We start from the raw sequence: 56922 nt of genomic DNA, 5'->3' as shown, positions 1-56922 counted from the left end.
GGTAACTTGTGGTCTAACATCTGATTTTTGACGGACAACACCATCGATCTGCAAGAATCTACCTAAATGAACACTTCGGACATTTCGAATTAACATCTTTTGGGAATCTGGAAGGTTGGTAACACGAAAATGGAACCGCTTAATTTGTTCAGCTGGAAAATCAAAACTCTCCAGAGCCATCTCAAACGCCCCAAGTATTTCCTCAGGCTCCTCAAGAAGCTCATCTGCAATACCAGGATGGAATTTACTGAACTCTTGGAAATCGAGGACAAGATGATGTTCTCCCTTACGCAATGTTTCAAGGAGCTTGGCATAGTACTGTGTTTCCAAAAATTTCTTTGCCGTTGTAATTTGCTGGGTTGCATCCATCGAAATTCACTCAAATTTCACTCTTCTTTTACACCTTACAAGCGCTACCGCTACCATGCATTGAAAATTTATCGAGATCTTGATGAGGGATTATTTAACCTTCTTAAGGTTCTCAATGAGCATATCCAATGCTGCATGAACCTCTTCCTCTGATTTCGTCCCAGTACAGACGACTTTACCATTACTGAAGAGCAAGAAGGTTGCCTTTGCCTTAGGAAGTTTATAGACCAGGCCAGGAAATTGCTCTGGTTCATATTCAGTATTTTCAAGTTTCATGGCAAGGGTATTTAGGTTCAAATCCATGCCGACAGAGCCAGAGGCAACGATATTTTGAATAGTAACCTCAGGCTCAATCGTGATCTTTACATTGATCTTTTCCAAGCTCTTAATGATCTTTTTAATTGATTCATGAACCTTTTGCATGCTCCTTGCTCCAGTACAGACTACTTTACCTGAGCTAAAGATCAAAGCAGAGGTTTTAGGCTCTTTTATACGAATAACAAGGCCAGGAAACTGTTCTGGATTGTATTCTGTGTTAGAAAGAGTCGCAGCCATCTTTTCCAAGGGTATATCATGCTTTAATGATGTTGAAACAACAATGTTTACGACTTCAATGTCCTTTTTAGCCATGTAAATCCCTCCATATGACGTTTTAAACCATTACGGTAACTTCCCCCATTTATAAAGGTAAGGGGGAAACATTTATAAATTCTGCGGTTCTGAAATATATTTTTTAAAACATAATTCTTTGAGGAGTGATACCTCCTGAATTTCTTGTGGAGATTGCTCTCGTCGAGACTGCCGACGATAAAAAAGAGAAGCCAAACACCGGTCTAAAAAGGAACACCCCATGATTTCCTGTGGAGGTTTAGCTGTCTGTAATGGCCTTAGAGTGTTCTCCCCAACGGTTGCCCAGAGACCGGATGAGAATGCTGCTGGGTATAAGGAAATAAAACACGAGTACTTCCCGCTATCATTACCATTCCTGGTGCAGAAAGTGTTTCCCGAAATCCACAGACTTCATGAATAGGACCAGTAATAACAAAACTCGCTTCTCTGAAGGGGTAACCTAAATTATCACTTTTCCAAAGAGTGACATTAGGGAAAGATCTGGCTTTCAGTTCTTCAAGTTGTTCAGCATACACTTGGCAACGGTTTTTAGGGGGAGATGATGAATAATAATGTGCATTAAAAACAAGAGCCGCTTGAGTAACGGTTTGTCTGCTTATTAAAGAGATCGTATCTCTTGTACGGATATATGCCTCAAGATCACCAACCATGCTTTCAGTTCCACTCACTACCAGATCGACCGAAGTCTCACTTCTTAGAGGAAACCAACGTCGTCGTACATCTGTCGTATTCATCAGTACGGTAAATTCAGGTTCCTGTAGAGAAGTACTATCCCCTGATACCGGCGATTGTGGCTCTAAGAGTCTTTCTTTCAAATACTGACTCAAACCTTCGTACGCTAATGGATCTGTTGTTTTTAGTTGGTAAAATCGGACAATGGCCATGATGTAAGGAATGAAGAGATGCTATATAAAATTATTGCTATATATATTATTGTAATTTACTTTTTCCACGAAAAAGAGCAGCTTTCTGGTGTGCGTCTAAGCCTTCAACCTCGGCGAGTTGTGCAGCAATAGCTATCAGTTCCCGAGGAACTTTTTTCCCCATTTGTTGATAGGTGACAACCTTTATAAAATCATACACTGATAAACCGCCACGGTATCGTGCGGTGCCATTGGTAGGAAGAATATGGTTCGTCCCTGTACAATAATCTCCAAAAACCTCTGCACTATTTTCTCCAATAAACAATGAGCCATAATTCTGTAGCTTTCCAAGAATCCATTCTGGAATTTGTGCTTCACTCTTTACTTGTTTTTTCATTTGTTTTTCCCTTCTGTTTACCTGTAGTTCGAGGTGTTCTGGTGCTCGTTTATTAGCGATGGTTACTGCTGTCGCTAAACTATCGACAATAATAATACTGCCATTTTGCAACGCCAATTGAGCAACGTCTTTAGTTTTCAATTTCGCTATTTGGATCTTGATTTGCTCATTAACCTTAACCGCCAATTCCTTTGAGGTTGTTAGTACGTCAACTCGAGCATCAGGATCGTGCTCTGCTTGAGCAAGTAAATCAGCGGCTATAAACTCTGGATTTCCGGTCTCATCAGCAATGATAAGAACTTCACTAGGGCCAGCTATAAAGTCGATGCCAACAATGCCAAAAACCTCTTTCTTGGCTGCGGTTACATATTTATTCCCCGGACCTACAATCTTATCAACCTGAGGAACAGATTCTGTACCGTAAGCCATTGCCCCAATAGCCTGGATTCCTCCAATACAAAAGATTCTATCTGCTCCTGCAAGATTTGCTGCCACAATCGTTATGGGCGCTATTTTTGGAGAACAAACAATAATTTCTTTGACGCCAGCAACCTTTGCAGGAATAACACTCATCAGTGCTGAAGATGGCAAAGGATATCTCCCACCAGGAACATAGCAGCCAACCCTTGTTAAGGGAATTATCTGTTGTCCAAGAATGACCTCGTCCTTTGTTGTTTCAAAGTTTGTATATTGCGCAAACTGTTTCTCGGCAAAGTACCGTATATTTTCCCTTGCTTTTTTTAGCATGGACAATGTTTTTTTATCAACCTTCTCGTACGCTTTTTTTATCTGCTCCTGAGACAACTCTAAACTCTTCAGTTGTTGTCTATCAAATTTTTCAGTGTATTTCAAAACAGCCTCATCCCCATTGATTTTAACTTCGTTAAGTATCTGTTTGACTATTGCAAGTTCCTCTGTCTCAGCATAGGCATAAAATTTCTCATCCAAAGCAGTAGACGGTATGATTTTCATTTCCTTCTCCTCCATAACTCATTTTTGATATCAGTTAATGAAATATTCTTTTTAGCCATGAGAACCATCACAAAATAGGTTAAGTCTGCAATCTCCCAAATAAGATTTTCTCTGTCCGTATAATTAATAATCTCTTGCGTTTCCTCAAGAATTTTCTCCTTGAGTAGAGTTTCATCACGCGCTACCGTAACGGTATATGATTTAGGTGGAGCCTCCTGTGGATTATTGATCCTCTGTGCAATAAGCTCATAGAGCTCATCAATGCTAAATTCTCGGTTGCCGAAACAGGAGTAGGTTCCCTCATGGCATGCACTGTTTTTTTGACGTACCTTAAACAAAAGGGCATCTCGGTCACAGTCATAGTGTACGGTTACCAGATCTTGATAATTTCCTGAGGTTTCTCCCTTGACCCATATTTTTTTTCGTGATCTGCTGTAATAGGTTGCTTTCCCTGATTCCAAACTCATCCGCAACGATTCTGGTGTTGAAAACCCAAGCATGAGGACTTGCCCGTCACGTTGCCAATTACATTGTCCACTACTTTCCTGAACAATTGTTGGGATAAGCCCATTATTTTTATCAAAGTCCAAGAGAGCTATAAATGCCTCGCTAAGATTAATCTTGCCGGTATACAGTGCCATACCGATCTGTGCATTGGCCTTGATACTTTCAATATTCTTTATATCATCTATTGTCGTAATACCACCAGCGACGGTAAAGTTATTTCGAGTAGCACTGCGTAGTTCACAGATCCTGGTGAAATCAATACCTTGCATTAATCCTTCGTCATTAACATTGGTGAACAGAAACTCGGAACAATAACCCTCTAGTTCACGGAGCATTTGTTCTGGCGTCATTGTAGTTTTTTTTGTCCAACCTTCATTGACAACAACGTTATCTTTGGTGTCCAATGCAACAACCAAGCGATCTTTAGGTAATTTTTTTAAGAATTCCGGCGTTGCCATTGTACCAATCACTATTTTTTTTGCTCCTGTTTGGAGTAACTCGGTTGCCTTTTCATAGGTTCGTATACCCCCGCCAACTCTACATGACGCTCTCTTGCAAATCTCTTTGATTAATGCACTATTGTCACCTTTTCCGAATGCAGCATCTAGGTCAACAACAACGATCTCGCCATAGATAGAAAATTGTTTAGCTAACGCTAACACATCGTCTCGTTCCAATACCTTTTCCTTGCCTTGTCGTAGTTGAACTGCCTTTCCATGCATGATATCAATACTTGGAATAATCATAGTACTACCTCGATTCCATTTCCCTGAAGATATTCCTTAACCTCTCGAACAGTATACGCGTTATAGTGGAAGAGTGAAGCTACCAGTGCTGCATCTGCCTTTCCTTTGGTAAACCCCTCAAGAATATCTGGCAGAGATCCTACACCTCCTGATGCAATAACGGGGATAGTAACAGCCTCTGCGATTTGCCGTACTAATGCCAGATCATATCCTTTTTTTGTTCCATCCTGATCAATGGAAGTAAGAAGGATTTCCCCTGCTCCGAGGAGTTGCATTTTTTTAGCCCACGGCATTACCTCTAGTGCTGTTATGTCTTTACCACCATTGATGAAAACTTGCCATCTACCGGCTGTTTTTTTAGCATCAATAGCTACGACAATACATTGGCTTCCAAATATTGCTGATGCTTCTTTGATGAGGTCAGGATTTTTAACAGCAGCTGTGTTTATTGAAACTTTATCAGCACCGGCATTAAGCAAAGCCCGTATATCTTCTATTGTACGTATTCCTCCTCCTACAGTAAACGGAATGAAAATCTGCTTTGCAACTTTTTCGACAACATCTATCATGGTTTTTCGCTCTTTAGAGGAAGCAGTTATATCGAGAAGGACTATTTCATCAGCCCCTTCATCATAATATTTTCTCGCCAGCTTCACCGGATCACCAGCGTACCTCAGATTAACAAAACCAGTGCCTTTTACGGTTTGTCCATTGTTGACATCTAAACAAGGAATTATTCTTTTCGTTAGCATTGTAACCACCGTTTCAGTAATCGAAGTCCAGGGTTTCCACTTTTTTCAGGGTGGAATTGCAGTGCAGTGACGTTCACAGTGACGCTTTTAGCCTGAATCGCACTGACAAAGGTGCCATAGTAATCAGTGGTAGCTGCAATGAGTGAACGATCCTCTAGAACAACATAGTAAGAGTTGACAAAATACATAAAATCTTCTTTAAAGAGAGGTTGCATTGGCTGCATTGATCCTTGTGATATTGATCCCCGTGATTGTGGCTTTTTGGTTGGGACAATACGATTCCAACCGATCTGCGGCACTTTCCCTTTGCGAAACCTCACTACCTTTCCTTTAAAGATGCACAATCCTTTACTGCCAGGACTTTCTTCACTTTCTTCAAACAATGCCTGAAGCCCCAAACAAATCCCTAAAAATGGTTTACCACTCATGATGAATTTTTGAATAGGGTTAATAAGATCTTTTTTCTTCACAGTTTCCATCATATAGCCAAAAGAACCATCACCAGGGAGAATAAGACGGTCTGCATTCATGATTACCTTTGGATCATCAGTGATGATGCTCTCCTTTCTCAAGTAATCAAATGCATTGGTGAGACTTCTCAAGTTCCCTGCTCCATAATCAATGATGGCTATCATAGTATTCCCTTCGTGCTTGGAATCTTTTCTTTTGCTCGTAGCTCAATGGCACATGCCATCTTCATGGCCTTAGCAAAAGCTTTGAAGATAGCCTCTATCTTGTGGTGATCGCTCCTTCCGTATGGCATCTGTACAGCTATATTCGCTTGAAGTCCTACGGAAAATCCATAAAAAAAATCCTCCAAGGTGTCAGTATCAAACCCTCCACAAAATCTCCGAGTAAAGGTTGCATCAAAGCGAAGATAGGGCCTTCCACTGATGTCAAGCGCGACAACAGCAAGCGCATCATCCATAGGGTAAACAAAATATCCTGATCGGTTGATTCCTTTTTTTTCTCCGAGTGCTTGCTTAAAGGCTTGGCCTAACACAATGCCGCAATCTTCAATCGTGTGATGCTGATCTACGTCTCTATCGCCCTGAGCCTTCATGGTTATATCAAAAAGACCATGCTTGGTAAAGGATTCAAGCATGTGCGTAAAAAAGCCAATAGGAGTTTCTATGGTGTAGTTCCCTGTACCATCAATGTTCAGATTAAGAGAAATCTGTGTTTCCTTTGTTGCTCTTTCAATGACTGTTTGCCTCATGGTACCTTTTGTATCGTTCATGGTATTACTCATATTGCTAGCCTTATTGTTGCTTACGCTTTTGCTCGTCTCTTTCATACGATCACCTTTGTTATTGCATTGACATCTTCAAGAACTTGCTGTGCACCTTGCTGCAGGAATTTTTTCTGTAATCCTTGATTGCTTTGGTCGTTTCCTGACAGAATGCCTATTGCACGAATTCCTGCTCGCTGTGCAGCAATGATATCATCAATATTATCCCCCAAATACAGGGCTGTCTTTTGTATACTTTTCTTTCCCAGACGCTGGAGAGCAAGTCGCAGTGGATAAGGATTTGGTTTTGCCTTTTCAGAAGGATAATCCTCCATTACAATAACCGTATCAAAAAATGGGGCAACCGCAAACTTTTCTAAAATAAAGGTTGCCTCTTGTCGTGGCCTTCCGGTAACAATCCCTAAACGATAATTTTTGTACAATTGTTCAAGCGTGTCTTGGGAAAATAACCATTTCTCGTCTTCAATATATCCACGAGTAGTCTCATTTCCCCAGTAAATCTCTTGGAATGTTTCAATGATCAGTTGCTTTGGAATTGTTATTCCTCGTTTAAGAATGAGTGCCTCAGTAAGATCCCAGTCGTTATTGTAGCCCCCTTGTCTCTTGAGTTGTTCTATCTCGCTCGGATCAATACGCGCTTGCGTAAAGAACGCTGCGGTTTCTTGTATTGCTCTTCGATAGGATTGACGGACATCAACAAGAACTCCATCCATGTCAAAGAGGAGTATCTTTTGTGGAAGAATATTCTTAAGCGCACCTAAGAGTTGATCACCTTGTTTTTTTGTTCCAACGCCAATCCTTACGCAGTTCTGTAACAGCGGATAGCTTGTTCGATTCCTTACGAGAATATTCTGTTGTTTAAGTTTTTCACATAGTTCGTTACACCTGGATCCTGCATTAACCACGAGAAAATTTGCTTGTGAAGCAAAGACCTGTAAACCAAGTCCAGTAAGCTCTTTCATGAGCCTTTCGCGATTTACTTTTACTTCACTAACATAGCTATCAACAAAATCAAGGTCCTGTAAAGCTGCTCGTGCTGCAACAAGAGCAAGTGCATTGACACTGTAGGGAGAGGAGGCTTTTTTAAGGTTGTTGATAATTTCTGCTGACGCAATAATATATCCGAGACGTAGCCCTGCAAGACCAAATGCTTTTGAAAATGTTTGGATAATAATAAGATTAGGGTATTTTTCAATTAAACCCATAGAACTTTTACCGTAGTACTGGTAATAAGCTTCATCGATAAGTACCATACTTTTTCTTGCTTTGGTGAGTATCCGGAGAATATCCTCTTCTGAAATTACTGTTCCTGTGGGATTATTTGGGTTAACAAGAACAATAAGCTTTGTTTTATCATTTATTTTCTCAAGAACAGCATCGGTAGGAAAACTCAAATCGTTGTTGTACAGCACAGAAATAATTTTTGCCTCGCTGAGAGTTGCATACAGTTGAAAGAGAGCAAAGGTTGGTTGCGGAATAATGACTTCATCATCTTTTGTCAGATAGGTATCCATGATCAGTTTAATAGCCTCATCAGTAGCATTTGTTATCCGAAGATTTGATGGAGGAATGATGAGAAATGACGCCAGCTCTTTGGTAAATTCCTTATATTCAGGATATTGGGAAACAGTAAACATGTTTATTTTTTTAAGTGCCTTTATCACTTGAGGTGAACATCCTCTGGTGTTCTCATTAAAGTCCAGACAGAGTTTCCCTTGCCGTTGTTCCAACGGAGGGTCATACACTTTTAACGTCTGTACAACTGATCGTGGAGTTGGTGTATTTTGTTCTGTATTATCAGCACCAATAATCACAAAATCACTTTGAAAAATGGTGTCATACACCTTGAGGCCAAATTTCTTGAGCGAATTACCGGTATAAACAATGTCAATAATAACATCAGCAATACCCTCTTGACAGGTTGTCTCGACACATCCATTGATGTAAATCTTTTGAAATGCAAAACCCTTTCTCTCTAAGAAATTAAGATATCGCTTAGCCAATCGTTTATACTTTGCTGCAACGCAAACCTTTGCAACTTTTGGTAAAGACAAAAGATCTTTAGTATCTGGCCCTATAAAACAAAGTGTTGGCTTTCTAAAACAGGCAGCAGGATCGTCCCAGGTGATCTTCTTAATAACACGCAACGATGTATTCTTATCTTTGAGAAGATACTCTTTAAAAAGGTCCTCGCCTGTTAAACCGAAAGTTGGTTTCCCCTGTTCTTGGAATTGCTTAACTAAGAAGGGAATATCCTCTCCACGAGCTTCGATAATAGTACTCTTCTCTTTATTGCTAAAAGACGACAGAGCAATTGTTCGATAGGTTTCAAGTCCTGTATTTTTTGGAACAATGATGAAGACAACCACCACTGTCAATCATGGTTTGCATCAAATCACCCCACTCATTTGTAAAGAAAGGACAGGTAACAAAAGGGCGGTAGAGGGGAATCGAACCCCTGTCACAGGATTTCTGCAACCGTAAACGTTTACCACAGTCCTGTATTCTACCATTGAACTACTACCGCCATTACTACCAGAAAACTGAGAAGAAAGGAAGGCTGCCTTGACCATACTGAACAAAGGAAAAGAGGTAGAGGAAGTGATAGAGGAAATAATAGTATCAAGAAGACGTGAAACACGCAAGAAAATAGTCGACAAAAACAAAAATTTAGATCTACCGATAATGAAGACAATCAGCACATAATCGTACATTAGCCTCAATTAATGAGCGTGTTTTTGTCATATCTTGAGGGGAAACGCAGACAAGTATATAAATCTTTCTGTTACTACCCTTAAGTTACTTCACTAACAAGATTACATAATATAACCCCGTATTTAAAATTATTTGCGAAGGTCGAGAATTTTTGGAAAAATCCGGAGGAGCCGAGGTCAGTGAGCTATTTTACCAAACAAGAAAACTCCACCAAGGTTTTTGTGTTTTTTCAATATTTCCAGATTTCGCGTTAAGGCTTGTTTTTATGTTCATCTGTGTTGGTATGAAAAATAGTAAATTACCTTTCTTAACCCCAGTCATTTCGTATGAAATTATTTCTCCGTCTTCCTTTAATTCAATGTCAACAACTTCTTCTACGACACTACTATCCTTTACTATTTTTATTGCAGATTCAGTAGATACTGCAATGCCTTTTCCACCAAATCCTTGACCATGACATTCAATAGGAATCGTCTGTTCGTCACAAGTGCAATCTTTAGGACAAATAGTATACCTTGGTTTGCCTCCAGCTTCTTCTAATCCAATTGGTAACCAACCTTCGACATTTGCCTCCACTTCAAAATCTATCCTTTCAGAATTATATCCTGGAGTACTTGCAGAAGCTGTATAAGTTCCAATAGGCAAATCAGTAAATAAAACTTCACCATTTTCTGTTCCGGAACTTCTTATAACTTCGCCATCTTTCAAAATCTCTAGTTGTCCATTTCTGATGTATACCTTAGTCTGTGGGGCATATTTTTCTAGTAGTGCGATTTTTATACTACCTGTTGCTCCTTCTGGTGCTTTTATAAGAGCAACAGACACGTAGCCGGTAACTCCAGCCTTTTTTGTAAATTCTTTTTGGGCAGAAATATAGTTAGGAGCTTTCGCCGTGATTGTATAAACTCCCGGTTGAACATTTGAAAACACTGCTTGCCCTGTTTCATCAACAGAAACATCTTGCCATTCTGCTGGTATGTCTCGTTCACCGCCAATTGAACCATAAGCTAAGGTAACCTTAGCATCTGTTAAAATTCTGGTAGCATCACCGACTTGTTCAATAACTGCTATGTATAAAGTGTTGTCATCAATTATTTCAGGGTGTGAAGGCGCGTAGACAACATTAATTAAAACTAAAAAACTGATAAGAATTGATAATACAGTTACTAAGTATTTTCCATGCTCCATATTTAATTATTAATTCAGCTGGTATCTAAATAACCATCGATAACTTCAAAAAAGGTTAAAATGTATGTTGCATTCATAATTCCCTCTCACTGAAGTCCTGAGGTTTCTGGATCAAGACTAACGAAAGATTAATAATATGTAATAGCGCACATCAGTTAATAAACAAAGAAAAAGTGATTTTGATGGCTTATAAATTCATGTGGGGACAAAAACAATCAGCCATGATTGCGGAAGCAATGATCCTCAATTTTGCTGTTGATAATAACCAGTTTACGATCACCGAAAAGATCAATGATGTCATAAGAGAGCACAGCAAAGGGTTTTCTTACATCTATTTTTCGGAAGAGTCCATTAAAGATGGTTATTACAATGGCCAAAAATACCTTAATACCTTGGAAAGAAAAAAAATCTTTCATAGAATAGACACTACTATCAGAGGATTTCATAAGTTTACCAGAAAAACTCGTTCTAAAGACCTATCTACGTTAGATAACAAAGAGATATTTGGTTTTATGAAGGAATATCGTCATTATTTGATTTTTCTTCAGAAGTTATTTCGTGCAACAGATCCCAGTGGTACAAGGAGTATGGAAGATGAAATTAAAGGAATTTTGGGGAAGAATTATGGTACTGAAGAAACTGCCAAGCTGTTAGTTACGCTAACTACTCCACATGAATTTGACAAGACACAGGAAGAGATAAGGGATTGGTATAAACTTATTAAATTAAAGAAGAGATCAGACATTATTTTCAAAAAGCACATTTTCAAATACCCGGGTAATTTTAGCAACACCCTCTCTTATGGAGAAATGATCTCTTATTTGAATCGAAGATTAAAAAAAAGCAAGCCAGAGGAGATCAAAACGGAAATAGAAAAAATCCGAAATGCAAAAGAAGATACTAGAAAGAAACAATCCGAAATTTACAAACAATTTGCAGATACTGATCTCCAAGTCTTCTCGGAGACACTGCAGCATATAGCACTCGTAAGGTTTGAGTTGAAGCACGCGTGGAGCGGCTCAGAGACTTTGTGTTTGGACCTTATTAAAGAGACGGCTAAAAGAATAAATATTGACTTTAAGGAATTCTTCTGGGCTTATAATTTCACTGATATAGTCGATTATTTTGAACTTGGTCACACGCTAAGCAACCAAGAAATTAAGGAAAGAATGGAGTATTCTGTTGTTTATTACAAGAATGGAAAATTATTATATAAATATGGTAAAAACGCAAAAGAATATTTTCAAAGTGTGTATCGTACAGGGGAAAAAACATCTCTTAAAGGTCAAATGGCTAGCAAAGGCTATGCTACTGGCAAAGTAAAAATTATCCGCGTAGATGATCTAGCACAGTTTGAAAAAGATTTGAAGACATTCTGCAAGGGAGAGATTATCATTACAACAATGACTTCACCGATCATGGTTCCTTTAGCTGAGAAAGCAGCTGCTATCGTGACAAATGAGGGAGGAATATGTTCGCATGCCGCTATCATTGCAAGAGAGTTAAATATTCCCTGTGTGGTTGGAACGCATGACGCAACAAAAATATTCAAAAATGGCGATTTGATAGAAGTTGATGCCAACAAAGGAGTTGTACAAATTCTTAAGAGAAAAGTAATTATTTAGTCCTGTTCAATCGGTAAATTATTTCGATTAGCCTTCTGATCAAGAGATCAATCGATTCTAAAATAGATTTGTAGTTTTGAAGATATCTATAATATTTTACCGTACCTGGTATAATATCTTCGGCCTGTCTTTTTGCTATTGGAATAAAAGGATTAGGAACATCTAAGTCTACAAGCATGCTTCCCTCTGTACCATTAACAAATCCTTTTAAGGTAAACACTTTATAATTCTCTGAAGGGTACAATCTCTTAATGATATCTCTTACTTCTTTGTCGAGCGCTAAAACAAGATCTGCTCTTTGAATGTCAGAGTGAGTAATCTTTCTTGACCTATGATTCTCAAGTATAGTTGAAAGCCTATCTCCAATAACTTTTTTTATTTCTGGAACTGCTTCGAGACGTTGAGAGTCAATTATCCCTCTTGAAGAACAGGTAATACCACTCCAAAAACCACTAACTCTCTTCTTAAAATAATATTCGGCAGAAGGACTTCTGCACGTATTCCCTTTACAGACAAAAATAACTCTTTTTATCTTCGGGTTTTTGTTATGAAGATCCAGGTGAATATACCAATCTAAACTCATAGCACGATTTGTGCTTAGCAGATTTATAAACGTATGCCTTTAGAAACCGTATGTGCCCTCCATAGAAGTCGATAGTTGATAAACAGAAAAAAGAGAAAGAATAGCAATAAAAAATAAAGAATGAGACGTTGAGATAACGATTTATGCTCTCGTTACTTTTACTGCTTTTAATCCTCTATCTCCTTGCTCGACTTCAAAGGTAACGTTATCATTTTCAGTTATCGAAGTACCTTCTTTTAGTCCAGTCTGGTGGACAAAATAGTCCTTACTGTCCTCTCCGATAATAAACCCAAATCCCTTTGTTGTGTTAAAAAACTTTACTTTTCCTTTCATGTTCTCATCTCCATTGAGATATCCTCTCCTTTTCTGTTGCTGGTTGACAATCATCACAGTAATATTTTTTTACCTCTCCTTTATTAACCACAAACCTTTTTTTACACAGTTTGCAATACTTTATGATTTTATAATCCGCCATGTTTTTTTAGCAATATTCTACGCAAAAGTATTGACTTCAGCAGAAACCACGTTTTCACAAATTCTGGTAAACATAATTACCTATGTTAGAACCTTTGTGGTCTATGGTTAGCATAACAAGTTCTGCAAAAGACCGGCCTACCTTCGGTTGGCTTAAAAGGAACTTCACATTCGTTTCCACATTCAGAGCATGTAGCCTTGTGCATTTCCCGTTCTTCTGAACTAAACCCTCTTGGACGGTAATTGCTCCGAAAGCTATCAAAATTGCTGAAACCACGATCTTTTCGATCTTTTCCTTGTCGTTTATTGTTTCGTCCCATGATTATTATCTCACATCCGTATCAGAAAAACCATTCTTGAAGAGTAGAAATCGGCACTACAAAGCAAGAGTAGAATGTCCTGATTGAAAGCAGAAAGTAAGACCTCTTTATAAATGCTTCCCTTTTTTGCTATCGGTAATGTTCTCTCCTTGGTGGTCTATGTCTGCTTTTTCTATGCTCAAACCTCGGCCCTTGTCTTCTCTCTTTCCTCAAAAAAGGCACACGTTGAAAGTTTGGCATAGGTACCTTATGAACGAGTAAAGAGCGATCTTGGAGTACCCTTCCGAAATTTTCATGGTCTTGAGGAGCAAGCAGGGAGATAACCCTTCCTTTGCTTCCTGCCCGTGCTGTTCTTCCGATTCGATGAACATACTCTTTTGATGTTTTAGGAATGTCATAATTAACAATAAGGTCAACGTTCTTTATATCAAGGCCGCGTGCAGCAACATCACTTGCAATAAGGACATCGAGTTTACCTGCATGGAACCGTTCCATAACTTGTTTTCGTTGATTTTGTGATAGTCCACCATGCAATGTCTGCGCATTAAACCCTTGTTTCACAAGATTGCTGCTTAAACTGTCAACCATTCTCCGGGTTGCGCAAAAGACGATACTTAATCCACGTGCTTCGTGCTTTAATAAGTGAACCAGCAAGGAAAATTTATCATGGGAAGGAATATCATAATAATGCTGTATCAGCTGACTCTTGTCGACATACGTTTGCATTTTTACTTTTAGCGGATTGCGCATGTAATGGTGCACGATATCAAGAACATCCTGATCGATGGTTGCAGAAAAAAGCAATGTTTGTCGTTCTTTTGGTGTCTGCTGGATAATGTTCTTAACATCCTCGACAAAACCCATTTCAAACATTTTATCTGCCTCATCAAGAACGAGGATAGTAACTCGTGAAATATTGATTGTTCCTCGTTTCAAATGATCGAGCAAACGTCCGGGAGTACTCACGACGACATCTGCATACCGAAGCTGGTCGATCTGTGGGTTTATTGAAACGCCGCCATAAACCTCGACAATTCTGAGGGGCTTATATTTTGAGAATTTATGCATCTCTTTTGCTACCTGATTACAAAGTTCACGGGTGGGAACAAGGATGAGCAGTTGTATTCCTTTGCCTCGTACCACCTTTTCTAAGGCAGGGAAACCAAACGCAGCAGTTTTTCCTGAGCCAGTATAGGATTGACCAATAACATCATGGCCTTGCTGAATTAAAGGGATTGCTTTTTCCTGGATTTCGGTGAATTCCGAAAAACCAAGATCAAGGACAGCTTTCTCAAGTTCTGGTGATAATTTGATGGAAGTCGTGTTCATAGGGATACAAATACAAGGATCTTTTTAAATGTTCGTCTTTCATAAACCTTTATAAGACTTCCTTGATTACCCAGAGCATGAAAACAACGCTCTACCAACTGCTGATAGATGCAGATGCGCTTAATCAGAGATTAGCAAGAAGGATGCTTCATGATAAAATGTATGCACGACACGTTGGAGCATTGCCTCGTGACTCAGAGTTATCACTCTTTAAAATCCAAATTGATCCTCGTGAAGTGCAGAAAGGGTTGATGCGTGGTTATGAAACTAATCCTGTTTTTCGGGATGCTATCGAAGGTAGAAAGTCGATAGAAACTTCTTTAGATGAATTAGCTCAGCCAAACACAGGAATCAAGAAGTTTTTACCGAGAAGAAGAAATCGAACCTATAATGCAAGAATTGAGCAATTAGGAGAGTTAATTACTGAACCAAGTCACTTGCGTTCGTATGGTATATGGATGCCTGATAATGCTGTTACCACCACTTTAGGGACCATGGTATTAGCCCTGGGAATCGGCTATATGCTTACCCCTAATACTTTACCGGGAATCGACGCCGATTTTAGTTTACCAGCAATGGTTGCTTATCTGAAAACAAATAAGGCAATGATCACCGGAGGAGCAGTTGTTACATCGCTTGTTGGAGTCGTAGTAACTATGAAACGGTTTAATTCATTGCCCTCTGCTGAAGCAAAATATATAGACGCAAAAATTCAAGAGGTTTATGGAAAGTAACAATTACGAGAAGTAAAACAACAAAAGAAAAAGTTGATATCCAATTATGCTGATACTGGAGCTACGGATTTTGGTTTTGCCTTCTTTTTGGTTTTTGGAGTTTTTCCTTCATCACTTGGTTTTGTTGCTGGTTTTGCTTTGGAAGGCTCCCCAAGCGCATTTTCAAGGTTGCTTGCTTTCGCCTCAACAGCTACAGTCTCTTGTTTTTTGGTTGTCTTCTTTGGAGCCTTTTTCTTTGGTTCCTGAACAACCTTCTTTTTCTTTACTTTTTTCTGTCGTTCTTGAGCCTGCTTTGGTTTTGTATCAACAACGGTTATACCCAGTGTAGCAAATGCTTCTTTAACTTCCTCGTGAGAAGCCCCTTGAGCAAGCGGAATGGTTTGGTTAAGCGGATCAAGATGAAGAACATTGACTTTTCTTCTCCGTACTTGACCATCAACAAGCACATAATGGCTATCAAGAACATCAACAATAACGCCTTTACTTCCAGCGTCTCTCCCTGCAATTTTTACCACAAGTCTTCCGATGTCAAACATTTTTATTACCTCCATCTCTGGTCAGCACTCGCCTGCCTGTCACCAAGCAAGGGTCACGGCAAGAACTGAGATGATTTTTTCGATAACATAATAAAAAGACTACGCAGCTGAAACAGCACGCGCTTTTTCTTTGATATGATTTCGCATACACCTAGTACAGAGAACCCCACCAAAAGGCCTTTCTGGTCGTTTTTTTGTTTTGGGCATTTTTGCTGCTCTGAAGGGTAATTCTCTTGGAATTCCTTGAAGCGCTGCACCACAAACACCACAGTGAGCTATTTTTGGCCTTGGTTTTCGGTAACGAAGAACGGTTCTTCCACCTGGTGTTCGTACCTTTTTCCGTACCAAACTTCTTGATCGTAAATGACGTGCTGGCATAGATAATCACTTCTTGTGGGAATGAGAAATTACCATTGATTTATAAAGGTTTCGTGCAGAAAATAGAAAATTATTTAAACAAGTGTTCATAATACTGAACATATGTTCAATAAAATAAACATACTAAAGCTCTTTTTTGAAGAGCCTACTCGTGAATTTAATGTGCGAGAAGTTGCGAGGATAGTAAAGATTTCTCCAGCAACTGCAAGCAAAGAGCTCAAAGGGCTCGTCAAAAAAAGAATGCTTCATGAAAGAAAAGAGAGAATGCTTAACTTGTACAAAGCTGATTTAGAAAGTGATGCATGCAGAGACCTGAAGATTTATTATAACATTTGTAAAATGAAAAGCAGCAATTTAATAGAATCCTTAAACAACTTTTATTTAAAGCCAGTAATCATTTTATTTGGCTCTTGTGCTTCTGGCACAGACACGGAAACAAGTGATTTCGATTTATTAGTTATATCGGAAAAAACGAAAGAATTTCCAGATATCAAAAGCTATGAAAAAAAATTAAACCGAAAACTACAACTCTTTGTTGTCAGGGACGTTAAAGATTTAAAGAACGAACACTTAATAAATAACGTTTTAAATGGCATGTCCGTCCAAGGTAAGATAAAATGGATATAGACCAGTGCTTCAAAAAAGGCCTCATCAAGAAAACCAAAATAGATGGAGAATTGGTAAAATCCCTTGTTGAGATGGCTAACATAAAGAAAATAGCCGTAGAAACTGCAATTTTGAATGAAACAACTATCTCTGCATACGTCTCGCTTGCATATGATTCGCTGCGAGAAGTGTTAGAAGCTCTTTGCATCCTCAAGGGGTATAAAGTTTTGTCTCATATTTGTATCGGAGAACTATTAAAAAATATTCTTGAAGATTTTGACTATGATGAGTTTGACAGATTGCGATGGATTAGAAATAGTATAAACTATTATGGTCAGAAAATTGAATTTGAACAAGGAAAAGAAATCATTACCAAGATATTTAAGATAAAAAGAAAAATTGTCGAAAAATATTTGAAAGAAGGAGAAAACCTGGGATATTAACGTTTCAATTCCTCCCATGCCTTCATAACATTAAAAATAATATCTTCTCTAAATGCAGGCGCAATGATCTGAAGACCAACAGGGATTCCGTCGAGCCTTCCACAGGGAATAACCCCTGCACAAAGTCCGGCAAGATTGACAGGAATGGTAAATGCATCATAGCTGTACATTTCTTCTGGTTTCATAGGTGTTCCGATGGGAGGGGGCAATCGTGGGGTTGTTGGGGCTAAGATCACATCAACGGAAGCAAAAGCTTGGGCAAATGCCTGAGCAATAAGCTGCTTTACTGTTAATGCCTTTCGATAATATTTTCCCTGATATTCTGCCCGCGAAATCTCTCGACCACCAAGAATTCTTCGAAGGACTTCCTCGCCGCAGCTGTCTTCAATCTTTCTTCCATACTTTCGACCATCAAATTTTCTTGTGCCTGAAAAAAATTCAACATAGACCAATGGATAGTAGGTTTGTATCGCAAGATTAACATGAGGAAGGGCTACCGGGATAACCGTCGTTCCTGCACGCTGTGCAAGGGCTGTAGCTGCTTCTTCAACCATGGTATAAATCTCCTGCTCAATGCAGAGCGCCTTCAATTCTGGACTCAAACCGATACGTAAACCAGCAATTGGCTGAAAGACACTGTACCTCGGAACAGGACGATCAACACTTTTACTATCATACGAAGATTTTCCTGCAAGAACCTCCATCAAGACTGCTGAACCATAGACTTCTCTGCTTAAAGGCCCAATCTGATCAAGACTCATGGATAAATCAATCAATCCATAACGAGAAACTCTACCATAAGTCGGTTTTACGCCAATAATCCCACAATGGGATGCAGGATTTCGCAGAGAACCACCGGTATCAGAACCAATGGCAAGATCAGACATCTCAGCGGCAACTGCAGCAGCACTTCCAGAACTAGAACCCCCAGGAATTCTGCCTAAGGCAGCTGGATTGTTGGTATACCCAAAATACGAGTTTTCACCACTACTGCCACAGCCAAACTCATCACTGTTCGTTATCCCGAGAATGATGCCTCCTGCATCTTTGATTCGTTGAATAACCTCAGCATCATAAGACCCTTTATAGTTTGTTAAGGTATACGAGCTACAGGAAATGGTATACCCAATAACATTGATATTTGCCTTAACCGCGATACATAACCCAAGCAAGGGTTTGTCCTTTACCTCAGGCAAACGTTCATCCATATCCTCTGCTTCCTGCAGCACTCGGCCTTCATTGAGGTCGATAAACGCATTTATTTTTTTATTCTGCTTCCGAATTTGTTTAAGAAAATACTTGACATTATCAATGATCTTCACCTTTCCCGTCTTGATGTCCTCTACTTTCTTTTGAATGCTTGTCATTTTACCACGTCTTTTTTTCCGTTATAATATAATCCAGGTCATGCTTCGGAGCATTTTCAAGCATGCGTTCACGAAAATTTGGTTCAACAATTTGACCAGAAGAAAGTTCTGGTTTACGCAGGGCAGTTTTTTTATCATTCATGATCATGGTTTCTGGTACATCCAGTTGCTCAAGAGCTTTCAGAAACGTATCCATGAGCTCTTTTGCTTCTTGCTGAATGTGCTCTTTCTTTATTCGCTCAGTCATCATAACCACTCTCATAAACTATATCTTCCCTGAAGGTACTGTCGCAAGCATTTCTTTTATTTTTTGTTGAATTTCAGGGATATACAAAGCTGCAACATTACCTACAGCTAATTCCTCATTTCCACCACCCTTCCCTCCATACGAAAAGATGATCTGCTGCAAGCTTGTTGCACTTATTCCAGCATAACGAGAAACAATGACAACCATACATTGATCGCCATTACAATTAAAAAAACAAACAATACTTTTTTCCTCTCCTGTTTGCTTGGCATGGTCTATCAAAAGCTTTTTTTCAACACCATTATAGGTTGCAGTATACCATTGAATGTCTCCAATATGAACAACAGGAACCTGTTGTAATTGCTCTTTGGAAAGCTCACGATATTGTTCTTTTAATGTTTCATGGTTTGCTTTTACATTGCGGAGCGTGTCGAGAATATTCTCCTGCTGACATCCTAATATCGTTCCTGCCTGGCGGGCAATTTTTGAAAGCTCATACAGCGGGGACATAACCTCAACCGTAAACCGTATTTCATAACGATTTTTACCTAAGGAATTGTATCGAGTAATCAAGATATAACCAACACTTCCCGTAGTATCGCAATGCGTACCACTACAAGCACTCTTATCAAATCCTTCTACCTCAATGATACGGACAGGATCAGCTTGAATTCTTTCTGCATTTATTCGAATAGCTGGATCTGTTTCTGCAGTCTTTCTGGGCAGAGAGTACGTAAGGATCTTTCTGTTTTCCCCGACAATAGTATTCGCAGTTGCCTCTGCTCGAAAAAGTTCCTCCCAGGTTAATCCAGCAGTAGTGTCAACAAAAAGCTTCGTTTCCTGTTCACCCAGCTGGATCTTTGCAAGCCCTAGATCTTTTTTCAAGAGCTGGAGACTTCTGAAAAATATATGCTCTGCAGTGTGCATCCGGGCAAGGAGTATTGTGGTCATGGGTAGAGGGAATGTATTGTTATTAAAAATATTTTTGAAGATTGTTGCTCATGGTTGTTCATCCACCAGTTTCTGGAGAAGCATTTTGACCTCTTGTGGAGAGGCTTTTCCTTTGGTCTGCTTCATCACGTGGCCTATCATGAAATTGAGTGCATTTTCTTTTCCTGCTTTATAATCGACAACAGCTTGTGGATTGGCTGTAATTGCATCACGTGCAAACTGTGTAAGTTCATCCTGCCCAGAAAGTTGTCCTAGCCCCTCAGTTTCGATAACCGTACGGACATCAACATCTTCATGGACAAGACGTTCGAGAAGTTTCTTTCCTACAGACTCAGTAATTTTCTGCTGTGCAACAAGCGTGATAAGGTCTGCAAAATGCTCAAGATTCAGGTGGAGTTCATCAAGTTCAAGATTATTGTAATTGGCAACCCGTAATACCTCTCGCCGTAACCACTGCGCAGTTTTTTTAGGATCGCAGTGGTATTTCACAACAAGCTGCTCAAACCAGTCTGCCAAAATAAAGTCAGAACATAATACCTGTGCGTCATCCTGAGAGAGTTTATACGTACTGGTGAAAACAGCCTGCCGTTCGTCAGGATTTCGAGGACACCTTGCGCGATAATCATCAATTTGTTTATTGCTCAATGAAATAACCGGGAGATCAGGATCGGGAATGAACATATAGTCTTCTGCTTTTTCCTTTGTTCGCATAAACAGGGTCTTCTGTCGTGCCTCAGACCACATCCGTGTATGATGCGTTATTTCTTTCCCTTCTGCCACTTCTTTTTGCTGTCGCGCAATCTCATAGCGAAGGGCTGCAAGTATATGGGCAAAGGAATGGATGTTTTTTATTTCAACGCGCTGATAATCGGGAGCTACAGAGACATTGACATCACTTTTTATTCCCGACGATCGCTCAATAATATTGAGATAGCTCAAGGTACTCATGAGCTTTTTGATCCATGCATCAACGTGAAGAGGATCAGTAAATTCAGGTTCAGTCACCATTTCAACTAACGGAAATCCAGAACGGTTGTAATCGACTCTTCCTGTCTTTGGGTCCCACCGTGCAGGGTCTTCTTCGAGATGAACTTCGGTAATGCCAATTGAAGAAAACATGCCCTTTACACCAACGGGATTGGAATATGACCCTGAGATCGTGCGTTGATATCCTGAGGGAAGATCTGGCCAGGAATAGTGTTTTCGCTGAAAAAGAAGCTTGGTGTTTATCGTACAGCCAAGCATGAGTGCAATAGACATGATTTTATCAATTGCTTCCTGATTCGGAAGCATAGGCTTTGCTCCTGGTTGACTGGTACAAATCGGACAGATATGAGTATTTGGCTTGGCAAGCGGATCGATCCGACAGTTACAGAATAATTTTGTCTTATTTTCTAATTTCAGGTAACCGTGCAATTCTAACCCGATCTTTATTGTTGCATGCTCCATAAGCATCAGAAGTTGTCATGTGGATTTAAAGTTTTTGGCGATTAAGCTGTTGCTCGGATTTTTCAAGAGAAATCCGACACTACCAGCCAAACACGTGAAAATGCGGGCATTTTCATGAACAAACTTTCATAATCTTACAGAACTTTAATAATGACTTCATAGTTTTTTCACGATTCTTCATATCGCAATAAAATATTAATTTTATTCGGTTACTTAGAAATATAATCAGCAGCTCAATTTCTTTATTAACATATCTAGCGATCTTTCCATCGCCAAAGTCCTCAACCGTTAATTTTTTCATTTGAAAATCATCTTTTGGATCTTCAAAGAATAAAGTATAGTACGTTTTCATATCATAAGATTTTCCATTAAATTCATATTCTCCTTTATTGACTTTAGCTAATCCTATATCTACTATGAAGTCCTGCAAATTTTCTAAAAAAATTTCAGATTTTTCAATATCTAATTCATTATAATTATCTTCATTATTCACCTTTTTAATATAAATTTTATTTTTCGCTTCCATAATAATGTTTTTACCTTTTTTGTAGTTCTTTCAGCAATGATGAGATGATTTCCTCAGAGCAGACATTCCAAAATTCTAGAATTTCTTTCGCTTGTGCTACGGTAACTTTGAATCCACGATAATTGGTGTCATTTCGAATAGTTTTAAAACGGCTAAGATGGTTAAGTCGGACTTTTTCTTTAATATCCATTTCTTTTAGAATTTCCATACTCACTTCAGGATTTCTTGGTTCGTATCCTAGAATCCACCATCGTGCATCTCCTAATTGTCGTATAGATTCGTAGGATTCTCGAAAAATAAGAATGGCACTTTGTTCTGTAAAGAGTTTTGAATAAATAGTTCAAGGTACTTTTTTGTAACTTTCGGTTTCATTATGTAACATATGTTACAAATAGGAACTATTTAAGGCTTTCGCTGATGATCGGAGAAAGACAAAAGCGATGGAAAGGCATTGCTGAATATGGAAAACCGTGAGTAGAGATTCAAGCGTTTTTCAAAATTTTGTCGAGCTCAAAAGTAAGCAATGAAACCTGCTTCTCGGTTTCATAAATTACCTCTCCTTGCTCAAAAAAATTGATAAGACGAATCACGCCTCCCGTATCTAATAACGTTGATTATCATAACTGTCAACCCACTCGAAAATCTCCTGCTCAAGATCGGTCACGGCAAACATTTCTGTGCCATGGCCTGCATTGGTATATTCTTGGAATTTCTTTTCTCCGGTTGCAAGTTCGTAGAGTTCTTTTGTTGAGTCATAGGCATACTCGTCTTCAACACTGGCTGCCAAAAACACCTGTCCATGATACTGTTGCATGGATTCTTCCGTAGTGATCCCTCGGTAAGATAACCCCGGAGAAAGAAGTACAAGATTACTGATAGTTGTCTCGTGTGTTGCAGCATATTGAAGGGCGAGATTAGCACCAATGCTTGCTCCCATAAGCATACGAGGAACATGCTGTAGTTCATCACGCTGTTCTGCAAAAGCCATTGCAGCTTCTACATCATGAAGGGCAGCAGCAAACTCAGCATCAGAAAAAGTACGCCATGCTATGGTTTTGCCGTTCTGAAGAATACTTTCACCATGTCCTCTTAAATCAATGGCAAGAACGCCATATCCATCTTGTTGGAACTGTTGCGCAAAGGTATGCCAATCTTCTTTATCCCTTCCAAGCATATGCAGTAAGAGGATAAAGGCTTTTGGTTTTTCGACAACATAATACGTTCCATGAATACTAACACCATCAGTAGTCATAACATTCACCTGCTCAAGGGAACGATCTTCATGCTCATCAAATTTTTTTGCATCTTCACCATTCCCTTGCAGGCTGTCGTTATTATTGACACAGGTATCACAAGTTTGGAGATCTGAGGGTTGCTGTTTACAACCCTGCACTACCAAAAGCATGACGAGCATCAGCCCTAGAATTGTTGACTCCAGAAATGATGTCATAGTTTCCTTCACTCTGCATCGTTAAGGGTTTGCGTTATAAAAATCTTCCGAAAATTATCCAGAAGATAAAGAGGATCGCAGAGACAACGAGAACAATGGTCAGTAAGGTCTTATCATTACCAAACCCAAACGGAATGGGACCGATAAATCCGCCCACAGCTATCTTGCTATTTCCTTCCTGACTTCCTGTTTTGAGTTGGGCAAATGATCCCACAAATACAAAAATCATGCCGAGGAAGATAAGAATGATGCCAAGAGTAACAAGTCGTTCCATAATGCCCATGACGGGGATACACTATTTAAATATTTTGGAGGTGGATAACACAGGAGATGGAAAACACCAACCAAACATATATAAATGAGTTATCATTTCTGATAACTTGGTAATATGGATCCATGTATTCTTATTCCGGAGCGAGAAACATCTCAACTTAAAGGAACGGTTGCACGCAGGTTATACACGAAAGGATTAAGTCAGCATGAGATTGCACATCTGCTCTCCACAAGCCAACCTATGGTGAGTAAATACCTTTCTGAGAAAAACAATAAAGAAAAATCTCTACAAGTACAACATATTGCTGAACGTATTCTGGAGCAAAACCGGGTTTGTTTTACGACGCTTATTACGACACAGCAACCGTCTCTTGAAAAAGAGTATTTTTTAGTCACGAAAGAACAGATGTTAACTGACGAGAAACAGCAGATTATTGATACTATCCTTTCTGCCATTGTTTTACTTCAGCAAAAAAATTGCATGAAAATTGTTCCTGAAGTCAAGATGAATATTGCTATGGCCTTACCGTACGCAAATTCTCGAGAAAATGTTGCTTCACTACCCAGTGGGTTGATCTTTGTCAATCAAGAACTACGAACCTACTTACAACCTGAGTTTGGGACCAGTAAACATCTCGCAACCGTACTGCTTGCGCTGAAAAAAAAGTCATCGGATATGCTCAGTATCATGAACGTGAAATATTCACCATGGCTTTTCCGTAAGATCAAAGAAAAAAGATTACGATACATCATACTTGACAAAAAATATGAGATTCATCACTCGCTGGAAAGCAGCATAAAACCACTAAAACACGTAGATGTACTCATCCATCGAGGATCCTTTGGTATTGAACCTATGGCGTACTTTATTGGCCATAATGCAATCGAAACGGTGAAAAAATGTTGTCAGATGCTTCCCGATATTCACGACAAGCACTCGTCTTAGGAACAAAAGAACAAAAAAAATTAGAAAGGGCAAGGGTTGTTATTGTAGGCATTGGAGCATTAGGGAGTGTTACTGCAGAACTTCTGACACGAGCAGGCATTGGCCATCTCAGCATCATTGATCGTGATGTTGTTGAAATGACCAATTTACAGCGACAATTACTCTACACGGAAAAAGATATTGGTAAACCTAAAGCACAGGCCGCTGCAGCACGGTTGCGACACATCAATACTTCTCTACGTATCCAACCTTTGGTCATGGACCTTAATTTTCAAAATGTCCATGCTTTACTCAGCAAACATGATCTGATTCTGGACGGAACAGATAACCTCTCCACACGATTTCTTATCAATGAATATGCCAGAAAAACAGGGATGTCGTGGATCTATGCAGGTGCAATCCAAGACCACGGAACAATAATGGTTATAACACCGAAAACGCCGTGCTTTCGTTGCATCTTTGAAGAAACAAACCAGATTGAAACCTGCGACACGGTTGGCGTATTAAATACCATAACGACAACAATCGCAGCTCTTCAAGCACAAGAAGCATTAACAATCCTTACCGAAAAGCGTACAGGAAACGGCACAGAACAACGCTTGCTTCATATTTCACTACGTCCTCTCCACATTGCAAGCATAAAAACGAAAAAAGACGTCCATTGTCCGGTTTGTCAAGGAGAATATAGCTCTCTTGAAGGAAAACAAGAGCCGAAGGTCATACAGCATGAATGTTCTGAAATTTACTCTTTTTTTCGAGATGATATTTCCATTCCAGCTCTTCGCAAAAAACTAGAAAAAATAGCTCCAAAAAAAGCTCCAGTAAAAGGAACTGATGACTATCTGTTTTTTCAGAATATGTCTATTTTTGCCAACGGAAAAGTGCTTGTGAAAGCAACCTCACTACACCATGCAAAAGCAACCATTGCAAAGTACCTTGGAATGTAGGCAATCATTTGACCCTGAACTCATTGGGGAAATACTTAGAAAGAAGAGCGAGTTTCAGGTAGAGGGTGTACTCCAGAAAGCTGAGCATCTTCATCAGCTTTCATTAGAGGAGATTGCATTCCTGTTACAATGTTCCCATGCTCGGGAGAGGGAACTTCTCAAGAAAACAGCATCAATGGTAAGGGAAAAGCACTTTGGTAAACGAGTTACGCTTTTTGCGCCATTGTATGTCTGCAATGCCTGTATCAATGAATGCTCGTATTGCGCATTTCGGGCAAAAAATACTGCACTGAAGCGCATAATCTTACCTGCTGAGGACGTTGTGAAAGAAGCAAAAGTCCTTGAACAACGGGGATTTCAACATATTTTATTGGTGTTTGCAGAGCATCCCATTATAGCAAGTCCTGAACGAATAGCGCTGTACACCAAAGCAATTAAAGAAAACACCAGCATTCGTACCATCAGCATCAATAGTGCTCCGTTTTCTGTTGAAGGATTTACAACCCTTGCAAGAACGGGCATATATTGCTATTCTATCTTTCAGGAGACCTATCATCAGAAAACATATACACAGCACCATGTGAGTGGTCCAAAAGCCTCGTATGAGTCTCGGTTAGCAATGTTTGACCGAGCCATTAGTGGGGGCATCCAACGGATTGCAGCAGGAGTCTTGTATGGATTATATGATTACCAGTATGAAACCCTTGCATTAATCGCTCACCTGAAAATACTTCAAGAACAGTACAACATAATTATTAAAAGCATTTCAGTGCCGCGGCTAAAGCCTGCATTAAATTCTGTTGTTTCTGTTCATCCCCCTTATCCAGTAAGTGATCAAGATCTTCAAAAAATAATTGCTGTGCTGAAGATTGCCCTTCCTACCGTAGGCATTACACTTTCAACACGAGAACCAGCAACATTACGTGATGAACTCCTCCACTGGGGAGTTACCAGTATGAGCGCCGGGTCATGTACTAATCCTGGAGGTTATACAAAGCAAGAGGCAGACAATGATGAGCAGTTTAGCCTTGCTGATCGTCGCTCGGTCGAAGAGGTAATGGCAGCAATTGAACAGGAAGGATTCATGCCTTCATTTTTTCCACCATAAGCTATTTGGTGATTCTATGATGCATACGATCTCTTCGCTCACGGAAAAATCCATGATAACAACAGATATCGCTATTATTGGCGGTGGAAATATTGGTTTGGCAGTAGCACATGAACTTTCTCGTCACGGTTACAAGGTCATGGTGCTTGAAAAGAACAAGATCGGAAAAGGAGCTACCTGGGCTTCAGGAGGTATGCTTAGGCCATTAACTGAATGTACCGAAAATAAAAAAATGCTCTCACTTGCATTAGAGAGCCATGCGCTTTACCCACGTTATGTACAGAAACTAGAGCAGGAAAGTGGTGTGAGTCTCGGATATCAAACAACGGGTTCTCTCATCCTTGCCCAATCACCAGAAGCCTGGAAAAAACTACAGGTATGGCATCGTCGTGTATCTGCTATCAACAATACGCCGCATTTATTATCATCAGTAGAGATACAGCATCAGGAACCACTCCTTGCTCCTCAGCAAGGCGGACTCTTTATGCCTCTTGATCACTGGTTAAATAGTAGAAAATTAGTAACTGCATTAGCTCTTGCAGCAACCAAGCAGGGTACGCTTATTAAGGAAGAGATAACTGTTGAAAAAGTTATTACAGAGCAGAAAGGGATTTTGCTCGAAACAACTAACGGAAAAATTCATACACGAAAAGTCGTTAATTGCGCAGGAGCATGGGCAAGCCTCGTAACACCAGAACTTCAAATCAAGCCCATCAAAGGCCATATGTTGCGATTGGATGCAAAAGGATTATCGATAAACCATATCCTCTGCCACGATGATTTGTATATTGTTCCACAGGTTGATGGTTCTCTCATCATTGGATCAACAACCGAAGATGTTGCGTTTGACATCTCAATAAAAAAAGAAACGATTATGCAATTACGAGATCATGCAGTCGCTCTTGTTCCTAGACTAAATAATTGTCCGGTCATCGAAGAATGGATTGGTTTCCGTCCACACAGTCCTGAGGGAATACCTTTTCTTGGGAGGTTAAGGAAAAACTATTTTGTGGCTACAGGTCATTATCGAAACGGTATCCTGCTCACGCCAATGACTGCACGCTTGATCGCTGAACTTATTTTCGAGGAAGATAATAAGAAGTTTACCCCGTCTTATGCGTATGAAGGAGGATAAGGTATGAAACTCATGATTAATGGAGAAGAAAAGCAATTGGTGGTTGATACGGTTGCAACATTATTAGGACAGTATAAGGTAGAAGCAAAAAATGTGGTTGTTGAGATCAATAAAATCATTGTACCTCGGGAAAAATTCTCCGAATGGAAACTTCATAGAGGAGATACTATTGAAATTGTCAAGATGGTAGGAGGTGGTTAGTATGACCTTACGTATAGGTTCCCATACATTTGCATCACGATTGTTTGTAGGTACGGGAAAATACAGCTCATTCGAGGTAATGCGAAAGGCACTCGAAGCGTCTGGTACTGGATGTGTTACCGTGGCAATTCGACGAGTAAACCTTAATAATCCACAAGAAAACTTGCTCCAGCATCTTGATCTCAAGCGATATGTGCTTTTGCCAAATACTGCAGGATGTTACACTGCTGAAGAAGCTATTCGTACGGCACGACTCGCACGAGAAGTATGCCAAACCCCGCTCATTAAATTAGAAGTCATTGGCGATCAAAGCACCTTAATGCCAGATACACAAGCAACGCTTGAAGCAACAAAAGTCCTTGTTGCCGAAGGATTTACTGTCCTTGCCTACACGAATGATGATATTGTTGTTGCTAAAAAATTAGAGCAGATTGGAGCTGCTGCGGTCATGCCTTTGGCAGCTCCCATTGGTTCAGGTCAGGGAATTCTTAATCCGCTCACGATCAGTTTTATCCGTGAACAAATACAAGTTCCGGTTATTGTCGATGCAGGGGTAGGAACTGCTTCTGATGTAGCTGTTGCACTAGAGCTTGGTGTAGATGGTGTTTTACTTAATACAGGAATCGCTCTTGCCAAAGACCCGATAAAGATGGCACTTGCCATGAAGCATGCTGCAGAAGCTGGGAGACTAGCATACGAAGCAGGACGAATGTCCAAGAAATATACTGGCTCTGCAAGTAGCCCAAAACAAGGAATGATCGTATGAGTACAAAACACCAGAGTGTGAAGAAAAGTATGAAACGTCATTTAATGATGAGAGAACGTTTGACCAAGGGAACATTGTATCTGGTCACTGAATCAAATCTAACAAAAGGAAGAACGAATGAGGAGATCGTCAGTGCAGCAATTCGTGGTGGAGTGGGTATTGTGCAATTGCGAGAAAAAGAATGGGACAAAAAAAAGTACGAAGAGGAAGCAAACAAACTCGTGAAGATCTGTCATGACCATAACGTGTTCTTTGTGGTCAATGATTACCCTGACATTGCCCTGCGAGTTGGAGCAGACGGACTTCATGTAGGTCAAGAAGATATGCCTCTTGTAAACGCCAGAGCAATTGCCGGACAGCACATCATGATTGGAAAATCAACCCATTCTCAGGAACAAGCCCTTGCTGCCCAAGCAGAAGGTGCAGATTATATCAGCATTGGACCTGTTTTTCCGACACGAAAAAAGCCACATCCTGTAGGAACCAACCTCATCCAAACTGTTAGACCATTCCTCAAGATACCCTTTGTTGCTATCGGTGGCATTAAATTACATAATCTCCCTGAAGTTCTCAATGCAGGAACAAGGAACATAGCAGTTATCTCTGCGATAGTAGAAGCAGAGGATGTTGAAGAAGAAACAAGAAATTTTGTCAGGCAAATCAAGAATGCGGATTAGAACTGTTCAGAAACAGTTCAAAAAACAAACAAAACAAGAGAAACGCAATATTGGAAGGTGGTAGTTATGGAAACACTTGGACTTATCATGATCGTTGGGACGGCATTACTCTTTGCAGCAGCAGGTATCTTCTACAGCAAGAAGCGAGAACTAGACATTGAAAATATTGAGCAGTTTGTTATTGCGCGAAATCACTATAGGGCTGGTGCGCTCACCGCAACCATTGTTGCGACAAGTATGGGAGCGTGGATTTTATTTTCGCCTGCTGAAGCAACTGCTGTCGCTGGTATCATGGCCTTGATTGGCTATGCTCTTGGCAGTGCTGCTGCAGTATTCATCTTCATTTGGGTTGGTAAACGATTAAGAGAACTTATGCCGCAAGGGCACACCCTAACTGAGTATGTCTGGCATCGTTTTGGCAAAGGCATGTATGCACTTGTTCTTATCGTAACGGTTTTATACATGGGGGTGTATCTTGCTGCAGAATTAACTGCGATAGCAGTAGCTTCCCAGATGGTTTTTGGCATTCCACTTATTCTTACAGCAACGGTTGTTGCATTAGGAGTGGTTACCTACACAGCAATGGGTGGGTTAAAAGCAGTAATCTTTACTGACATGCTACAGTTTTCTATGATCCTTCCTCTCCTAGCAATTCTTTTTGTAACAGGGGCATTCCTTGTCCGTGGACTTCACGTTGTGGAACAAATCAGCACCAAAGCACCTGAACTGTTGTCATTAACCCACCTGCCAGGCATCGAGTACGGCTTAACGCTCATTGTTGCTATTATTGGTGCAGAATTGTTTAATCAGACAAACTGGCAACGTGTTTTTGCAGCACAAACAACAAAGACCATGCAGCGATCCTTTTTTGGGGCAGGACTGCTCATCATACCCATTATTCTTGCTGCAGGATTATTTGGGTTGTTTGCCGTAGCCCATGGTGATGCCCAAAATCCCTCAGTTTCCTTATTTACCTTTTTGCTGGCTCTTGCTCCTGGTTGGTTATTGGTGGTAACGCTCATGTTAGCGGTTGTTTTAGTGATGAGTAGTATGGATAGCCTGTTAAATGGCTTGGTAAGCCTCTTTACCGTTGATTTAGTACGGCTCTATCCAAAAGCAAATCAACAAAAGATGTTGAGCAGTGCAAAATGGTTTACCCTTGTGCTCGCTGGCCTCACGGTTCTGGTGGCAATCCAAGGATACAGTGTGTTGTATCTTTTCCTCATTGCTGATTTGATCTGCCTTGCTGCAGCAGTGCCAACTATTTTCGGGCTCTATGCCAAACGCTATACCGGCCTGCATGCATTTCTTGCAACAATAGCGGGAATCGGTGCTGGTGCAGCTTTTTTCCCGTCTCCTGACTTCAGCACTGGAAGTTTGTTCTGGTCATTTGTTATTGCTGCACTTGTACCTCTTGTTTTGTCGCTTATCTCTATGATGCTCACAAGGACAGCATACGATTATAGTACTCTCCGGGCAAAGGTGATTGTATGGAACAAAAACAACAACCAGTAAGGCCCTTTAGAAAGCCAGTAAACGTTTCTCAACGCTTATGGAACCAGAATAAGGATCTGGCTGTAGCATGCCTGCATCATCCCTTTGTCCAGGGGATACAACACGGAAATCTAGAACGAGCAGCATTTCAACGCTACATTGCACAGGATGCATTCTACCTACAAGCCTTTCGCAAAGCCTATGCCCTTGCTCTGGCAAAATGCAGTGAAGAACATGCACCCTTACTTTATGAACTTATGGGAGGAGTGCTTCAAGAATTAAAGCTCCACCATACCTACAGTCAACAATGGGGAATCAATCTCAAGGAGGTCAAACCTCTTCCGGCTTGCCAAACCTACACTGATTTTCTTATGCGCGTTGCCTGGCAAGAAGAGGTTGGGCATATTATTACAGCCATGGCTCCCTGCATGTGTCTGTATGCATGGCTGGGACAAGAAGTTGCAAAAACAAAAGTTCCTAGTAATCCCTATCAATTATGGATTGATACCTATGGAAGTGAAGCAATGCAGGAACTCAAGAAAAAGATGGAATTTCTGCTTGACAGCCTCGCACAAGACAGTCCTGAGATGAGAGGCCTGTATCGTTATGCCATGCAGTGTGAACTCGCCTTTTTCCAAGCACCATTGGGATAAGAGCAAAAAAAAACACAAGAAAACAAAAGATTTATGAAAAGATCTCTCTTTACAAGAAAGAATTACCATGAGAATAATATTACAATATCGTCCGATCTATAATCAGAGTGACAGAATTGTCAGTGCAAGAGATGCTGCCACCCCCCTAACAAAAACACTAGACGTCCGAGATGGCACTGATATTGCAGATCTTCTTCCAAGAATTCATGGAAGGGGATTAGCCCTTTGGAGTGAAATACTTGAACGGCCTTATGGAGATTACGTAAACCATGGCGGACTTCAAGCTGGTGAGGTATATGATATTCTTTCGAGCAACGTACCAAAAACTATAAACTTTATGAAGAGCTAATCATTGTTTTATTTTTCTTGAGAGCAGGATTTTTAAAGATCCATGCGTTTACTCATCACATGACTGAACAAAAAGCATTGTACGGTGTTCGTGTGGGACATATTTATTTCGTAGGCATAGGTGATGCTGGTTTCAGGGTCGATTCACGAAGACAACAATTGATGCTAGAGGGTGTCAGGGTTAGGGCACTAGCAGATCCTGTAGTAGGAATGACTCCTCAAAGCGCTTATATGTTGGATGAAGGATACCTACGGAACATGTTTGATTATCGTCCTGATAACGATCGTATCCCTTCGGTAACCTTTACTAGGAACGGCATAGACCAAGTAGTCGATTTTGCATGGAGAGACTTGCAGGAACCTGAAACGCCTGCTCGAGCTGAGTCTCCTGTTCAACCTCCTAGAGCCAGGTCCCGTGGTGAGTCACATGACGAGCATCCGGGAAGAATCCCGTTGTCAATAATTCCTCGGTGGATGAGAGATCTTATTCGGTGATAGCCTTCCTGACTTAGTCTATTTCATTGGGATTGGAAGAGATAAGGGCACATCCGACAGCACCACCGAAACCTCTTTTGATAACTACGCATTAATGATGCGAGAAAATAAGAGGGATGGTGGCTTTGGCATGCCTGAAACACTCAAAACATTTCCACAAATGCCACCAGAGATACCATTGGTACTGTATAACAGCCATTAATCCCTCATCTCTACTCTTATTGTTGCATCATGTCCATCATACTACCGCTTCTTTCCATCATGGAATTAGCCGTATCTTTCATTATTAAACCGCTATCCTCAAGTTCCTTCCCTTGTTGCATCATCTCAGTATCATTATAACTCATTCCTTTCTGTTGCATCATTTGTCCCATGCTCATCATCATATTACCCATCTGCATCATGGACTGGCCTTTCTCGTTCATCATCGACGCTGTTTCTTGCATGTACGCTGGCGAGTAAGATTGACTACTTTTACCGATCAAAAATCCAATAACTCCACCAACAAGCAAAGCAAGAATTACCCAGACGATCAAATTATTCTCTTTCATCATTCCACCTCTTTTATCATCAAACTAGCTACTGACAATCAACAAGATCAGGTATATAAATCCTACGATTTTCTGCTCCTTTAGTTGTTTCTCGTCCGTAGGGTTATATCCTTATTTTTCTAAAGAACAAAGCTCCAACGATGACCATCGCCAGAGTAAATCCTCCGAGGACAAGAAAGCTGAGCAATGGATTTATTGAAGACGAACCAAGGAGGCCATACCGTATTCCCTCAACGCCATAGGTTAAAGGATCTATCATGGCAAGGAATTTCAACACTCCAGGAAGGCTATCGAGAGGAAAGATGGCACCGGAAAGCCCAAAGAGTGGGAAGACCATAAAGTTCATAATCAGATGGAATCCATGCATGTCCTCCATTTTTGATGCAATTGCAATGCCAAGTGCGGTAAAGGCAAGTCCAATAAGGATCATAAATCCAAAAGCAATTAAAAATCCATACATGCTGATATCTTCTAGACCTATAAAGAGCGAAATGATGAGAATAATCATTCCTTGGATAAATGATGCTGTTGCTCCACCAAGTGTTTGACCTAAAACAATTTCAAAGCGAGAAACAGGAGCAACTAGTGTCTCCTTAAGAAACCCAAACTGTTTATCCCAGATGATTTGGATCCCAGAAAAAATAGAGGTGAACAAAACACTCATCGAAATAATCCCTGGAACAATAAATCCGACATACCCTTGTTCAAAACCAGGAATAGTTATCACTGCATTGAGTCCAAAACCAAGAATGAATAAAAAGACCAATGGCATGCCTAAGCTGCCGATAATTCTACTTTTAGAACGAAGATAGCGTTTGATGTTTCTCAACCAGATCGTGTAGATAATATCCATATTATCGTCCCCAAATTTTTTTTGTCAGCCGCATGTGGTCTTTTACCGTAGCCTCTTCCTCCCGAATAGTCTTCCCGGTAAAATGGAGAAAAACATCCTCCAGTGTGGGCTTATGAATAGCTATTGTTTGAATTAAAAGGTTATTGCTGTTTGCGATGTTAACAATCTCTGCGATATGTTTCTCAGCGCTCTCTAGGGTTATGCTCACAGAACCATTATGAACCTTAACTTCGTGAACCCAGGAAAACGAACCTACCAGAGATTGCATCTGATCTGCATGAGGTGTTTCAAGAGTAATAACATCACCGCCAATGGTGTTTTTGAGCGCAATAGGGCTATCGAGGGCTTTAATTTCTCCTTTGTCGATGATTGCAACCGTATGACAAAGCTTATCTGCCTCTTCCATATAGTGGGTGGTGAGAATAATCGTAATATTTTTCTCCTGATTCAATCGCTTGATGTACTCCCATAGATGATTTCTGGTCTGTGGATCTAATCCAAGGGTAGGTTCATCAAGAAAGAGAACCTTTGGTTCATGCAACAATCCTCTTGCTATTTCTAAACGCCGCCTCATTCCTCCGGAGAACGTTTTAACGAGAGATTCTTTTCTTTCACTGAGTTCAACAAGTTGCAGAAGTTCGTGTATTTTTTTCTCTCGTACTCTGTTGGGTACACGATACAATCTCCCATGAAAATCCATGTTTTCATATGCAGTAAGTTCCTCATCCAAGCTTTGATCTTGAAAGACAATACCAATTGATCTTCTTACATTCGCTGGGTCATGGATTATATCAAATCCGTTCACAAGAGCCGTACCCGACGTAGGTTCGAGCATTGTTGCCATCATTGAGATCGTTGTTGTTTTACCCGCCCCATTAGGACCAAGTAAACCAAAAATCTCACCGTACTTGATACTAAACGAGAGATTATCAACAGCAACTAATGCATTAAACTTCTTTGTTATATTTTTGACCACTATTGCATACATCGTATCGGTCCCCTGCTCTCAAAAAAAGTCTGTCTGGTTTATATTTTGAAGTAGATCGTACAATATCCTTTTTGTTATAAACATTTCGTTTCAACTATGAACTCCAACCAAAAGAATTATAATTTGCTTACCATCATCCTTACTCATGGCAGAGATAGTGTTGTTCATGGTTGTTCTTCTCATAGGCATAGTAACAGGATTTTTCGATTCAATCGTTGGAGCCGGGGGTTTAATTTCTGTTCCCTCATTACTTTTTCTTGGCCTTCCTCCACAAATAGCGATAGCAACTGATAGATTTGGAAGCCTTGGTCAACGATGTGCTGCATTATACCAATTTTGGAAAACAAAAAAGATTGTCTGGAAATATGTACCACTCCTCTCAGTCATAGCCTTGGGAGGGGCTTTAATTGGTGCAAATCTGTTACTAACCATTGACCCACAACTTCTTGAAACGATTATTGGGATACTTATACTCGCGGTATTACCATTTCTTTTTTTAAGGAAAGATCTTGGTATAAAATCAATAAAACCAAGCACATCGAAGAGGATCATTGGCTTCATTATGTACTTGGGCATCACGATTTTCTCTGGATTCTTTGGTCAAGGAACTGGTCCCATGTACGTTTATGTGTTAACTTTTTTCCTTGGGCTTACCGTCGTAGAAGTACTTGCAACCAACATCATCCCGGGAATGGTACTGGCGGTATCATCACTAATACTCTTTGCATCGCATGATCTTATCAACTATACCTTCGGCGTAATATTACTTATCGGCATGGCTATTGGTGGGTATATTGGTTCTCATGCTGTGCTTAAAAAAGGTGATCAATGGGTGAAACAGTTACTGGTGGTATTCGTTATTATTTTTGGTATTAAACTGTTGTTATTTTAACCTCGCTCAAAAACAGGTTTGAAATAAAACTTATCCTCGTAAAAACTTATTGTATTATTAATTTCCCTCTGACCATATCCATCGAACACCGAAAGGGAAACTCTCCTGCTTCCTGTGGCATAATCTCTATAGATTCTTTCCCGCCAGCAGGAACTATCTTATCGACATTAAAGTCAGGAAAGACAATTTCTCTGGTACAGCCTGCATTTTCATCAGCATACAGATTTATTTTTAAGGGAATTCCTTTTATTGCAACAATAACATTCGGCGAATATTTTGATGCACCAATACGAAGATCAATCTCTTGATAATCCCCCCTTATAATTGCCTCTTGTCGCTCCTCTTTCATTAACTCTTGGAGATACGATGGCAATTGACCAGTGTTATTGTCCTTTTCCGAAGTTTTTGCCAGTAAGTCAGTAACACTTGGAGATGTTTTTTTGTTGGGTTCTAGTGAAAACGGCAGAACAATGCTCGCTATTAATAAGAACAGCGTTATGAATGACCACAGCAAAAGCAATTTCCTTGGAAGAATATCGTTTCGATGCTGTTGTGTATGCTCTCCTCCATTATGGATGTTCAGCCGACAATTGACGGCATAGGTAATACCTACGACGGTAAGTAAAAAGACAAGGGTAAAGAACGGGATAAATATTTCGATACTAAACGGACGTACCATCTGTCCCAGCATAGCACCCATCATACCGCCCATAGGACCAGCGATAATGCCTTCCATGATCCCCAGATGTCCACCAAGCTTGCCAAAAGGTATCCCAAACAGAAGTCCAACGATACTCCCAATAATAACGCCATACAGAAAATTGCCTGTTGGTATGAGAAAGAGTGTTGCGGTTATTAAACCCGTGAGCATGCCTAAGGTCATGCCGATCATCATACCGTGCATTTCATCGATGATCTTCCGTGATTTGTAGACATAGACAGAAACAATAATGATGACTGCAAAGTACAAGACATACATCATCAGATACGAAAGATATTGCATAAGAGCGAGTTACCTCCTTATCTTTAAATAATTTATGAATCATCTTCTTGAGATAGCCTTTCACAACGCCATAATCTTTTTATACATGGTATTGGTAAGATCATAGAAGAAAGACCAAACTGAACGTACCCCTATTCAGTTTTTCCCAAGCAAATGGATACCTACCGAGAAACGCACAACAATTATGAGCATGGTGTTGCATGGCATATGCAAAAGAGCTTTACCTATAATTGGAAAACACAAATTGAACGGTTTGCTCAAGAACTTAAGGGTAAAAATATTCTCGATGTTGGTTGTGGTGGTGGAAGGGACATTCAAGAATTTCTCAAAAGAGGATTTGTCGTTGATGGCATTGATTATTCTAAAAAAACAATCGAGGAATGCAAGAAAAAATTACAAGGTGCATATCCGAGTGTTCAATTATGGGTTAGAGATATGCGAGAGACAAATTTGCCCTCTGCACAATATGATGGTATCTGGGCATGTGCCTCTCTTCTCCATCTACCAAAGAACGATGTTGCACGAGCACTTACTGAATGGAAAAGATTACTCAAAAAAGACGGGCTGTTATTTGTTTCGGTTAAAGAAGGGAAGGGAGAAATGATGCTGCCTGACAAGATCGGAAAAAGGTTCTTCAGCTTCTTTACCATTGATGAGCTAAAAGAACTGCTTGAATCAACTGGGTTTACCATACTCCATGCAGAAAGAGTTTTGGATACTGTGCTAACGGGGCACAGAGCTGGAGGGAAAAAACCAGCCTGGATCTGTGTGTATGCCAAGAATTCTTCACCACAATAACACTGCTCTCTTTATGACATTCTTATGACGCTTTTTTCTGTTGCCAGCCATGATCCAGCACATAGTTACAGGCACCTACCTTATAACCGTGTTTGATTGCACCGTGGACATACGCAATTGCATGCTGAACTGCATCTTTCATAGTCATACCTCTTGCGAGGTAAGCGGTAATGGCTGACGATAACGTACAACCCGTGCCATGTCCTTCTTTTGCAAACCGTTTGTTAGTGAAGACATGAAGGTCAGTGCCATCAAAAAAATAATCTTTAACATCGTTTGTTGTGGTATTTGTCGTGGCATGTCCTCCTTTGATAAGCACTGCAGCACACCCAAGACAAAGAAGTTCTTTGCCTGCCTCTTCTATTGCCTTCGGGGTCTTCAGAGGATGGCCAACTAAAATTTCAGCTTCAGGAATATTGGGAGTAATCAACGCTGCATGAGGGATAAGTTCACGCTTCAATGTAGCAATGGCTTGATCCTCCAAGAGTTTCGCTCCACTAGCAGCAATCATAACCGGGTCTACAATAATATTTTTCAGGTGGTGTTTCTGCAATCCTGCAACAACCGTTGTAATAATCGCTGCATTCGAGAGCATACCTATCTTCACAGCGTCTGCTCCAATATCTACCATAACTGCATCAAGCTGTGCAGTAATCATCTCGAGGGGAATATTATGAACAGCAGTTACCTCTCTGGTGTTTTGTGCAGTTAATGCGGTAATGACACACGATCCATGCACACCGAGCATGGCAAAGGTCTTCAAATCCGCTTGAATGCCAGCCCCACCACCAGAATCAGAACCTGCAATGGTCAATGCCTTTGGAATATCCTTGTTCATAGTAACTCCTCACCTTCTTCGTTTTAATATCTTCAAGAATTCATTTGGATGAATGATTTTAATTCCCCTATACTCCTTCAAAATCAATAAATGTTTATCTTGGCTTACAATATATTCAGCCCTTCCTTCCAACGCTGCTTCAACAAATTTATTATCATCGGGGTCGGTTACAACATTAATTTTTTCGGTAGGAATAGCAATAATTACTTTCTCCAATATCAAACTTTCCCACCAAGAAATATCATCTGGATCAAGCGGCACTTTAAAACACATTAAAACTCTTACTAATTCCTCGATTATTGGCAAAGAGGATACTAATTCAAACTCTTTGTTCATCCATGCTCGCAAAATTTTTTCTGATGAACCGGCCCAATGAATGCCAGAAACAAAGACATTCGTGTCTAAAACAACTCTCATTTGTTACGTGCCTTTTTTATTGCTTCTTGTAGATCTTTCTCTGTCAAGGCATGTTTCTTTGCATGAGCCTGAGTTTTCTTTAACATGTTATCAAAGTCTTCCATGCTGGGGGCACGTATTTTTTTGAGTACAAGCAGTTCTCCTCTTTGTAATACCATAAATTTATCTCCTTTATGGACGTTCATATAATCTCTAAATGATTGAGGGATTACCACTTGTCCCCTTTCTCCAAGTGTAGTTATTTCAAATTCCATAATTACCACCAATTCATATTAATATGATTATCATATTTAAATCTTTCTGTTTTCAGGTAGCAACCCATTAAATTCTTTAACAAACTAGCACTCCATTCCCTATCGGGAGAGTTTAACATGCCCTATCTCGATTTTATCTGCCATGCTCGATGAAGACTACGTCCTCGATGAATAATTAGGATAAGGTATAGATATTGCTGTCGGGCTGTTGCTGCTGAATGTCTTTTCTGTGTCGAAAAAAATGCCCTAAGACATGAATTCCTCCTTCGAATATTCGGTAACGTAATGGTGTGCTGCTGTCTTTTCTTTCTTTCCTCTGTCCTTTTTCAATCCCTGTTATTGCAAAGAACGCATCGGCAATCATTTGATTTGCCGGCTCTAACGGATGACAATAATCCGCAAAATATGCTTCATTATCAGTTCGTGGTATTGCTGCTTGCACATCAATTATAGGAACATCCATTTCGTGTGCGATGTCTCGCAATGCCTGTTGATAGGGGGGCTTAATCCTTGGAAGAGTTCTATCTAATTCCAGAGCTCGTTCATAGTTTCCTGCCCTAAATTCCTCTATCGCTCGTTGTACATCCTGCCACACGTCTCTTTCTAATTTTCCTAATGCTTCCTCAAATTCTGTTCTATAATGGATAGATCGTATGCCCGGTTCCCAATCATAATGAACAAGAGGCATGATCACCATTGGCTCTGCACCATAATCACGAGTTGTTTCAATCATATCTCGGAGATGTCTGTGGTAATCTCCAAGACTTACCCGAGAACCGTCATGTTGCGGAGTTGGTTTTTTCCTTTCCAAGCGGACCTTATCTTCATGGTTATTGTAGGTTGCATCATTATTTCCAAAATAAAACGTTACCCAAGAAACATCAATACCGTGAACAGCAACTTGCTTCAAGAGTTGTTCAAGATATTTTCTTCCCTGAAGACTAGAATATCCAGGAACTCCGGCATTGAGACTGATAACCTCGCTTTGTTCTTCGACGAGTTGTGCGTATGTCTTGTAGGTAAAAAAAGGTGCGCTTCGATCTTTGTTACCTTTATACACCGTATTACTGTTCCATCCTGAGGTTGAGGAGTCCCCCATATGGATAACCATTGTATCTCCGAAGGTAATGGTCTTGAGGATTCTCTCTAAAGAAGCAAAGCCCGTTGAGGTGATTAATCTCCTTCGTGGAAACACAAACCCAACATCCTTATCTGCTCTGAAGATACGGGTATCATACCCGAGCATAACCGGATTCTGTGAAAAAGGTCCGAAAGGAGATGGATGTTTTGCCATGAAGAAGTAGTTACTAAAAGGGCATATAAAAATAAACTCTCCAAATATGGAGAGTTATAGGCAGATTTAAATATGAGGAAGCCTTCCTTAACCTATGAAAGAAATCGAAGGAGTATTGCAGCGTCTCGGATTTACTCCAGCTGAAGCAAAGGTCTATCTTGCACTCTTACAGTCCGGACCGGTCAAAGTAGGTAGGATTATTGAAAAATCAGGACTCCAAAGTTCAACGGCCCATAATACGCTCCATGCACTTCTCCAAAATGGCTATTGTACCTATGTCTTACGAGGAAAAATCAAGATATATCAGGCAGTTCATCCCTCATTAATCTTAACATCCTACAAAGAAAAAGAACAGGAGTTTGCTCGTCTGATTCCCCGATTGGAAATCCTCCAAAGCCTTGCCCATGAAAAGCAAGAAGCAGAAATCTATGAAGGTTTTAAGGGCGTGACAACTATGCTCAACATGCTTATTGAGGATGCACAACCGGGGGATGATTACTCCTTTTTTGCTACTGACCAGCAAGAGTACAACGCAGAAATCCAAGCCTTTTTTGAACGTTATGATCGTAAGCGAAAAGAGAAACTATTGAAGGTGAGGGGTCTAGCACGACAAGAATTAAAACCCTTGTTTGAGAAACGGGAAACACTCAGCATGCGGTATGTTGGGCATCCTATTCCTACGAACATCAGTATCTGTCATGACAGGATGGCACTCATCAGCTGGAGCGAAAAGCCTACGGGCATACTCATCCAATCAAAACCCCTTATTGAAAGTCAGCTCCGATTTTTTAAGGTGCTCTGGGAAAACGCACATCTTTGATCTTTTGGCCTTCCTTTTTCTCCTGCTTTTCTTGAGAATGAGAGCTAAAAGATGTAATGATTCGCTCCCCAACTAAATCCTGAACCCATACCGATCATCAGAACATGATCTCCTCGCTGTAATGTTCTCCTTAAATTCTCGAATCCTGGACCAGGAGAGGCAGTAGAACTATTGCCATGATCCTGTATAGTGATTTCAAATTTGCTAAAAACATCCTCTGCGGTTACTGGAACACCATATTTTGCTGTAAGCTTTTCTGCAATTTCTCGTGATGCATGTTCAAGTATTCTTCGGTTAGACTGGTGTGGGTTTATTGCACGAAGGCCCATAAAGGACAGATGCTCGGGGTTAAGACGATCATTCTCTTGAAACTCTTCGGCAATAGTTACTAAAAGACCAACAGCTGCTTTGTACACTGCTCTTCCTTCCATAACCACGGTTGGTCCTCTTTCAACCGTCTCTCCACGAAAGGGTAATCGTTCTCGTACAGGCGAGGTGATGATATGTCGTTGCTTACCATCTCCATGAAGGTCATAGCCAATGAATCCCGGATATTTTGAAGCACTGAGCACATAGGCTGTTGCACCATCACTAAACAACACACTGGTCTCTCGCTGCCTAAAATCAACAATATCTGATAGTTTGTCTGATCCTATAACGAGAATGGTCCGGTACATTCCACTTTTAATGATGCTATCGGCAAAGGCCAGCGCATAATTGATCCCAGTACATCCGGAATTGAGGTCAGTAAAGCCACAATTTGGCTCTACCAATCCCTCCAATCCTGCTTGAACCATTCCTGCTGCACAGGGAAACCCTGCACCGGATTCAGCCAAACCAACCGTCGTATTCGTTGCCAGAATAATCAATTCTGGTTTTCCTCTGCCTTTTTCACTTGCTTCATTGATGGCATAGATGCTTGCCTGGACTGCCATACTCGCGTTGGATTCTTCTGCAGAAGCAATGCCCCTTCGTCGTATTCCTGTCCTCTCAGAGATCCAGGTATCTGACGAGTTTATTCCGGTACGATCTATCAGTTCTTGATTCGTATAAGACTGTGGAAGATACACGCCAACTGCTCTGACTTTGGTATAGGCCTGCTGGGGCATGATATGGCAGAGAGATAGAAAGGTTTTTAAATATTCCCACGTATCCACAGAAACACATAACAGAAACCTTATCGATTTCTTTTATGTAATGAATGGAGGAGAAACAATGGGAAACTTTAACCAAGGTGGCTTTCGAAGAGACTTTGGCGGACAGCCAGCGAGAAAGTTCAAAGCAGTCTGTGCTGAGTGCCAACAGAGCTGTGAAGTTCCTTTCGAGCCAAAGCCAGGTGGCAGACCAGTATACTGCGGTGCTTGTTGGAGTAAGCGAAGAAACAATTATTAATTAATCTTCTAGGTAATTACAACAACGTGTATCTACTTTTTCTTTTATTTTTCTTTTAACAATCTTTCTATCAGAAACCTATCCAATGACATAGTCACTTGTACTAATTTTTCTGCTGAATCCATAAAAAGATAGCACACTTGTCTCTGAATTAATCTAAAAAAGAGCTATTTGTTTAGAAAATCTGAAAAAAGATTTATATAAGCACCGTTGAGTTTCGAGGAGGATTTTTATGGGGTGATACCAATGAATATGATGAAGACGGCGATAAAAAAAGGAGTGCTCTTTGTATGGATGCTCCTGCTATTGGTGGGGATATCCTTTGCTGATGAAGGATTAAACTCGGGAGATGTTGCTTGGGTGGCAACAGCCTCTGCACTGGTTATGTTAATGACCCCTGCACTGGGATTTTTCTATGCAGGACTCGTACGAAAAAAGAATCTGGTTTCAACCTTAGTTCAATGTCTCGTTATCTTTGCTGTGGTGAGCATTGTCTGGGCATTATGGGGCTACACCCTTGCCTTTGGCCCAAGTGTTGGGGGCGTTATTGGCAACTTCTTCCACTTCGGTTTAAACGCCGTAGGCTCACTCCCTGATGCTGCCTATGCAGCAACCATTCCAGCACTCCTCTTCTTCTTTTTTCAGCTGAAATTTGCTGCCATTACTCCTGCCTTAATCATCGGGGCTTTTGCTGAACGAATAAACTTTAAGGCATTGCTGATTTTTGTTGTTCTTTGGGTTACCCTGATCTATGCTCCTATTGCTCATTGGGTATGGAATCCTGGTGGATGGCTCCGTTCTCTGGGAGCAGTTGATTTTGCCGGTGGTACAGTTGTCCATATTGCCGCAGGTCTTTCTGCCTTGGCAGCAGCCATTGTTATTGGAAGAAGAGCTGATCATGGGAATGGTGTTGAGTTCAAACCAAACAATGTGCCTTTTGTCATCTTAGGAGCAGCTCTCCTTTGGTTTGGCTGGTTTGGTTTTAATGCAGGCAGTGCTCTTGCAGCAAACTCACTTGCAGTCTCAGCACTGGTGGTAACGAATCTTGCAGCAGCTTCTGCAGCAGTAAGTTGGATGGTAGTGGATTGGCTAATGAAAGGCAAGCCATCTGCAGTAGGCCTTTCCGTAGGTGCAGTCTGTGGACTTGTCGCCATCACACCAGCATCAGGATATGTTACTCCGCTGGCATCTATCATCATTGGCCTAGTTGCAGGGGTCATCTCAAACCTTGTTGCAAACTGGCGAGCATCACGAACAAAATTAGATGATTCCCTTGATGTTTTTGCCTGTCATGGTGTCTCAGGAATCTGGGGAGCACTAGCAACAGGCTTATTTGCAACCGTAGCAGTAAATGTGGCTGGTGTTAATGGGCTGTTCTATGGAAACCCTCAGCAATTATTAGCACAGCTCATTGCTGTGGTCGTTGTGGCAGCCTACAGTTTTATCGGCTCTTTCCTCCTCCTCAAAGGCTTAAGCGCTGTTATGCAGATCCGTGTCAGTGCTGAAGAGGAAAAGAAAGGCCTTGATGAAAGTACGCACGGAGAAGAAGCATACGGCTGAATAAAAAAGGTTAATTCTTGAATAGAGCCTCACGTGTGTGGGGCTTTTCTTTTTCAACAAAACAAAGAAATTTTTTAAAGAGAAGATGATTCTTTGGATTATTTTCGAAAAGAGGGTGGTTAACCTAAGGATAAGGATATGATGCCCTCTTCAAGGCGGTCATTTCTCCAGAACTCCTTAAGAAATAACTCGGTGTATTCACGATGATAACTACAGATAAGGCTCTCGTTAACGCCACTGACTTGGAAAGAGCATCCTTTGATATCTATCGGCCAGATCTCTGTGCACATTATGGTGACTTAATGGACCAATTACCCTCAGAGATTACCCCCTCTGAGCTTGAGGCTCACCTCAGGTTTCTTTGTTGTTATGCATATACAGAAGCTGCAACCACGCTTAAGGAGGTTGTAGTTGCTCCGGGTAGGCAGTTGGAAGCCAAAAGATTTGCAAGACTTGAACGGATAGTACGCGAAGCGCCTTCCCAAGAACTATTGCATGCATGCATGGAACAAAGCATTCCAGATGGGTATCATTTTCTGATCGTCCCTCGAAATGGAGATTACCGACAAGTACTCGAGATGATGAACCAGATCCCCAACTGCATAAAGCCTGAGGAAAAAGAGCGTGTTGCGCATTACATCCAAGAAGACATTGACTACGGGGCATGTGTTAAAATATTTGGCGTTGATGGAAAAGGAAATCCACAGATGTATCTCAGGCATTATCTAACACTAAGTAAACGTGAGGAGCCGCTCCTACAAATCGATGCTGTTGAAGCAGGCGTCCAAAGTTATTGGACCAAAGTCAGGCAATGGTGTGACACAGGAAGAGGTAAAGAGTTATTGTATAGCATAGCACTCTCGACCTACCTTGCAGATGCATTCGGAGTTCATTATCTCATTTTGGGCGATTATGAGAGCGATGAAATTGGTAGGATGATAGGGTGCCGTGAAGTAGAAGTCTATGGGCCAGAGGTGAGTACGAGAAAAATTGGTCTTCCTCCACGAAGAGTTGATCCTCAGAATGAAGAAAGAGTTATTGCAGAAGGTGTCTTTGTTAACCGTTTGGGAAGCGGTTCAGCACAACGAACTCTTGACATGAGAAATCGTGTATTGCTCGAGAATCTTCCTCAGGAAGTTAGCGTTGATTCTACAAACAATCCGTTCCATCTTCCAGAGCGCTGGAAAACTCATCCTCAGAAACAAAGAGAAATACGGTTGTATGATTCTGTTATGGACGTACTCAGGAATAGTATGCAGGTAAGGAGAGGATAACGTTTTCTTTAAGTTCTACTCATTTTGAAGCTTTCACAAACTATAAATAGCACCTTTACTTCAGGGATGTTACCATGCAATGGAAACTGATTATCATCATTGGACTGATCGTCGTAGGAATTCTTGGCGTTTGGTACGGAGCGTATCTCTCACCAAAATACTGCACGAATTGTCCTATGGCAGCAGCTCCTCGCTGTGAGGAAGGGCAAGAGATAGTGAGCCAACCGTACAAGCAACAATGGTTCTGTATGAATACCTGTACACGACCGGTATGTCAATAGTAAGAAGATAGTACTTGCTCTTAAAAGAAATGGTGCAGACGACCTGTGGATGAGCCCATGCCTAAGGCAACAATTGGTGAATTAACAGGAAGAATACCACCCATTTCGTGGAGAGGCCTAACATCATGACGTTCTGTAGGGATAAGTGGTCTGACACTAACTGTTGAAGCTTTATCACTATAGGTTATATGAAATCCTGCGAGAAACCCAGCAGGGAGAGATACTTCATCTTTATTTTCTCCGCGTAATTGCATAAGCGTTCCATCAACAGGAACATGCAAAACATAGTATTCGCGTGGTAGATGTTTCCGTGGAAACAGTGAGGCATATAAACCAGCCGATGGAACTGATTGCTCTGCTGCTAAACTACCAAGATAAAGATGGGCATGATCTGCCAACACTTCATCCAAGGATGCAATCTCTGGTGGCACAACCCCTGACATAAAATCATAGCTCGCAATACCTTCATTTGTTCGAAGAACAGTAACCTCTCCTTCAGAGCCAGTTCCAGTTTTTATACGCTTGCTGCGCATATGATATCTCCCCCTTACAGAATCGTCACTACTAACTATCCCTAAGTGCACATGAGTGAGGTTACTCTCAGAAAGAGCAATCGCTCGTCGAGCTGGTCTTTTCAAAGAATCGTGAGGTTGAGATCCGGAAGAATAATCAGAGAAATGCATTGCATCCATGAATCCAAGAGCAGGAATTGTTCCTCCGAGTTTACCCATGATGGGATTACCCTCCCTATCAAAATCAAGTGCACAGTGATAATTCGTTGCCAACCACGTTAATATCACGCATTCAGGAATCACCTCTGGACCTTCCACCTGGACGGTAACTGGTTGGGTCTGGTGACCTGTAAGTCCTGCATCATACATCCCTTGAAAGGCTTTGCCGAGCAGATTGTCTGCGTATAATTGTCTGACGTCCATAATGGAACAGGCGAATAATATCTTATTTATAAATCTTTACATGATAACCACTGCAAAGTGGTTCTATCTCTTCTAAGAACATTCTCATAAAACTCCAAAAGATATATATATAAATTGCCTTTAGGTTTTATTTGATCATTTTGTGAACAGAGGCTTTATGCAGTCAGGTTACTCGCGCATGCTCCTATTGGTGACGTTACTTTTTTCTCTGATAGGTATAATTGCCTGTACTGATTTTTCAAAACCCCCCACAGAAAACGTAATGGGAGAAGCAAAGGAAGTCGTTCTTGAAGAACCAAAAACGACCAGTGAAGAGAACTTCGTTTCTGAACAGACAGATATAAATCCTCTTCCGAAAGTATCAGAGCGCATGCTCAACGATCCATTGACTATGGATACTCACGAGCATGATAAAGCACCTTATAATCTTTACTTTAACGGTTATCGTCTCCAAAGGATGTCTAAAAATGAATTTATCATTGAAGCAACATTAGAGACTAAAATCCCACTTGAAGGTACAATTAACTTTTATTTGCCTAACACCTATGCTATTAATGAAGGAGAGCCTGAAATGTCCTTTAATCTGGAAGAAGGATCTGCCCGTTCATTTAGGGTTAAGATCACGATTCCAGAAGAGATCAACCCAAGGGAAGTGGGGGTTTCTGTTCATGTAAAGAATGGTTTCTTGCTAGAACGACGAAAAATACTTAACCCGACCATGGACATTCTCCAAGCATTGCCTTATAACAAACCTTCTGTACTCTTTGATAGCTCTGGTAGACGATATATGGTATCTCTGGGGGTACAGCTCCAACAGAATCCTGTGCCACGTACCCTTGAAGGAATGGATAGCCCTGAGGGAGCTGGTTTAAATCAGGGAGATGAGGGTGACTTCAATTACATTGTTGCTGGAACCTTCCTCTATGAAGATAGACTTTTTGACCGATACTCTTTTTACGAAAATGTTCCACGCCCAATACGACGAGCTGATGTTACTGTTTTTGATAAAGACACAGGAGAGATCCTTGCTCTTACGTCAACTGACAATGATGGTCAATTCGAGATAGGCATGTATGATACATTAGTACGAAACCTCAGTATTGTTGTTTTTGCTGACACCATGCAATCCCCAGAACTTCTCAATCCTCTTGTTTTCGATAAAGTAGCTAATGCAACGCATGCTATTGGTGTTGACTATTTGTATCATCAGCCTACGGAAAACATCAATTTCACCGACCAGCCAGTGTTAGCAGAGTTTAGCACCAACGCTTCCAGAGCATTTAACATTTTGGATGTTGCAAAAGATGTTGAAGATTATCTTAAAGCAATTGGTGAAACAGAGCCTGCCCCACAGAGACTTACCTACTATTGGGACATTGGCCGCACCGATGGAAAATATTATGATGTCAACGGTAATGTTTATCTTAAAGGAGACATTGGTAGTGATGATGACAGTTACGATGACACCGTTATTTTACATGAGACCGGTCATTACCTAACCCATCAATATTCACAATATGAAGATTTTTACGGAGGCCATGGTTTTTCTGGTCAATGGGACATTCGATTAGCGTATACTGAAGGCATTGCGACGTATATCTCTGCTGCTGTTCGCGCGTACAAAGGACTTACTCAATCAGAGTATTACAAAGATCCTGCATATTATATAGAATCAAATGGCATTTCTAATCGGACAACATGGTACGGCTGTTTTGGTGATCCTGCCTGTACTTATAATGATTGGCGAAAGGGAATTGGTGAGCAAGGAGCGGGCCAAGAGGTTTCTGTCGGAGCAGCGTTATATGACATCGTTGATTCGACCACTACAAGCGATGATAGCCCCGGTAGTGATGATGATTCATTAGATTATATTTTCCCTGAAGGAGATAAAAATGTATGGGATTCACTTAAACACATTCAAGATACCTTTGAAATAAGATCAAAACACGTCACTATGGAATCGTTCTGGGATGGATGGGCAGCAATAGGATATCCCCATGATGATCCCCTAAAATTTATTTTTGACTTAGAAGGCATAAAGTATTTTGCTGATGTGTACGAGTCTGATGATACTTTTGAAACTGCAAAGCAGATTCTCCCCAGTGAAGAGCAGGCACATACATTTTATGCTGCAGGAGACTATGATCTTTTTCAAACCGTGCTTAACAAGGATACGCAATATGTTATTTACACCCATGCTCTCTATGATGGAGCTGATACAGTAATACAAATATATGATGCCAACTATAATCTTCTCGACATAAGTGATGATGCAACCTACAAAAACACCGTTTACCCTAATGACCTCAAGGCATCTTCGGTTTTCATCACTCCTCTTGAAGATAGTACGTACTTTATCAATGTTTCACGTTATCATGAAGAAAAACTACCGTTATCTGGAGAATACGGCTATTATACCTTGGGGATTGAACGTAATCCTCTCCACATTTCAGAGGTTTCACCGCAGTCTGGATCCAATCAAGGAGACACATCTGTTACGCTTACTGGAGAAGGCTTTACTCCCGATATAGAGGTTTGGTTTGGCGACTATGAAGCAGAGGAAATTGTTTATAATGGCCAGGGATCAATAACTGCCATTGCACCGAATAATATTGTGGGGAATGTCAGCATCACCGTTAAGAATCAACCCGGGCAATCAATGACGTGGACATTTATACTTAATAATGCTTTTGAATACACCGGTAATCCATTAGCACCGGTACTCGAAGGTCCAGATCCATCACATGGCCCTCAAGGCAGACCTGTTGTCCTTCGTGGTTCTTTTTTCTATGACCAACCTCTGGTCTCTATCGGTGATTATAGAGTTACCGATGTCCTGCTTCTCTCTTCTCGTGAACTGAGCTTTACTGTTCCGTACTTAGAACAGGGTCTCTATGACGTAAAAGTTATCAACCCGGATAACCAAACAGCCGTACTCTCAAATGGGTTTGAAATAAGTAGAGAATATAAGCGAAATCCTGTGGTACCTTTAGCTTCATACTCCAAAATGAACGATACGATTGAAGTTTCCGACGAGCTGTATATTTCTGATCTTTTTGTCTATCTCAACTTTTCGTATTACTCTACTGGAAATATGAACATCAGTCTTACAACACCATCAGGAAAAGTTATCCCCATACTTGAATTTATTCCTATTGCTGAGAATTATGATTGCGGAAAAGGTTGTACTCTTGATTTTATTAAAGGAATAGACGGATGGATTGGTATTGATTATTATCCATTTGAAACCTTTGCTACCTATGCAGGATCACGGCCATTTTCCATGCTCGCAGGAGAAAATACACAAGGAGTATGGACACTTACCGTCCAAACCTTTAGTGGTGATAATAAAGGTAATAATGTGCTCAATAGTTGGGGAATTGAGGTTTTGGAAAACAGCCAACGACCTTCAAACCCGTTGGTATATACGGCGAATGAATACAGAGGTATTATTGTCGCGTCAGATCCATTTCTTAAAAAACCCGTCTATCAAATTAACGATTGCTATGGCAGTATCTATTATGGCTGTGAAGGCTCATATTATCCACAAGAGGTGACAGTGTCACCAGACAACAACGGGCTGTGGTTTGCACCAAACTTCGGAAAGGGTATTTCAATTTTTGACCCAAACACCGGCGAAAGAAAAGGATTTATTGAACTCTTTAATGGTGATTGGAGTTACCTAGATGTGATCGTACCAGGAATTCTTTTTAGCCCTGATGGCTCAAAAGCGTTTGTCAATAGAGGATATTGGACAAACCAGATTGATATTTTTTCAGCAACTCCTCCTTATGAACGTTTAGGTTTAATCGAGAATTCTGGAACAAACATTGTCCCAACGAATGACAAACTGTATGTCATCAATGAGAGTGGAAACAGATTTGCTGTGTATTCTACTGGATCATTTGTTTTACTAAAAACAGTCGAAACCTTTGATGCACCAGTAAGTGGAACACTTTCCTCTGATGGTAGCCTTTTGGTAATCGCACATGATAATCCTCATCGTTTGTCATTCTATACAACCGCAGATGAATCTTTGATAGACTCTTTTATTCCTGGGGTTTACGGTTATCCGCAAGGGATTATCCTTTCAAAGGATGGAAACAAAGTATATGAAACGATTCCACAATGGTATGCAGGGATAAATATCATTGATATTAATGCACAAGAAGGATATCGTAGTTATCCCAACAATAATTATGACATAACTACCTACAATAAGCCAGGCATTCTTCCCTCTGGAGAGATCGTCATTGCAAACTGGTATGGTGATCAGATATACCTTATTGATCCAAAGACAGACAAGGTAATTATAGAATATGAGCAAGGGACTGATCCAGGATATTATATTCGATCTCTGACAACTTCTCCTTCTTCAAGCATGTTTGGTCTTGATACAACTCCGCCAAATGTCACGTCATTATTTCCCCTAAATAACAGCGAAAGTATCGATGTAGAGAGTAATATAACCGCTATGTTTTCTGAATCAATACTTCCTCAAACAGTTACGAATGAGACAGTTATGCTCAGTTACCAGAATAACAGCCAGAACATAGTTATTCCGGGGTCATATGTCTTCGAGAATCTTTCAAGGAAAATCATCCTTTCACCAGAAAGCCATCTTCTAAAGAACACTACCTATAGAGTTACAATTCTGGACGGAATTACGGATATATCCGGGAATCACCTTTCGACAAATTACTCCTCTTCTTTTACGACCGCTTCCTCTGAAGACATGCCAACAGTGAATGTAACCTATATCTCTCCGTCAAATAACTCGAGAGACGTATGGCCTTATACTACTATTACTATAGATTTCTCTACGAGCATCAAGGAGGATACAATAACAACTGAAAGTTTTAGGGTAAGGTATGGGAATGAATCAAACCACATTGATGTACTTGGATCGTATACGTTTATGAATGAAGAAAAAACCGTCATCTTTGATCCCTACCTCACGCTTCTTGAGAATATGACCTACACTGTTGCATTATCTGATACTATTACTGACGTATACGAGAACAAACTCATTGGGGGTTATAATACCTCTTTTACAACCGCTTTTAAGGATAGTGACAACGATTTACTTCCAGACTACCTTGATGAAGACGACGACAATGATGGTATTTTAGATAGCAATGATTCTTTGATGGGAGAAGTACACCACATTACGACAAATATACCCAATCTTGAAATACAGGTTAATGGATCTTCTGACCTAAGAAGAAATCTAACAGGACCTCTTGATGTTGTTTTCAGAGAGGCGGATAGACCTTTAATTAATTTAATTAATTTTACCTATAATTTCACTCCTGGTATTCCTCTTGATCTAACACAAATAAAGATAGAAGAACGAGAATTTTCTGATAATTACACGGGACTTCTGATATATGGGGTTAACCTTACCAATGGAAGGAAAACGTTCACACTGAAAAATAAAACTTCTATTGCAACCGGCATTTGTATTAAAGATGCAGAGATAGTTTCTCTTGATTTTGTTAGTTTTGGCTGTAACCAATCGGACGAAAGAAAAGTTACGTGCGATGGAACAAATCATGCAGGATATTTTTGCAGTTATGAAAATACCACTGACTCTTTCTGGGTCACTGGTTTAGGACATTCCGGAGTAAGGCAGATAAATTATTCATGTACCTCTTCCTGGTCCTGTAATTCGTGGAGTAGCTGCAGTGGCAACACGCAGACGTGTAATGGGTGGATCGATAGTAATTCCTGCGGAAGAACTTACACTGGGTCTAATGAACAATCATGCAGTTCAGATGGTGGAGGTGGCGGAGGAGGAGGAGGAGGAAGTGGTAGTTTTAGCAATGCTGATTCTTACGTATGGGATATCATTACCTCAGGTAAGCAATATTCACTAGGTATTAAAGATTCAGACGTTACTAATCTCTCGTTTAGATCAAACAAGGATCTTTTCAATGTTGAAGTCGGGGTTCAAAAGGTTACAACACTTCCAGAAACTCTACCTGAACCTTCCTCCTTGACATACAGTTACTTTAAAGTTAATACGAAAAACCTCATTAATAAAGACATTTCACAAGGAGATATATCGTTCCGTGTTAATCGTACCTTTGTACGATCATATGACGCATCTCGTACAAGGGTTATGCTTCTCCGATTTAATGAAGATAATAAACGCTGGGAGGACGTAGCTACTGTACAAAAAAACAGTGATGAAACATATGCCTATTATGCTGCAATGACTCCTGGATTTTCCTATTTCGCCATAACGCTTAGGACAGAGCCCTTAACACTCATCGCTAATAAGACAGGACTTGACCTACCACTGGAGTCAGATAAGAGTGAAGTTCCTCAGCTGGATGATCTTTCTCAGTTTACTCCAAGTCCTGAGAACATGAGCAAAGGTGAAAACGAAACCATCAATGTTTTAAGAAAAGAAAGAAATCTTTTTTCTATCTTTATTCCAATAATCTTTTTTATCATGGCTTTGTGCTTTATCTACTATAAATACCGAAAAAGCAAGCCTACCGTACTTCCGTAATTTAAGTCTTTGCCAGAATCATCGAATACTTGCTTTGTACTACGACAGCCTTTACCAACCCCTTATCAGCATGACATCCGACAAGAGTAACTGCTCGATCTCCTTGTGGAGTTTCCAACACACCAAGACGATCAGCGTGATATCTTCCTGGACAGAGGATTTTTACCTGGATCCTGTCATGCTTTTTACACAATACAGGTAATTCTTTTGTCCTGAGAATCTTTCCTAACGGATGTAGGAGTTGCGTGCCTGTTTCACCTTCAAGGTTCTTCAGAATACTAAAGAATTCTTCCCATGATTGTTCTTTAACCGGATTTCTGCCTCGCTTATTTTTGCAGAACTTCTGAATCATAACCTTTACTTCGTGGCGCACGTTTTTTCCTTTTGATAATACTTGAGCTAATTGGATAATGTTCTTCATTTCATCATCATTCATACCATGCACAAAAACAGGTGTTATGGTTATCGGCAATTTCTGGCATGCGTAGCCAAGGTTCTTGAGCACAAGATCAACATGATAGGTTTTTCCCATCATCAGCTTTGCTAAAGGTAAGCCTTCTTTATTGAAACGTGAAGATTCCTCTTTTTGCTGTCGTAATCCTGACAGAGACGCTGAAATATGTATCGGCTTTCCTTCTAAAGAAGCAAGAGCGTCAAGCTCATCGACCAGGTTTTTGGTGAGAAGCATGCCATTGGTAATGATGTGGATATCCTTCACATATTCATTCCCCAGCAGATCGCTGCAAAGCCCAGCAAGTTTGGCATACAAGGTTGGTTCGCCATGAGGATTAATCCATAAACTCATGCCTCTTGTTCCTTTGTAGGTTAAGAGTGCTTTTGTTTCTGCCACGAGATAATCTTTATCAACCACAAAATCAATCTGCTTATTTGAGCTTGGCCCTTCATTGACCGAACAAAAAACACAATTTGCATTACAATTCGTAATAGGCTTTAGTTCCAGAATCTCTGATCCTTTATCGACAATCCCCAAAAAGTTTAGTCCAACGAGTGGTAGACCCAAATCTTCATCTACATAGATAGCAGGGTTCTGATTTAATGTATAGACAAGGTCCTTTTTATAACGACGGAAAAATTGCATAAATTTATTTTGGACACGTACAGGGTCACGATTCTCAACAATGATTTTTTTATCATGGATACGAAAGGTTCCTACACGTTCAGCTAGTTCTTCACGAGAGATATCTCTAAAAAAGAAGTTATAGATTTGTACGCGTATCATTCCATCGTGCTGTTCTTCGAACAATAAATCATCATAGGAAAGCATACTCCTTTATGAGAAAACCATAGCATTTTTAAACATTCGTATCACAAAGGAAAAAAGAAATACACCGTAGGTTATTTTGAGGTGTTCAGTGTTGATGTTTCGATACGTCCCTCAGTGGTATAGAGAACAGCGGGTTTGCTGTCAAATTCCAAAAAAGGTGAAGCTTCTCGGCTCGGCTCAGGTAAATGACTATTCCAGCATCGCAATGCATCAAAAAAACGATCAAATGCAGCAAGCTTTGCTGGGATGTACGGTTCACTCCATTGTTCCTGATCTACAACAATACCGCTGTCTTCTCCTAACACATAATACTGTCCAGTTTCAGCAAGATCTTCCCATTTTTTTTCAACTTCAATAGTTACTGTTTTAACCGTAGAAGCGAGAAAGGTTGCAACCTCTTGTTGTAAATGATGGTATTCTTCTAACACACCCAGATAGTTCCTAGCGAGTTTTAAAGCATGGGGATCATTTCTTTGACTAGCTAAACGTATGATTGTTTCTAACGCAGGCTCGATGTATTCCATATTCTGAACACGGTTGTAATCTTCTTGTAAGCGCGGAAGATCATCTTGAAAGTGGGCATAGTCACTAACATAACCCACACGAACATCAAATGCCGGATCCTTCTTTTTTCGGTCATCAACTTCTCCATCAATCTGTCTAAAATCAGTGAGCAAGGGAGCAGTTGCATGACTAAGATCCGGATCGAGCGTAAAGGCATGCGTCATCTCATGAACAACAATTGCTTGATATGACCTTGGAGACCAAGGAAAATCATTACCATATTCCAAAACATTATCCAGAGGGACGAGGGTAATAATATCCACACATTCAGCTGGTGCTTGCAAATAGCCTAAGCGAAAGGTAGTACGCTTTCCTACTAAGAGTCTTCCAAGTGCCTCATACGCAGAGCGAATACTCTGTTCGCTGCTCGTATCATGTCTTTCAAAACGATACTCTCCTAACCCATATCTATTTAAGACTGGTTCCAACTGTCGACGATAGGAGAGATGTCTCCTCTGTAGAGAAGCAATGCTCTGCTCAACATCACTTGTTATCTCGGTCCGTTCCTGCAAGGTCAAAAATGGCTGACGCTTCTGGAGAATCAGATCTGTTCCACCAATCTGTCGGTAATCAATAACTCCAAGATACGCATCGAGGGCATATTGCATTGCAACAAGCTCTTCCTCGGTAAAATTCCCCTCTAAACGGACAGCATAATCCTCAGTAATGACCTGCTCCAAGGTACGTGGCACCGGTTCTTCTGGTACGTACCTCATCGTCACAGGTTGAATATGAGAACATCCAGCAATCGCTAAGCCCATTCCAGCAGTAAAAAGTCGACGTAAACTTTTCATTCCCCTCACGTTCTCCTGACAAAATAAAGATAAAATAGAGTAAAGGAGACGTATATTTAAAAAAGTTTCTTCCCGTCCGTAACTATCCCTGAATTAGACGCCAATAAAATAACAAAGTTAGCTTTTTATAGGACAACATCCTTCTCCAGTCAATGAAAGTATTTTCCACCCTCAATATCGTCGAGAGAATCTGGAAGAAACTCGAACCGATGGTTGATCAACTCAAGAAAGATTGTCCTTCTGAATTAAAAGATGAGTTTGAACAGCATCTTAAAGAATTCACCATAATACGAAAGAAAGTCAATCGTTTGTTCATTGCAAGAGTTATTTGTTATATTCTGCTGTATATCTCTCTGTTTTCTCTTATTTTTGGCAATATAGCCTTTGTCAAAGAGATTATTAACTGGATTGCACTGTTCTCAGGAATCCTTGGCTCATCCTTATTATTTATTGCTATTATCCTTCTGACGCAGCTCATCAACGCTTACCTTAATGACGCCCATCTCCATGCTGATTTTATCATTGCCGTGTATGTCCGGTCAGTGCAATCGAAACCAAAAGAGAAAAAAGGTAAGTAGTTTTTTTGAATAGAATGCCAAACAAATGGGTATTTGTGAAAAGATATCAATGATGCTTGAGAGAGGATTATGAATATGATAGATAAGACTCTTATCAATAAGCTTACGGAAATGGCTAGGATGGAAAAGAAGATTAAGGAATTTAAGAAACGCTTACGATTGAAAGGCAAGGTTGTTGCTAAAGGAACAACCAAGAAAGGAAATATTACTCTTACTGTGAAGAGAGATGAAGATGAGCTTAAGTTTACTGTCTTGAAATCACATAAGGAAAGCTTTGCTTTGGCGGAGAGGCTTAGTATTGGGAAGAGTGTTTCTGCTCACGGCATTCCAAAGTTCAGGATGATAATCTGCACCAGATTAAAAGTATTGGATAAAGGGGTTGACGAAAGTAAGCAGAGGAAGTTAGGTTTTAATTCCATCGAATTCAATCAGTTTAAAAATTGACGTCCTCCCCAACCATAAATGGTGGGGATTCCTAGTCAGTAAGTCTTTGGCGTCATGAGTCTCGTGATTTTTTACGTATTCTTTTGCTTTCTCTAGAGTGATGTGTCCAACTGAACCCATAAACTTTCCATCACC

General features: G+C 40.4%; 62 protein-coding genes and 1 tRNA gene (1 of these 63 only partly in view). 26 read left to right on the top strand and 37 right to left on the bottom strand.

Going from position 1 to position 56922, the window contains the following annotated elements:
• The 11 genes from HYW21_01305 to HYW21_01255 all read right to left on the bottom strand — a co-directional run.
• Positions 1–369, bottom strand: the beginning of a protein-coding gene (locus HYW21_01305) for a helix-turn-helix domain-containing protein (GenBank protein MBI2547964.1). 6189 nt of this gene lie to the left of the window's left edge; 369 of the gene's 6558 nt are visible here — the first part of the coding sequence; its start codon is at positions 367–369; its stop codon lies off the left edge, out of view.
• A gap of 90 nt (positions 370–459) precedes the next feature.
• Complete coding sequence (locus HYW21_01300) at positions 460–999, bottom strand: TATA-box-binding protein (protein MBI2547963.1); 540 nt, start codon at positions 997–999, stop codon at positions 460–462.
• 257 nt (positions 1000–1256) lie between these two features.
• The gene (locus HYW21_01295; protein ID MBI2547962.1) at positions 1257–1883 is read right to left on the bottom strand and encodes a hypothetical protein; all 627 of its coding nucleotides are present in this window, start codon (positions 1881–1883) and stop codon (positions 1257–1259) included.
• Positions 1884–1929: 46 nt separating this feature from the next.
• A complete protein-coding gene (gene hisD, locus HYW21_01290; protein MBI2547961.1) occupies positions 1930–3231 on the bottom strand; it encodes a histidinol dehydrogenase in 1302 nt (433 codons plus the stop codon).
• Positions 3228–4484 (bottom strand): phosphoribosyl-ATP diphosphatase, encoded by a 1257-nt coding sequence (hisE, locus tag HYW21_01285; protein MBI2547960.1) that lies wholly within the window; start codon positions 4482–4484, stop codon positions 3228–3230. The genes hisD and hisE overlap by 4 nt, the downstream gene beginning before the upstream one ends.
• Positions 4481–5236 (bottom strand): imidazole glycerol phosphate synthase subunit HisF, encoded by a 756-nt coding sequence (gene hisF / locus HYW21_01280; GenBank protein MBI2547959.1) that lies wholly within the window; start codon positions 5234–5236, stop codon positions 4481–4483. The genes hisE and hisF overlap by 4 nt, the downstream gene beginning before the upstream one ends.
• Positions 5230–5871 (bottom strand): imidazole glycerol phosphate synthase subunit HisH, encoded by a 642-nt coding sequence (gene hisH, locus HYW21_01275; GenBank protein MBI2547958.1) that lies wholly within the window; start codon positions 5869–5871, stop codon positions 5230–5232. The genes hisF and hisH overlap by 7 nt, the downstream gene beginning before the upstream one ends.
• The gene (gene hisB / locus HYW21_01270) at positions 5868–6455 is read right to left on the bottom strand and encodes an imidazoleglycerol-phosphate dehydratase HisB (protein ID MBI2547957.1); all 588 of its coding nucleotides are present in this window, start codon (positions 6453–6455) and stop codon (positions 5868–5870) included. The genes hisH and hisB overlap by 4 nt, the downstream gene beginning before the upstream one ends.
• 74 nt (positions 6456–6529) lie before the next feature.
• Entirely contained in the window at positions 6530–8857 is a 2328-nt protein-coding gene (gene hisC, locus HYW21_01265; GenBank protein MBI2547956.1) for a histidinol-phosphate transaminase, read from the bottom strand.
• Between the two features lie 66 nt (positions 8858–8923).
• A tRNA-His gene (locus HYW21_01260) sits at positions 8924–9015 on the bottom strand.
• Between the two features lie 377 nt (positions 9016–9392).
• Positions 9393–10391: a carboxypeptidase regulatory-like domain-containing protein gene (locus HYW21_01255; GenBank protein MBI2547955.1), complete on the bottom strand. Its 999-nt coding sequence runs from the start codon at positions 10389–10391 to the stop codon at positions 9393–9395.
• A gap of 173 nt (positions 10392–10564) precedes the next feature.
• On the opposite strand from HYW21_01255, the gene HYW21_01250 reads away from it, so the two are divergent.
• Positions 10565–12016, top strand: coding sequence for a hypothetical protein (locus HYW21_01250; protein MBI2547954.1), 1452 nt, complete (start codon positions 10565–10567; stop codon positions 12014–12016).
• On the opposite strand, the gene HYW21_01245 is transcribed toward HYW21_01250, so the two are convergent.
• The 4 genes from HYW21_01245 to HYW21_01230 form a co-directional block, all read right to left on the bottom strand.
• Positions 12009–12599, bottom strand: a complete 591-nt coding sequence (locus HYW21_01245; GenBank protein ID MBI2547953.1) for a hypothetical protein — start codon at positions 12597–12599, stop codon at positions 12009–12011. The genes HYW21_01250 and HYW21_01245 overlap by 8 nt on opposite strands.
• Positions 12600–12740: 141 nt before the next feature.
• Positions 12741–12932, bottom strand: coding sequence for a cold shock domain-containing protein (locus HYW21_01240; protein ID MBI2547952.1), 192 nt, complete (start codon positions 12930–12932; stop codon positions 12741–12743).
• Between the two features lie 227 nt (positions 12933–13159).
• Positions 13160–13393, bottom strand: coding sequence for a hypothetical protein (locus HYW21_01235; GenBank protein MBI2547951.1), 234 nt, complete (start codon positions 13391–13393; stop codon positions 13160–13162).
• Between the two features lie 129 nt (positions 13394–13522).
• The gene (locus HYW21_01230; protein MBI2547950.1) at positions 13523–14722 is read right to left on the bottom strand and encodes a DEAD/DEAH box helicase; all 1200 of its coding nucleotides are present in this window, start codon (positions 14720–14722) and stop codon (positions 13523–13525) included.
• Between the two features lie 77 nt (positions 14723–14799).
• Here HYW21_01230 and HYW21_01225 point away from each other — a divergent pair, with 77 nt between their 5' ends.
• Positions 14800–15456 carry a hypothetical protein gene (locus HYW21_01225; GenBank protein ID MBI2547949.1) on the top strand — a complete coding sequence of 219 codons (657 nt, stop codon included), beginning with the start codon at positions 14800–14802 and terminating at the stop codon, positions 15454–15456.
• Between the two features lie 44 nt (positions 15457–15500).
• Here HYW21_01225 and HYW21_01220 read toward each other — a convergent pair whose 3' ends face one another.
• Together HYW21_01220 and HYW21_01215 are read right to left on the bottom strand one after the other, a co-directional pair.
• Complete coding sequence (locus tag HYW21_01220; GenBank protein MBI2547948.1) at positions 15501–15998, bottom strand: 50S ribosomal protein L14e; 498 nt, start codon at positions 15996–15998, stop codon at positions 15501–15503.
• A 93-nt stretch (positions 15999–16091) separates the two neighbouring features.
• On the bottom strand, positions 16092–16370 hold the full coding sequence (locus HYW21_01215) for a 50S ribosomal protein L34e (protein ID MBI2547947.1): 279 nt from the start codon (positions 16368–16370) through the stop codon (positions 16092–16094).
• A gap of 102 nt (positions 16371–16472) precedes the next feature.
• On the opposite strand from HYW21_01215, the gene HYW21_01210 reads away from it, so the two are divergent.
• Both HYW21_01210 and HYW21_01205 read left to right on the top strand, forming a co-directional pair.
• The gene (locus HYW21_01210; GenBank protein MBI2547946.1) at positions 16473–16997 is read left to right on the top strand and encodes a nucleotidyltransferase domain-containing protein; all 525 of its coding nucleotides are present in this window, start codon (positions 16473–16475) and stop codon (positions 16995–16997) included.
• A complete protein-coding gene (locus tag HYW21_01205; protein MBI2547945.1) occupies positions 16988–17419 on the top strand; it encodes a hypothetical protein in 432 nt (143 codons plus the stop codon). Before HYW21_01210 ends, HYW21_01205 begins: the two co-directional genes overlap by 10 nt.
• Here HYW21_01205 and gatA read toward each other — a convergent pair.
• The 8 genes from gatA to HYW21_01165 form a co-directional block, all read right to left on the bottom strand.
• Positions 17416–18786 carry an Asp-tRNA(Asn)/Glu-tRNA(Gln) amidotransferase subunit GatA gene (gatA, locus tag HYW21_01200; GenBank protein ID MBI2547944.1) on the bottom strand — a complete coding sequence of 457 codons (1371 nt, stop codon included), beginning with the start codon at positions 18784–18786 and terminating at the stop codon, positions 17416–17418. The two genes, HYW21_01205 and gatA, sit on opposite strands and share 4 nt — an antisense overlap.
• Position 18787: 1 nt before the next feature.
• A complete protein-coding gene (locus HYW21_01195; GenBank protein MBI2547943.1) occupies positions 18788–19048 on the bottom strand; it encodes a hypothetical protein in 261 nt (86 codons plus the stop codon).
• 3 nt (positions 19049–19051) lie between these two features.
• The gene (locus HYW21_01190) at positions 19052–19984 is read right to left on the bottom strand and encodes a hypothetical protein (protein MBI2547942.1); all 933 of its coding nucleotides are present in this window, start codon (positions 19982–19984) and stop codon (positions 19052–19054) included.
• 48 nt (positions 19985–20032) lie between these two features.
• Positions 20033–21433: an Asp-tRNA(Asn)/Glu-tRNA(Gln) amidotransferase subunit GatB gene (gatB, locus tag HYW21_01185; protein ID MBI2547941.1), complete on the bottom strand. Its 1401-nt coding sequence runs from the start codon at positions 21431–21433 to the stop codon at positions 20033–20035.
• Between the two features lie 112 nt (positions 21434–21545).
• Positions 21546–21959, bottom strand: coding sequence for a hypothetical protein (locus tag HYW21_01180; protein MBI2547940.1), 414 nt, complete (start codon positions 21957–21959; stop codon positions 21546–21548).
• Between the two features lie 10 nt (positions 21960–21969).
• On the bottom strand, positions 21970–22167 hold the full coding sequence (locus HYW21_01175) for a hypothetical protein (protein ID MBI2547939.1): 198 nt from the start codon (positions 22165–22167) through the stop codon (positions 21970–21972).
• Between the two features lie 393 nt (positions 22168–22560).
• On the bottom strand, positions 22561–23421 hold the full coding sequence (locus tag HYW21_01170; GenBank protein ID MBI2547938.1) for an alpha/beta fold hydrolase: 861 nt from the start codon (positions 23419–23421) through the stop codon (positions 22561–22563).
• A gap of 22 nt (positions 23422–23443) precedes the next feature.
• The gene (locus HYW21_01165; GenBank protein ID MBI2547937.1) at positions 23444–23683 is read right to left on the bottom strand and encodes a DUF131 domain-containing protein; all 240 of its coding nucleotides are present in this window, start codon (positions 23681–23683) and stop codon (positions 23444–23446) included.
• Between the two features lie 114 nt (positions 23684–23797).
• Between HYW21_01165 and HYW21_01160 the strand changes: the two genes are divergently transcribed.
• The 11 genes from HYW21_01160 (at position 23798) to HYW21_01110 (ending at position 32452) form a co-directional block, all read left to right on the top strand.
• Positions 23798–24628, top strand: a complete 831-nt coding sequence (locus tag HYW21_01160; protein ID MBI2547936.1) for a hypothetical protein — start codon at positions 23798–23800, stop codon at positions 24626–24628.
• On the top strand, positions 24583–25575 hold the full coding sequence (locus HYW21_01155; GenBank protein ID MBI2547935.1) for a HesA/MoeB/ThiF family protein: 993 nt from the start codon (positions 24583–24585) through the stop codon (positions 25573–25575). The genes HYW21_01160 and HYW21_01155 overlap by 46 nt, the downstream gene beginning before the upstream one ends.
• Positions 25538–26683 (top strand): [FeFe] hydrogenase H-cluster radical SAM maturase HydG, encoded by a 1146-nt coding sequence (locus tag HYW21_01150; protein ID MBI2547934.1) that lies wholly within the window; start codon positions 25538–25540, stop codon positions 26681–26683. Before HYW21_01155 ends, HYW21_01150 begins: the two co-directional genes overlap by 38 nt.
• A 16-nt stretch (positions 26684–26699) precedes the next feature.
• Positions 26700–27818 (top strand): glycine oxidase ThiO, encoded by a 1119-nt coding sequence (thiO, locus tag HYW21_01145; GenBank protein MBI2547933.1) that lies wholly within the window; start codon positions 26700–26702, stop codon positions 27816–27818.
• Positions 27819–27821: 3 nt separating this feature from the next.
• Positions 27822–28019, top strand: a complete 198-nt coding sequence (gene thiS / locus HYW21_01140) for a sulfur carrier protein ThiS (protein ID MBI2547932.1) — start codon at positions 27822–27824, stop codon at positions 28017–28019.
• Between the two features lies 1 nt (position 28020).
• Positions 28021–28785: a thiazole synthase gene (locus HYW21_01135; protein ID MBI2547931.1), complete on the top strand. Its 765-nt coding sequence runs from the start codon at positions 28021–28023 to the stop codon at positions 28783–28785.
• Positions 28786–28832: 47 nt separating this feature from the next.
• Positions 28833–29462: a thiamine phosphate synthase gene (gene thiE / locus HYW21_01130; protein ID MBI2547930.1), complete on the top strand. Its 630-nt coding sequence runs from the start codon at positions 28833–28835 to the stop codon at positions 29460–29462.
• A gap of 66 nt (positions 29463–29528) precedes the next feature.
• Positions 29529–30977 (top strand): hypothetical protein, encoded by a 1449-nt coding sequence (locus tag HYW21_01125; GenBank protein ID MBI2547929.1) that lies wholly within the window; start codon positions 29529–29531, stop codon positions 30975–30977.
• A complete protein-coding gene (locus HYW21_01120) occupies positions 30953–31609 on the top strand; it encodes a TenA family protein (protein ID MBI2547928.1) in 657 nt (218 codons plus the stop codon). Before HYW21_01125 ends, HYW21_01120 begins: the two co-directional genes overlap by 25 nt.
• A gap of 67 nt (positions 31610–31676) precedes the next feature.
• The gene (locus tag HYW21_01115; protein MBI2547927.1) at positions 31677–31958 is read left to right on the top strand and encodes a hypothetical protein; all 282 of its coding nucleotides are present in this window, start codon (positions 31677–31679) and stop codon (positions 31956–31958) included.
• A gap of 59 nt (positions 31959–32017) precedes the next feature.
• A complete protein-coding gene (locus tag HYW21_01110) occupies positions 32018–32452 on the top strand; it encodes a hypothetical protein (GenBank protein MBI2547926.1) in 435 nt (144 codons plus the stop codon).
• A gap of 218 nt (positions 32453–32670) precedes the next feature.
• Here the strand turns inward: HYW21_01110 and HYW21_01105 are convergent, their stop codons facing one another.
• Positions 32671–32826, bottom strand: coding sequence for a hypothetical protein (locus HYW21_01105; GenBank protein ID MBI2547925.1), 156 nt, complete (start codon positions 32824–32826; stop codon positions 32671–32673).
• Between HYW21_01105 and HYW21_01100 the strand changes: the two genes are divergently transcribed.
• Entirely contained in the window at positions 32825–32914 is a 90-nt protein-coding gene (locus HYW21_01100) for a hypothetical protein (GenBank protein MBI2547924.1), read from the top strand. The genes HYW21_01105 and HYW21_01100 overlap by 2 nt on opposite strands.
• Positions 32915–33106: 192 nt before the next feature.
• On the opposite strand, the gene HYW21_01095 is transcribed toward HYW21_01100, so the two are convergent.
• Positions 33107–33856: an ABC transporter permease gene (locus tag HYW21_01095; GenBank protein ID MBI2547923.1), complete on the bottom strand. Its 750-nt coding sequence runs from the start codon at positions 33854–33856 to the stop codon at positions 33107–33109.
• 1 nt (position 33857) lies between these two features.
• A complete protein-coding gene (locus HYW21_01090) occupies positions 33858–34844 on the bottom strand; it encodes an ATP-binding cassette domain-containing protein (GenBank protein ID MBI2547922.1) in 987 nt (328 codons plus the stop codon).
• Between the two features lie 145 nt (positions 34845–34989).
• Here HYW21_01090 and HYW21_01085 point away from each other — a divergent pair, with 145 nt between their 5' ends.
• The gene (locus tag HYW21_01085; protein MBI2547921.1) at positions 34990–35736 is read left to right on the top strand and encodes a sulfite exporter TauE/SafE family protein; all 747 of its coding nucleotides are present in this window, start codon (positions 34990–34992) and stop codon (positions 35734–35736) included.
• A gap of 46 nt (positions 35737–35782) precedes the next feature.
• On the opposite strand, the gene HYW21_01080 is transcribed toward HYW21_01085, so the two are convergent.
• Positions 35783–36739 (bottom strand): cupredoxin domain-containing protein, encoded by a 957-nt coding sequence (locus tag HYW21_01080; protein MBI2547920.1) that lies wholly within the window; start codon positions 36737–36739, stop codon positions 35783–35785.
• A 153-nt stretch (positions 36740–36892) separates the two neighbouring features.
• On the opposite strand from HYW21_01080, the gene HYW21_01075 reads away from it, so the two are divergent.
• Positions 36893–37537 (top strand): class I SAM-dependent methyltransferase, encoded by a 645-nt coding sequence (locus HYW21_01075; protein MBI2547919.1) that lies wholly within the window; start codon positions 36893–36895, stop codon positions 37535–37537.
• 22 nt (positions 37538–37559) lie between these two features.
• On the opposite strand, the gene thiD is transcribed toward HYW21_01075, so the two are convergent.
• The 4 genes from thiD to HYW21_01055 form a co-directional block, all read right to left on the bottom strand.
• The gene (gene thiD / locus HYW21_01070) at positions 37560–38375 is read right to left on the bottom strand and encodes a bifunctional hydroxymethylpyrimidine kinase/phosphomethylpyrimidine kinase (GenBank protein MBI2547918.1); all 816 of its coding nucleotides are present in this window, start codon (positions 38373–38375) and stop codon (positions 37560–37562) included.
• Positions 38376–38384: 9 nt separating this feature from the next.
• Positions 38385–38792: a putative toxin-antitoxin system toxin component, PIN family gene (locus HYW21_01065; protein MBI2547917.1), complete on the bottom strand. Its 408-nt coding sequence runs from the start codon at positions 38790–38792 to the stop codon at positions 38385–38387.
• Positions 38789–39046: an AbrB/MazE/SpoVT family DNA-binding domain-containing protein gene (locus HYW21_01060; protein MBI2547916.1), complete on the bottom strand. Its 258-nt coding sequence runs from the start codon at positions 39044–39046 to the stop codon at positions 38789–38791. Before HYW21_01060 ends, HYW21_01065 begins: the two co-directional genes overlap by 4 nt.
• A gap of 175 nt (positions 39047–39221) precedes the next feature.
• Positions 39222–40340: an SGNH/GDSL hydrolase family protein gene (locus tag HYW21_01055; protein ID MBI2547915.1), complete on the bottom strand. Its 1119-nt coding sequence runs from the start codon at positions 40338–40340 to the stop codon at positions 39222–39224.
• A gap of 94 nt (positions 40341–40434) precedes the next feature.
• Between HYW21_01055 and HYW21_01050 the strand changes: the two genes are divergently transcribed.
• The gene (locus tag HYW21_01050; protein MBI2547914.1) at positions 40435–41160 is read left to right on the top strand and encodes a helix-turn-helix domain-containing protein; all 726 of its coding nucleotides are present in this window, start codon (positions 40435–40437) and stop codon (positions 41158–41160) included.
• Between the two features lie 44 nt (positions 41161–41204).
• Here the strand turns inward: HYW21_01050 and HYW21_01045 are convergent, their stop codons facing one another.
• Positions 41205–42269 carry a hypothetical protein gene (locus tag HYW21_01045; GenBank protein MBI2547913.1) on the bottom strand — a complete coding sequence of 355 codons (1065 nt, stop codon included), beginning with the start codon at positions 42267–42269 and terminating at the stop codon, positions 41205–41207.
• 106 nt (positions 42270–42375) lie between these two features.
• Between HYW21_01045 and HYW21_01040 the strand changes: the two genes are divergently transcribed.
• From HYW21_01040 to HYW21_01025, 4 genes are all read left to right on the top strand, one after another.
• Positions 42376–42552 (top strand): DNA-directed RNA polymerase, encoded by a 177-nt coding sequence (locus HYW21_01040; protein MBI2547912.1) that lies wholly within the window; start codon positions 42376–42378, stop codon positions 42550–42552.
• 294 nt (positions 42553–42846) lie between these two features.
• Positions 42847–44112 (top strand): ammonium transporter, encoded by a 1266-nt coding sequence (locus tag HYW21_01035; protein ID MBI2547911.1) that lies wholly within the window; start codon positions 42847–42849, stop codon positions 44110–44112.
• A gap of 203 nt (positions 44113–44315) precedes the next feature.
• Positions 44316–45386: a hypothetical protein gene (locus HYW21_01030; GenBank protein ID MBI2547910.1), complete on the top strand. Its 1071-nt coding sequence runs from the start codon at positions 44316–44318 to the stop codon at positions 45384–45386.
• Between the two features lie 74 nt (positions 45387–45460).
• A complete protein-coding gene (locus HYW21_01025) occupies positions 45461–45667 on the top strand; it encodes a hypothetical protein (GenBank protein ID MBI2547909.1) in 207 nt (68 codons plus the stop codon).
• Between the two features lie 20 nt (positions 45668–45687).
• Here HYW21_01025 and HYW21_01020 read toward each other — a convergent pair whose 3' ends face one another.
• Complete coding sequence (locus tag HYW21_01020) at positions 45688–46602, bottom strand: hypothetical protein (GenBank protein ID MBI2547908.1); 915 nt, start codon at positions 46600–46602, stop codon at positions 45688–45690.
• 262 nt (positions 46603–46864) lie between these two features.
• On the opposite strand from HYW21_01020, the gene HYW21_01015 reads away from it, so the two are divergent.
• Positions 46865–53122, top strand: coding sequence for an Ig-like domain-containing protein (locus tag HYW21_01015; GenBank protein ID MBI2547907.1), 6258 nt, complete (start codon positions 46865–46867; stop codon positions 53120–53122).
• 1 nt (position 53123) lies between these two features.
• On the opposite strand, the gene HYW21_01010 is transcribed toward HYW21_01015, so the two are convergent.
• Complete coding sequence (locus HYW21_01010) at positions 53124–54407, bottom strand: radical SAM protein (GenBank protein MBI2547906.1); 1284 nt, start codon at positions 54405–54407, stop codon at positions 53124–53126.
• Between the two features lie 71 nt (positions 54408–54478).
• Positions 54479–55765, bottom strand: a complete 1287-nt coding sequence (locus tag HYW21_01005) for a hypothetical protein (GenBank protein MBI2547905.1) — start codon at positions 55763–55765, stop codon at positions 54479–54481.
• A 152-nt stretch (positions 55766–55917) separates the two neighbouring features.
• Here HYW21_01005 and HYW21_01000 point away from each other — a divergent pair, with 152 nt between their 5' ends.
• Together HYW21_01000 and HYW21_00995 are read left to right on the top strand one after the other, a co-directional pair.
• Complete coding sequence (locus HYW21_01000) at positions 55918–56343, top strand: hypothetical protein (GenBank protein ID MBI2547904.1); 426 nt, start codon at positions 55918–55920, stop codon at positions 56341–56343.
• A gap of 75 nt (positions 56344–56418) precedes the next feature.
• Entirely contained in the window at positions 56419–56787 is a 369-nt protein-coding gene (locus HYW21_00995; GenBank protein MBI2547903.1) for a hypothetical protein, read from the top strand.
• Positions 56788–56922: the final 135 nt, after the last annotated feature.

The sequence above is a fragment of the Candidatus Woesearchaeota archaeon genome, assembly GCA_016187565.1.
Taxonomy (GTDB): domain Archaea; phylum Nanobdellota; class Nanobdellia; order Woesearchaeales; family JACPJR01; genus JACPJR01.
This window is presented reverse-complemented; position numbering and strand designations above follow the sequence as displayed.

Bases quoted from the DNA above. Each gene is read 5' to 3' on its own strand.
- HYW21_01065 (MBI2547917.1), bottom strand. From the start codon at position 38,792: ATGAGAGTTGTTTTAGACACGAATGTCTTTGTTTCTGGCATTCATTGG.
- HYW21_01240 (MBI2547952.1), bottom strand. From the start codon at position 12,932: ATGAAAGGAAAAGTAAAGTTTTTTAACACAACAAAGGGATTTGGGTTT.
- HYW21_01225 (MBI2547949.1), top strand. From the start codon at position 14,800: ATGAAAACAACGCTCTACCAACTGCTGATAGATGCAGATGCGCTTAAT.
- HYW21_00995 (MBI2547903.1), top strand. From the start codon at position 56,419: ATGATAGATAAGACTCTTATCAATAAGCTTACGGAAATGGCTAGGATG.
- HYW21_01025 (MBI2547909.1), top strand. From the start codon at position 45,461: ATGCAATGGAAACTGATTATCATCATTGGACTGATCGTCGTAGGAATT.
- HYW21_01090 (MBI2547922.1), bottom strand. From the start codon at position 34,844: ATGTATGCAATAGTGGTCAAAAATATAACAAAGAAGTTTAATGCATTA.
- HYW21_01150 (MBI2547934.1), top strand. From the start codon at position 25,538: ATGCAAAAGCAACCATTGCAAAGTACCTTGGAATGTAGGCAATCATTT.
- hisH (MBI2547958.1), bottom strand. From the start codon at position 5,871: ATGATAGCCATCATTGATTATGGAGCAGGGAACTTGAGAAGTCTCACC.
- HYW21_01120 (MBI2547928.1), top strand. From the start codon at position 30,953: ATGGAACAAAAACAACAACCAGTAAGGCCCTTTAGAAAGCCAGTAAAC.
- HYW21_01195 (MBI2547943.1), bottom strand. From the start codon at position 19,048: ATGAGAGTGGTTATGATGACTGAGCGAATAAAGAAAGAGCACATTCAG.
- HYW21_01155 (MBI2547935.1), top strand. From the start codon at position 24,583: ATGTTGTCAGATGCTTCCCGATATTCACGACAAGCACTCGTCTTAGGA.
- HYW21_01015 (MBI2547907.1), top strand. From the start codon at position 46,865: ATGGGAGAAGCAAAGGAAGTCGTTCTTGAAGAACCAAAAACGACCAGT.
- HYW21_01110 (MBI2547926.1), top strand. From the start codon at position 32,018: ATGACTGAACAAAAAGCATTGTACGGTGTTCGTGTGGGACATATTTAT.
- thiS (MBI2547932.1), top strand. From the start codon at position 27,822: ATGAAACTCATGATTAATGGAGAAGAAAAGCAATTGGTGGTTGATACG.
- hisB (MBI2547957.1), bottom strand. From the start codon at position 6,455: ATGAGGCAAACAGTCATTGAAAGAGCAACAAAGGAAACACAGATTTCT.
- thiD (MBI2547918.1), bottom strand. From the start codon at position 38,375: ATGAACAAGGATATTCCAAAGGCATTGACCATTGCAGGTTCTGATTCT.
- HYW21_01030 (MBI2547910.1), top strand. From the start codon at position 44,316: ATGATAACTACAGATAAGGCTCTCGTTAACGCCACTGACTTGGAAAGA.
- HYW21_01215 (MBI2547947.1), bottom strand. From the start codon at position 16,370: ATGCCAGCACGTCATTTACGATCAAGAAGTTTGGTACGGAAAAAGGTA.
- HYW21_01205 (MBI2547945.1), top strand. From the start codon at position 16,988: ATGGATATAGACCAGTGCTTCAAAAAAGGCCTCATCAAGAAAACCAAA.
- HYW21_01000 (MBI2547904.1), top strand. From the start codon at position 55,918: ATGAAAGTATTTTCCACCCTCAATATCGTCGAGAGAATCTGGAAGAAA.
- gatA (MBI2547944.1), bottom strand. From the start codon at position 18,786: ATGACAAGCATTCAAAAGAAAGTAGAGGACATCAAGACGGGAAAGGTG.
- HYW21_01055 (MBI2547915.1), bottom strand. From the start codon at position 40,340: ATGGCAAAACATCCATCTCCTTTCGGACCTTTTTCACAGAATCCGGTT.
- hisF (MBI2547959.1), bottom strand. From the start codon at position 5,236: ATGCTAACGAAAAGAATAATTCCTTGTTTAGATGTCAACAATGGACAA.
- HYW21_01255 (MBI2547955.1), bottom strand. From the start codon at position 10,391: ATGGAGCATGGAAAATACTTAGTAACTGTATTATCAATTCTTATCAGT.
- HYW21_01050 (MBI2547914.1), top strand. From the start codon at position 40,435: ATGAAAGAAATCGAAGGAGTATTGCAGCGTCTCGGATTTACTCCAGCT.
- HYW21_01105 (MBI2547925.1), bottom strand. From the start codon at position 32,826: ATGGGACAAATGATGCAACAGAAAGGAATGAGTTATAATGATACTGAG.
- HYW21_01235 (MBI2547951.1), bottom strand. From the start codon at position 13,393: ATGGGACGAAACAATAAACGACAAGGAAAAGATCGAAAAGATCGTGGT.
- HYW21_01085 (MBI2547921.1), top strand. From the start codon at position 34,990: ATGGCAGAGATAGTGTTGTTCATGGTTGTTCTTCTCATAGGCATAGTA.
- HYW21_01035 (MBI2547911.1), top strand. From the start codon at position 42,847: ATGCTCCTGCTATTGGTGGGGATATCCTTTGCTGATGAAGGATTAAAC.
- HYW21_01160 (MBI2547936.1), top strand. From the start codon at position 23,798: ATGGATCCATGTATTCTTATTCCGGAGCGAGAAACATCTCAACTTAAA.
- HYW21_01300 (MBI2547963.1), bottom strand. From the start codon at position 999: ATGGCTAAAAAGGACATTGAAGTCGTAAACATTGTTGTTTCAACATCA.
- HYW21_01210 (MBI2547946.1), top strand. From the start codon at position 16,473: ATGTTCAATAAAATAAACATACTAAAGCTCTTTTTTGAAGAGCCTACT.
- HYW21_01045 (MBI2547913.1), bottom strand. From the start codon at position 42,269: ATGCCCCAGCAGGCCTATACCAAAGTCAGAGCAGTTGGCGTGTATCTT.
- HYW21_01245 (MBI2547953.1), bottom strand. From the start codon at position 12,599: ATGAGTTTAGATTGGTATATTCACCTGGATCTTCATAACAAAAACCCG.
- HYW21_01005 (MBI2547905.1), bottom strand. From the start codon at position 55,765: ATGAAAAGTTTACGTCGACTTTTTACTGCTGGAATGGGCTTAGCGATT.
- HYW21_01115 (MBI2547927.1), top strand. From the start codon at position 31,677: ATGAGAATAATATTACAATATCGTCCGATCTATAATCAGAGTGACAGA.
- HYW21_01295 (MBI2547962.1), bottom strand. From the start codon at position 1,883: ATGGCCATTGTCCGATTTTACCAACTAAAAACAACAGATCCATTAGCG.
- hisE (MBI2547960.1), bottom strand. From the start codon at position 4,484: ATGATTATTCCAAGTATTGATATCATGCATGGAAAGGCAGTTCAACTA.
- HYW21_01020 (MBI2547908.1), bottom strand. From the start codon at position 46,602: ATGGACGTCAGACAATTATACGCAGACAATCTGCTCGGCAAAGCCTTT.
- HYW21_01075 (MBI2547919.1), top strand. From the start codon at position 36,893: ATGGATACCTACCGAGAAACGCACAACAATTATGAGCATGGTGTTGCA.
- HYW21_01010 (MBI2547906.1), bottom strand. From the start codon at position 54,407: ATGCTTTCCTATGATGATTTATTGTTCGAAGAACAGCACGATGGAATG.
- HYW21_01190 (MBI2547942.1), bottom strand. From the start codon at position 19,984: ATGACCACAATACTCCTTGCCCGGATGCACACTGCAGAGCATATATTT.
- HYW21_01040 (MBI2547912.1), top strand. From the start codon at position 42,376: ATGGGAAACTTTAACCAAGGTGGCTTTCGAAGAGACTTTGGCGGACAG.
- HYW21_01080 (MBI2547920.1), bottom strand. From the start codon at position 36,739: ATGCAATATCTTTCGTATCTGATGATGTATGTCTTGTACTTTGCAGTC.
- hisD (MBI2547961.1), bottom strand. From the start codon at position 3,231: ATGAAAATCATACCGTCTACTGCTTTGGATGAGAAATTTTATGCCTAT.
- HYW21_01100 (MBI2547924.1), top strand. From the start codon at position 32,825: ATGCTCATCATCATATTACCCATCTGCATCATGGACTGGCCTTTCTCG.
- thiE (MBI2547930.1), top strand. From the start codon at position 28,833: ATGAGAGAACGTTTGACCAAGGGAACATTGTATCTGGTCACTGAATCA.
- HYW21_01175 (MBI2547939.1), bottom strand. From the start codon at position 22,167: ATGGAAATTCTAAAAGAAATGGATATTAAAGAAAAAGTCCGACTTAAC.
- HYW21_01095 (MBI2547923.1), bottom strand. From the start codon at position 33,856: ATGGATATTATCTACACGATCTGGTTGAGAAACATCAAACGCTATCTT.
- HYW21_01135 (MBI2547931.1), top strand. From the start codon at position 28,021: ATGACCTTACGTATAGGTTCCCATACATTTGCATCACGATTGTTTGTA.
- gatB (MBI2547941.1), bottom strand. From the start codon at position 21,433: ATGGAGCATGCAACAATAAAGATCGGGTTAGAATTGCACGGTTACCTG.
- HYW21_01060 (MBI2547916.1), bottom strand. From the start codon at position 39,046: ATGGAATTTGAAATAACTACACTTGGAGAAAGGGGACAAGTGGTAATC.
- HYW21_01180 (MBI2547940.1), bottom strand. From the start codon at position 21,959: ATGGAAGCGAAAAATAAAATTTATATTAAAAAGGTGAATAATGAAGAT.
- HYW21_01125 (MBI2547929.1), top strand. From the start codon at position 29,529: ATGGAAACACTTGGACTTATCATGATCGTTGGGACGGCATTACTCTTT.
- thiO (MBI2547933.1), top strand. From the start codon at position 26,700: ATGATGCATACGATCTCTTCGCTCACGGAAAAATCCATGATAACAACA.
- HYW21_01165 (MBI2547937.1), bottom strand. From the start codon at position 23,683: ATGGAACGACTTGTTACTCTTGGCATCATTCTTATCTTCCTCGGCATG.
- HYW21_01230 (MBI2547950.1), bottom strand. From the start codon at position 14,722: ATGAACACGACTTCCATCAAATTATCACCAGAACTTGAGAAAGCTGTC.